Below are 54,656 nucleotides of genomic sequence, written 5' to 3'. Positions count from 1 at the left end.
CACGGCGCCGACGAGGCGGTGCTGGTCGTCGATCACGGGCGCGTTGACGAGGTCGTACGTCGCGAAATAGCGCGACACCCGGCTCAGGGGCGCATCGACGGGCAGCGGCTCGAGTTCGGTGTCGATGAGCTGCGACACGAGCAGCGACGGGGGCTCGCGGAGCAGCCGCTGGATGTGGACGCCGCCCAGATAGCGGCCCGTCGGGGTCTCCAGCGGTGAGCGGCACACGTGCACCATGCAGGCGAGCGCGGGGGAGAGCTCCTCGTCGCGCACCATCGCCAGCGCGTCGGCGACCGTGGCGTCCGCCGGCAGGATCACGGGCTCCGGCGTCATGAGGCCGCCCGCCGTCGACTCCTCATAGACGAGCAGGCGGCGCACGTCGGACGCCTCCTCCGGCTGCATGCGCTGCAGCAGTTCCTCGGCCTTCGCCGGGGTCAGCTCGGCGATGAGGTCGGCGGCGTCGTCGGGGTCCATCTCCTCGAGCACGTCGGCGGCGCGCTCGACCTCGAGGCCCTGGATGACCTCGACCTGCTCGTCCTCGGGCAACTCCTCGAGCGCGTCGGCCAGCGTCTGGTCGTCGAGCGCCTCGACGATCGCGGCGCGGCGGTCGGGCGGCAGGTCGTGGAGCTCACGCGCGACATCGGCTGCGTGCATGTCCTCCATCTCGGCGAGGATCTGGTCGTTGTCGCGGCTGACCGTGTGGGCCGGCCGGAGCACGTCGACCTCGTCCCACTCGACGATCGTGATGTGGGGGCGGCGCCCGAACCGCGGCTGCTTCCCCTCGCGCAGCGCGACCTCCGACAGCTCCCACTCGCGGTTGCGCACCTCGCGGATCGAGATGTCATAGACCGCGTACGCCCCCTCGTGGTTGCGTCGGCTCACGTGGCGGTCGAACAGGTCCTCGACGACGAGGGTCTCGGCGTCGTGGCGGCTGAACCGGCGCGTGTTCACGACTCCCTGGATCGCGACCTGGACGCCGTCGATCGAGTGGACACGCGCCATGTTCATGAAGATCTTCTGGCGCGCGAACAGCTCGACGACGAGGCCCTTGCAGCGAGGCGCGCGGCCCTCGGTGCGGGTCTGGATGACGACGTCGCGGACGCGGCCGATCTGGTCGCCGCCCGCGTCCACGACCGGGAGCCCGCGCAGGCGGGAGATGAAGATCGGGGTCGAGGTGCTCACTCCGCGAGGATAGCGGCGCACGCGGGGGAGCGTCGTGCCGGATCGACGGCCCAATAGGCTGCCGCCATGACCGAACCCCGCGTACGCCGCACCGTGCTCGCCGTCCCCGGGTCGTCCGAGCGCTTCCTCACCAAGGCGAGGGGCCTCGACGCCGACGCCGTGTTCCTCGACCTCGAGGACGCCGTCGCCCCGGCCGCGAAGTCCGAGGCCCGCGGCCTGATCGTGGCCGCGCTCGGCGAGGAGTGGACCGCGCCAACGGTGACGGTCCGCGTCAACGACTGGACGACGCCGTGGACGTACGCCGACGTGGTCGAGGTCGTCGGAGCGGCGGGCTCCCGCATCGACGCGCTGGTCCTGCCGAAGGTTCAGTCGCGCGACCATGTGGTCGCCCTGGACCTCCTTCTGACCCAGGTGGAGCGTACGCACGACCTCCCCGTCGGCCGCATCGGAATCGAGGCCCAGATCGAGGACGCCCGCGGCCTGCTCAACGCCGACGCGATCGGCGGCGCGAGTCCCCGCATGCGGTCGTTGGTGTTCGGCCCGGGCGACTTCATGGCCTCGGTCGGCATGGCGTCCACCAACGTCGGCGAGCAGCCCGCGGGCTATGAGATCGCCGACGCGTTCCACCACCCGCTGTTCACGATCCTCGTCGCGGCCCGGGCCAACGGGCTGCTCGCGATCGACGGCCCCTATGTCGCGATCCGTGACGTGGAAGGGTTTCGGCGGTCCGCGGCACGTGCGGCCGCCCTCGGCTATGACGGCAAGTGGGTGCTGCACCCCGACCAGATCGAGGCCGGCAACTCGGTGTTCACCCCGACACCCGACGACTTCAGCCGCGCGCTGCGGATGGTGGAGGCGTACGCCGCCGCCACGGCCGAGGCCGGGGGAGCGGTCGGGGCCATCGTCGTCGACGACGAGATGGTCGACGAGGCCGGGATGAAGGTCGCCCAGCGCATCGTCGCCAAGGGACACGCCGCGGGGATGGGGGCGGACTGATGGCGCGCTTCAAGGACCTGTGCCTGGACACCGACAACCAACAGGTCTCCGTGGCGTTCTGGGCGGCCGTCCTCGGTCTCGATCACGACCCCCGCCCGTGGGGCGCTCCGCAGCCGCTGCGAGCCCAGCGATCCACACAGACACAGGGATCCCCCGACCCTCGGCGCACCCTGTGGGTGAACCTCGTCCCGGAACCCAAGGACCACAAGGCCCGCGTCCACCTCGACGTGCACTGCGGCGGCGTCGGCGAGGTGACGGCCCACGGAGCGGCGATCGTCGACGAGTCCCACGACTGGACGGTCCTTCGCGCGCCGGACGGGCTCGAGCTGTGCGCCTTCGTGCGTGACGACGTGCCCGCCAACGCCCTCTATGAGCTCGTCGTCGACTGCGCCGAGCCCGAGCGGCTCGCCCGCTGGTGGGCCGAGCGCCTCGGGCTGGAGGTCGGTTCCGACGACGACGTCCCCTGGTGGTGGGTGGAGGGCGACGGGCTCCCGTTCGACGGCATCGTCTTCGTGCCGGTCCCCGAGCCCAAGCGGGGCAAGAACCGCGTCCACTGGGACGTCACCGGTACGGTGGAGGAGTTCACCCGGGCAGGTGCAGCGGTCGTCGAGACCCACGACGGAGGCGACTGGACCGTGCTGGCCGATCCGGAGGGCAACGAGTTCTGCGTGTTCCCCGATCCCGACACCGACGAATCCCGCGAATCCAAGGAGAGTTGAGATGACTTCGATGCAACCGTTCCAGGGGCTCGGCTTCGAGCTCGACTTCCCCCAGTCGGTGGGCGTGTTCGACAACTACGCCGCCGCCCAGGAGGCCGTCGACTTCCTGTCCGACCAGCGATTCCCGGTGGAGAACATCGCCATCGTCGGCACCGAGCTGCGGCTCGTCGAGCGCGTACGCGGCCGCAAGGACTGGGGCACCGTCATCCAGGGAGCGCTGTCGAGCGGCGTGAGCACCGGCCTGATCGTCGGCATCCTGCTCTCGCTGTTCTCGCAGGGCCCGCTGTGGGCCAAGATGCTGATGGCGCTCGTCGTCTCGATCGCCCTCAGCCTGCTGTTCGCGGCGATCGGCTATTCGCTGTCGAAGGGCAAGCGCGACTTCGTGTCGATCACCCAGACGGTGCCGACGCGCTTCGAAGTCCTGTGTGAGCACAAGGTCGCGGCACAGGCGCGCGAACTGCTCGCAGGTCGGCCCGGCGGTCGGGCGCACCTGTTCGAGTGACTCCTCGTCTCGCTGGCGCTCGCTCGGAGAGCGTGAGGACGAGGGGCGCTCGCTCGGAGAGCGTGAGGACGAGGGGCGCTCGCTCGAAGAGCGTCAGATCCACTTGTTGCGGCGGAAGAACCACAGCAGCACGATGCTGGTGACCACTATGAAGCCCAGTACGGCGAAATAGCCATAGCGCCAGTGCAGTTCCGGCATGTGGTCGAAGTTCATGCCGTAGATGCCGGCGATCATGGTCGGCACCGCCACCAGCGCCACGGCGGCCGAGATCTTGCGCATGTCCTGGTTGTCGTCGAACGACAGCCTCGCCAGCGCCGCGGACATGATCGTGGACAGCACTTCGTCGAACGACTGGATCGCTTCCCGCGCCTCGAGGTGGTGGTCACTCAGTTCGCGGAAATAGGCCCGCGCCTCGTCCGGGATCGCCGCCAGGGGACGGGTCGCGAGCGCCTGCAGGGGCGCGCCGAGGGGGATCACCGACCGCTTGAACTCGATCAGTTCGCGCTTGAGCTGATAGACCCGCTCGATCTCGGTGGTGCCACGCCGCCCGAAGACGTCGCTCTCGACCTCCTCGATGTCGTGCTCGAACTCGGTCACCACCGACATGTAGTCGTCGATGATCTTGTCCAGCACCGCATAGAGGACCACGTGGGGCCCTCCCGCCAGGCGGCCGGCCTCGGCCTCGAGGCGCGAGCGCAGCGTACGCAGCTGCGCGTGCTCGCCGCGGCGCACCGTCATCACGAAGTTGTCGCCGACGAACACCATGACCTGGCCGGTCGACACGATCTCGGAGCTGTCGGTGAGCTCCGCGTGGTCGACGTAGGCGACCGTCGAGATGACTGCGAACAGGGTGTCGCCGAACTGCTCGAGCTTCGACCGCGTGTGGCCCTCGACCGCGTCCTCCATCGCCAGTGGGTGGAGGTTGAACTGGGCCGCAAAACCCGCCATGTCCTCGTCGGAGGGATCCTTCAATCCCAGCCAGACAAAGCCATCGCCGGCCTGGGCACACTCGGTGGCCACGGCGATGTCGTCCACGTCGACCCGGACGCCGTCGCGGTAGTGGGCCCAGGCGACGATCGAGCTTGGCGGCGGGTTTCCGGCTCCGTTCGGCGCCGGGCGGAGGTCGTCGAGCACAGCTTCAGGACGCACACCGAAGCCGCGGAACGGGCCCGCGTACTTGCGCATCCGCGACCGCTGCGGATCCCTGGCGTCACCCATGTCAGGCCCCCAGCAGACGATCCATCCACGCCTCGACGTCGTCGGCCGTGCGGGGGAGCATCGCGGACAGGTTCTCGTTGCCGTCGTCGGTGATCACGATGTCGTCCTCGATGCGCACTCCGATGCCGCGCAGTTCCTCGGGCACGAGCATGTCGTTCTGCTTGAAATAGATGCCGGGCTCGACGGTGATGACCATGCCGGGCTTCAGCACACCCTGGCGATAGTTCTCCATCAGCGCCTGGGCGCAGTCGTGCACGTCGATGCCGAGGTGGTGGGACGTGCCGTGCACCATCCAACGACGGTGCTGGCCGCCCGTCTCGAGGTCGAGCGACTCCTCGGCGCCGACCGGCAGCATTCCCCACTCGGCAAGGTGTTTCGCGACGACCGCGATGGCGGCCGCGTGCACGTCGGCGAAGCGCGCTCCGGGCCTCGCCGCGGCGATCCCGGCCTCCTGGGCCTCCAGAACGGCGTCATAGACCTTGCGCTGGGCGGGGGAGAAGCGCCCCGACACGGGCAGCGTACGCGTGATGTCGGCGGTGTAGAGCGTGTCGAGCTCGATGCCGGCGTCGAGCAGCAGGAGGGTGTCGGAGTCGAGGTCGCCGTCGTTGCGGATCCAGTGGAGCGTACAGGCGTGGTCGCCCGAGGCCGCGATGGTGTCGTAGCCGACCGCGTTGCCGACGTGGCGGGCGTGCAGCCCGAACACGCCCTCGACCCACCGCTCGCCGCGACCCCGGCGGACGGCCTCGGGGAGCTGCTTCACGACCTCCTCGAACGCCGTCGCCGACGCGGCGCACGCCTCGCGCATCTGGTCGACCTCGAACGCGTCCTTCACCAGGCGGAGCTCCGACAGCGCGGTGGCGAGTTCTTGGTCGGACTCTTCAGAGCCCTTGTGGGACAGGGAATCCACGATCTCGGTCACCGACGCGTCCGCGTCGCGGAGCACGCGGATCGCCACGGTCTCGGCGTTCTTGCCGAGTCGCTCGGCCAGGTCGTCGAGTGGCGCGCACGGCAGACCCGTGATCGCCTCCATCTCGGACAGCGACTCGCGGCGCCCGACCCACATCTCGCCGTAGCGCGCGTTGGCATAGAACTCCTCGGCCGTCCGCGGCGCCCGTGGCTTGAAGTACAGGGTGGCGTCGTGGCCACCGTCGCCGTCCGAGCCGTCCGAGCCGTCCACAGGCTCCAGCACCAGCACCGCATCTGGCTCGCGGTCGGTGCCGAGCCCGGTGAGGTGGGCGAAGGCCGAGTGGGGGCGGTAGCGGTAGTCGGTGTCGTTGGAGCGCACCTTGAGCCCGCCCGCGGGCACGACCAGGCGGTCGCCGGGGAACAGGGCCGACAGCGCGTCGCGACGCGCCGGCGTCCATGCGGTGGCCGGCAGCGCGGCGACCTCGCGGTCGACGTCGTCGTCCCAGCCCGTCGGGATGAACTCCTTGAACGCCTCGGAGAAGGGGATCAGGCGGGGTGGCTGCTTCGGCTGCTCTTCACTCATCGGTGCTCCTCTCGCCCCCCGGGCGCGCGTCGTTTGCTCTCCCGCCGCATCATAGGCCCCATGGACCCCCGACCACGCCTCCTCGCCGCCCTCGACGACGACCGCCTGGACCTGCTGGGGTTCCGGCCCGACGACGCGGCCGACCTGCGCGGGATCGTCACCGACCTCGTCGACGACGAGGCCGCGATGGCCCGGGTCGCGACGCTCGCCGAGCGGCTGATCGGCCAGGTCGGGCGCATCGCACCGCTGCCCGGCGAGCAGCCGGCCGTCTTCGACGAGTCCGATCGTGTCCACCCGCGCGGTCGCGGAATCCTGCCCCTGCTGGCGTTGCTCGCGACCGTCGACGACGTCCGCGCCCACCACCGCGACCGCGGCATCGACGACGCCGCGTCCTGGCGCGCGCTGTCCGACCTCGGCCAGCAGGTGTGGGTGAACCGCCTGACGTACGCGGCGTTCGGCCTGCACACCCACCGCTGGCTCCTGGTCGCCTGGTCGGGAGCACTGGCCTGGCTCGGCCGGCTGCAGTTCAACCTCGCCCGCCCGGAGGTCGATCCCCACCGCGGCGAGTTGGTGCTGTCGACCCACATCCCCCAGTCGGGGCCGCTCGACCCCGACGAGGTCGACCGCGCGTTCGCCGAGGCCGAGGACTTCTTCGCGGCCCACTTCCCCGACCTGCGCCCGGCGTGGTTCCACTGCGAGTCCTGGCTGCTCGACCCGCGGCTGGCCGCGGCCCTGCCGGGCTCCAACATCGCGGCGTTCCAGCAGCGCTGGGAACTGTTCGGCGATCCCCAGCCCGGCACCGCCGACGCCGTCTTCTTCACGTTCCGCCGCCGCGGTGACGTCACGGCCGACGACCTCACCGCCAACTCCCGGCTGGAGGCCCTGGTCACCGACCACGTGCGCAGCGACGAGCCGCTGCACGTCCGCCACGGCCGCATCCCGTTCACCGGTTCGCTCCTCGCCGAATGAGACCCGGCCGATCCCTGCTGACCGCGTCGGTGACCCCCGATAGCCTTGGCGCCATGGAGACCCCGCGTACGCAGCTGTGGCTGGTGAGGCATGGCGAGACCGAGTGGAGCCGGTCGGGACAGCACACGTCCACGACCGACCTCGACCTCACCGACGACGGCGTACGCCAGGCCGAGGTCCTGCGCGGCCGGCTCGACCCGGGCGACTTCGGGCTCGTGTTGTCGAGCCCGCGCCTGCGCGCGACCCACACCGCCGAGCTGGCGGGGTTCACCGACGTCGAGATCGACGGCGACCTGGCCGAGTGGCGCTACGGCGACTACGAGGGCCGGACGTCGAAGGAGATCCGCGAGGACGTCCCCGACTGGCGCATCTGGACCCATCCGGTGCCGAACGGCGAGACCCACGACGAGGTCATGGACCGGCTGACCCGGGTCGTACGCCGGGTCCAGGACTCGGGCGTGGAGCGCGCGCTGGTGTTCGGCCACGGCCACTCGCTGCGCGTGCTGGCGCTGAGCTGGCTCCACTTCGACATCTCGCGCGGCCAGAGCTTCCCGCTCGAGACCGCGACCGTGTCGGTGCTGGGCTTCGAGAAGGAATCGCCGGCGATCATCCGTTGGAACCAGCGCCTGGGAGGCGACCGTGACTGAGCCCACCGCCAACAGCACCCACGACCCGCTGGGGGAGCGGGGCCCCGAGGGCGACTGGCGCGTCGTCCCGCTGGCGTGGGCCACCGACCTCGACCACGGGGGTCGCTGGTGGTCCCTCACGACCGACCAGCGCGAATGGCTGTGGACCAATCCCGACGGCGCGATCGCGCTCGACCGCGTGGGCGTCGTCCCCGGCGACGAGTTCGTCGATGCGGGCGGCGGCGAGGAGTGCTTCCCCCACGTGCGCGGCGTTCCCGACCACGGCGACGCGTGGAGCCGCGTCTGGGAGGGCGCGCGCGCCGCGGCCCACGTCGACACCGACCACGGGCGGCTCGCCCGCACCGTCAGCGAGCACCCCGAGCGGTTGCGTCTCGACTATGCGCTGACGCCCGAGGGCCCGCCGACCGAGGGGCCGACCGGCCCTGTCACCCACGCCGTCCACCTCCTGCTCGACGTGTCGACCGACGCCAGGCTCGTGGTCCCCTCGGCGGTCCGGACGACGGTGCTCGACCACCCCGAGGTCGGCCAGGACGCCGAGGCCGTGTGGCCGACGATCGACGGCGTCGACCTCACCCGCCTCGGTCCTGACGACGGCACGGCGACGTGCGCCGTCCTCCGCGGTCTCGGCGACGGCGGCCGCGCCGCGGAGGCGTACGTCGTGGACGGCGACGCGATGCTGGGCCTGCGCTGGGGCAGTGACGGCACCGCCGAGCCCGGCATGATGATGTGGCGCAACCTCGCCGGGTGGCCCGACCCCCAGCCCTATCGCTCGATCGGCGTCGAGCCGATGATCGAGTTCTCGGGTCCGGCGACCTGGTGGCTCGAGGTCACGGCGTACGAGCGCGGCTGAACGACGTTGGCTGAGCGAGCGCTTCGTCTCTCCATACGTTGGCTGAGCGAGCGCTTCGTCTCTCCATACGTTGGCTGAGCGAGCGCCAGCGAGTCGAAGCCAGGCCCGAGCCGGTAGCATCGCTCGACACAACATCATCTCGACGCAGATTCACGGAGGCGTACGCATGAAGGCCGATCCCGCCGCGCAGCAGGCATTGCTGCAGCTCGTGGAGTCCGACACCCGCGCCAGCCAGCTGCGCCACCAGCAGAAGTCGCTGCCCGAACACGCGAAGATCGCCGAGCTGATGGCCGAGCGGGCCCAACTCGTCGAGGACTACACCCAGGCCGAGACCGAGGTGTCCGACCTCCAACGTGAACTCAGGAAGGCCGAGTCCGACCTCGACCCGGTGCGCGCCCGGCGGGTCCGCGACCAGGAGCGCGTCGACTCGGGCGCGGTGGGCGACCCGAAGGCACTGAGGTCGATGCTCGAGGAGATCGAACACCTGGGCCGCCGCATCAGCGACCTCGAGGACGCCGAGCTCGAGCTGATGGAGGCCGCCGACATCGCCGAGAAGCGGTTCACCATGATCGCCGAACGCCGCACCGTCCTGGAGGACGAGATCCGCGGCCTGATGAAGCAGCGCGACGCGCAGGTCGGCGAACTCGACGGGAAGATCGCCGAGATCGGCGCCGAGCGCGCCGCGGTCGTGGGTGGCCTGCCCGATGCGCTCGTGGCCCGCTATGACAAGGTCGCCACGCTCCGCGGCACGGGCGCGGCCGCGCTCGTGCAGCGACGCTGCAGCGGCTGCCGCCTCGACATCGACGCGGCCGAACTGCGCCAGATCCAGGCGGCGGCGCCCGACGAGGTCGTCACGTGCGACGAGTGCGGGCGCATCCTGGTGCGCGAGGGCTGAGTCTCCTCGTCTCGCTGGCGCTCGCTCGGAGAACGTGCTCGGAGCGAGGACGCCGGCGGCCGGGACGAGGAGCCGACCTCAGCGGTCGGTGTCCTCGTCCACCCAGTCGAACGTCCGCGTGACGGCCTTCTGCCAGTTGCGATACAGCCGCGCGCGCTCGTCGTCGTCCATCTCGGGGCTCCACCGCTTGTCCTCCGCCCAGTTCGCGGTGACGTCGTCGGTGGTCCAGAAGCCCACCGCGATGCCGGCCGCGTACGCCGCCCCCAGCGCCGTGGTCTCCGACACCTTCGGGCGGATCACGTCGACGCCGAGCTGGTCGGCCTGGAACTGCATCAGGGTGTCGTTGGCGACCATGCCGCCGTCGACCCTGAGCTCGGTGAGGTCCACACGATCGGCGTCGGCGTTCATCGCCTCGACGACCTCGCGCGTCTGGAACGCCGTCGCCTCGAGCACCGCCCGCGCGATGTGCTTCTTGTTCACATAGCGGGTCAGCCCCACGAGCGCGCCGCGCGCGTCCGGCCGCCAGTGGGGGGCGAAGAGCCCCGAGAACGCCGGCACGAAGTAGGCGCCCCCGTTGTCCTCCACCTCGAGCGCCAGTTTCTCGATGTCGGGGGCGCTGTCGAACATCCCGAGGTTGTCGCGCAGCCACTGCACCAGCGACCCCGCGACCGCGATGGATCCCTCCAGCGCATAGACCGTCGGTGCGTCGCCCAGCTTGTAGCAGACCGTCGTCAGCAGCCCGTTCTCGCTCTTCACCGGCTCGGTGCCGGTGTTCATCAGCAGGAAGCACCCGGTGCCGTACGTGTTCTTGGCCATGCCCTTCTCGAAACACGCCTGGCCGAACGTCGCGGCGTGCTGGTCGCCGAGGATGCCGGCGATCGGGGTGTCGATGAGCAGCGAATGGCGCGATCCCCGCCCGTACTCCTCCGACGACGACCGGATCTCCGGCAGCATCGACATCGGGATCTCCAGGTCGCCGCAGATGTCGGCGTTCCAGTCGAGCGTGTCGATGTTCATCAGCAGGGTGCGCGAGGCGTTGGTCACGTCGGTCACGTGGACCCCGCCGTCGACACCGCCTGTCAGGTTCCACAGCAGCCAGGTGTCGATCGTGCCCATGATCAGGTCGCCGGCCTCGGCGCGCTCGCGCGCCCCGTCGACGTTGTCGAGGATCCAGCGCACCTTCGGGCCCGCGAAATAGGTGGCGAGCGGCAGTCCGGTGCGCTCCTGATAGCGCTCACGTCCTCCGTCGGCGGCCAGCGCGTCGCAGATCCGCTGCGTACGCGTGTCCTGCCAGACGATCGCGTTGTACGCCGGCTCGCCCGTGGTCCGGTCCCACACGACCGTCGTCTCGCGCTGGTTGGTGATGCCGACCGCGGCGATCTGGTGGCGGTTGATGCCGGCCTTGGACAGGGCCTGGCCGATGGCCTCGCGCGTGTTGTTCCAGATCTCCACGGGGTCGTGCTCGACCCAGCCGGCCCGGGGGAAGATCTGCTCGTGCTCGAGCTGGCCCTGGGCCACGGGGGAGCCGTCGTGGTTGAAGAGGATCGCCCGCGAGGACGTCGTCCCCTGGTCGATCGCGAGCACGTAGGTCGGGTCGTCGGTCATGGTCACTCCTTCGTGGGCCTCCTGCGGAGCCTAACGCGCCCCCGCGCACGCCGGTCGCTAGGCTGACCGGACCCGATGCGAGGAGACACCCAATGCCGAGTCGTCACGTACGCCTGCGCGAGGACGTGCCCGCGCCGCTGGCCGAGGGGCTGGAACGCCTGCGCCAGGAGCTCGACGTGCCGCAGGACTTCCCCGCCGAGGTGATCGCCGCGGGCGAGCGCGCTGCCACGGAGCCCCGGTTGCCGGCGAAGGACCTCACGCACATCCCGTTCGTGACGATCGACCCTCCCGGCGCCCGCGACCTCGACCAGGCGGTGTTCATCGAACGTCGCGAGGGCGGATTCCTCGTCTGGTATGCGATCGCCGATGTCGCCGCCTTCGTCACCGCGGGCGACCCCATCGACCTCGAGGCCCACCGCCGCGGCCAGACGTTCTATGCGCCCCACAAGCGCACCCCGCTCCACCCGCCCGCGCTGTCCGAGGACGCCGCGTCGCTGCTCCCCGGCCAGGTGCGCCCCGCACTGGTCTGGCAGCTCGCGCTCGACGAGCGCGGCGACTGCGCCGACCCGGTTGTCGAGCGGGCGCTCGTCCGCAGCCGCGAGCAGCTGACCTACGACGGCGTGCAGGCGATGCTCGACGACGGCTCCGCCTCCGAGCCGCTGCAGCTGCTCAAGGAGGTCGGCCTCCTGCGCGAGGAGCGCGAGAAGGAGCGCGGCGGGGTCTCGCTGAACATCCCGGAGCAGGAGGTCCGCGTCGAGGGCGATCGCTGGGAGCTCGAGTTCCGCACCCCGCTGCCGGTCGAGGGCTGGAACGCCCAGATCTCTTTGCTCACAGGCATGGCGGCGGCCCACCTGATGCTGTACGCGCAGACCGGGGTCCTGCGTACGCTGCCGCCCGCCGACAACTCGGCGCTGCGTACGCTCCGCGCCAAGGCGAAGGCGCTGCGCATCGCCTGGCCCGCCGAGATGGACTATCCCGAGTTCGTGCGCTCGCTCGACCCGCGCCGCGGCGACCACAAGGCGATGATGTACGCCTGCACGCTGCTGTTCCGCGGCGCGGGCTATCAGGCCTTCTCGGGATCGGTGCCCCAGCAGGTGGAGCACGCGGCGCTCGCGATCGAGTATGCCCACACGACCGCGCCGCTGCGCCGCCTCGTCGACCGCTATGTCGGCGAGATCTGCGTCGCGATCTGTGCCGACACAGACATCCCGCGCTGGGTGATCGACGCGCTCGACGCGCTGCCGCAGGAGATGGACGCGTCCGACACGAGAGCGAAGAAGTACGAGCGCGGCATCGTCGACCTCGTCGAGACCCTCGTGCTGTCGGGTCGTGTGGGCGAGGAGTTCACCGTGACCGTCGTCGATGTCGACGAGAAGCGCGGCCGCGCCCGGTTCATGATCACCGAGCCCGCAGTGGAGGCCGACATCAAGGGCGGCGAACTCCCGCTGGGCCAGGAGGTCACGGCGCGGCTCGAGTCGGCGGACGTGCGTACGGGGGTGTCGGTCTTCCGGCAGGCGCACTGACCCTGCGTACGCGGGGTTTCGGGGTGCGGGGTTCGGGGCTCGGGACGTTTGGCCCTACACTCGATCGGAGGACGAGGCGTCCAGGCGATCGCGGCGCTCCGGCGTCGAGGAAAGTCCGGGCTCCACAGAGCAGGGTGGTGGGTAACACCCACCCGGGGTGACCCGCGGGACAGTGCCACAGAAAACAGACCGCCCCTTCGGGGGTAAGGGTGAAACGGCGGTGTAAGAGACCACCGGCGGCCTGGGTGACCAGGCCGGCCAGGCAAACCCCACCCGGAGCAAGGCCAGACAGGGAACGTTCGAGGGCTGCTCGCCCGAGTTCCCGGGTAGGCCGCTCGAGGCCACCGGCAACGGTGGTCCCAGATGGATGGTCGCCCAACGACACAACCCGGCTTATCGGGCGCCTCGTCCCCACACCCCCGTCTGACTAGGGGGAACGCGTTCAGCTTGTCGCGTCAGTCCGCAAGGAGTCCGCAGGAAGGTCAGAATAGGCCGCGTCGACGGCCTCACGCGTGCGGTCGTCCGCGTCCGGCCACAGGTGGGCGTACGTGCTCAGCGTCTCGTCGGCCGACGCGTGGCCCAGCCGGTTCTGCACCGTGACCACCGACTCGCCGTGCCGAATCAGCAGGCTCGCGTAGTGATGCCGCAGGGCGTGGAACGTGACGCCCGGCAGGCCAGCCGCCTTCGCGACCTTCCGGAACTCGCCGGCGTGGTTCTGTCGCCGCCACGGGCGCCTCGAGACCGTCGTGAACAGCAGCCCGTCCGGCCCTTCCCCGAACATCGCCAGATGGGCCGCCAGCGCGTCGACGACGACCTGAGGGAGCGGGATCACCCGATGGGACGCCCGGCGCTTGGGTGGCCCGAACGTCGGCGTCTGGTTGGGCAGCGTCACGAGCTGCCGGTCAACGGTCACCTTCCGCTGAAGGAAGTTGATCCGGTCGACGGTGAGCCCGAGCACTTCGCCCTGGCGCATCCCCGTGCCCGCGGCCAGCATCACCTGAGCGCGAATGTGGAGCGGCGCGGCCTCGACCAGCCGGCGCACCTCGTCGACCGACAGTGGCACGACGTGCTTCGTCGGCTTCTCCGGCATTCGAATGTCGACGCACGGCGTACGGGCGATCTTCTGCGACTTCACGGCCGACGACAGGATCGTCGACACGTAGCTGTAGGTGACCTCGACCGTGGTCGGCGCATAGGACTCGTCCAGCTCGGCCACCAGCTTCACGACGTGATCGCGGGTGATCGACTTGAGCGGCATCGTCCCGATCCGGGGGAACACCTGCACGCGTAGGTTCCGCTCGACCAGCTCCCGCGTCGTCGGCCGGAACACCTGGACCTCGAGCCACTGCCGGGCGTACGCCTCGAACGTCTCGCGGCCTGCCCGCGGCGCCACGTACAGGCCGGTGATGACCGACGCGGTGACCTCGTCGAGCCAGCGCTGAGCGTCCACGCGCCGCGTGAAGTGCTTCGCGTGCTCCTTGCCGGCGTCGTCCCGATAGCGGGCGCGCCAGCGGCCGTCAGGGCGCTTCTGGATGCTCGCCATCGTGTCCCCCCGCGTCCTGCGCAAATCCGAGCGCGTCGTTCACGGTTTGAGTGAGGGTCTGGACCTCATAAACCATCTCGGCGTGGGCTAGCTGGCGCTCCGGCGAGCCGTCTCGTCCATTGGGGTCCGGCCTGATGCCACTTTCCCGTGCTTCTTGGATGCAATGCCACAGGTTGCCGTATTCCCCGCTGACGTCGCCGATGGACTCATGAACCTTAACCAAGGCGGCCCTGTAGAGCCGCACGGCCGTGGCCAGGCGAAACGCGTGATCCAGGTCTTCGGGCTCTGATTGGAGCGCCCCGAGGGGCGCGCCTCCCAGGACTTTCGTGAGGTCAACCGCCTCTGTGAATTTCAGGGGGCGGTCGCCCTTTTCCACGCTCCACACCGTGGACTGGCTCCATCGATGCCCGCATTCCCGCATCGCGTCAGCCACAAACTGTTGCGACTTGTCGCTGCGAAGTCTCGCGACGTTGAGTCCGATCTTCTTGTCGCGCTCGGTCCCGGCCATGGGATGAATCTAACTGGATTTGCTGGTTGCAAGCAACTAGAAGTCTGTGTACTCTCAAATCAAGTCACCTGCGACTAGGAATGGAGATGAACATGGAGTACCAGAAGATGCTCGACGTCAACCAGGCGGCCGCGCTCACGCGACAGTCCACCAACACGCTGGCGTACTTCCGCCACGTGGGGAAGGGGCCGAAGTTCGGGAAGCTCGGCCGGCGCGTCTTCTACCGCGAGGCCGACGTGCTCGCGTGGATCGACGCCCAGTTCGAGAAGGGCGGCGCGGCATGATTAAGGAGCGGCACCCGGACGTCCCCCACCACCCAGATGGCATGCGCTGCGCGCTGGACGGGCTCTGCTCGCCCGCAGACCTCTGTACATGCAAGAAGACCCCCGCCGTGCGGCAACACGACGAGGGCCAGAACGGTATCCACTTGGTGGCAGGTACCGACTCCCAGCGTACGTCCTACGACCCGTGGGAGGACGCCGCAGAACGCGGCCTCACGGTCCACGAGACTCCGCTTCCGGACGGGACTGTGGGTCTCACCGACCTCGAGGCAAACGTGTGGATCGACTCGCGCCTCCACCAGAGCGAGGCCCGGGCGACACTCGCTCACGAACTGGCCCACTTCGACCTCAACGACCGAGCGCCCGGCCGGAGCGGGGGAGGGATGCGGGGCCCCGTCGCTGGCTCCGTCGAGCGAGAATGCGACCGGATCGCGGCCGAGCGCCTCATTCCGTTCGACGCTCTGCTGAACGCCGCAGCGTGGGCCGACTCCGTTGAGGAACTGGCCGACGAACTCGGGGTCGACCCCGGCACCGTTCTTGCACGCATCGGCGCTCTGGACGCGGACGACGCCCGACGTTTCGAGCGTCAAGCCGGCCGCCTTCACTACGCGCCACGGCGCCGAGCCCTGACCAGGCGCACGCCCATGCGGAAGGTGAAGAAGCCATGACCGACGCCGCGATGGAGAACGCCGACGACTGGTGGCGCGACTGTGCCACCCGAGCGCTCGAGCACCTGGCCGCCTCCGGTCAGACGTTCGACGCCTACGACCTGACCGAGCTCGGGGTGCCCGACCCCGACCATCCGAACCGCTGGGGCGGCCTGTTCCAGGCTGCCACCCGCGCCGACCTGATCGAGCCCGTCGGCTATCGCGAATCGCGCCGGCCGACCCGATCGGGAGGGGTGTGCCGCGTCTGGCAGGGGAAGGCGGCCGCGTGAGTCCGATGCGGGCGACCCTGACGGTCGCGGACTGGAAAGCGATGGTGTACCGCCATCGCGGTGAGGGCGTGGGCAACGGTGTCCGAGTGCTGCTGCTCTATCTCGCGGACCACATGCAGGCGAACCTTCAGGTGTCCGTGTCGCGGCAGAAGATCGCGACCGACCTCGGTGTGTCCACGTCCGAGATCCGCAATCGGTTCCACGCTGCGAAGGCGGCTGGCCTGCTCGATCACGTGCAGGTCGGCCGCCCAGGCACGCAGGCCAAATACGTCGGGATCTTCCCTGACTTGGTAACCCCGGGGTACCCAAGCGATGGGAACCACGGGGTACCCAAGAAGCACAACAAACATGGGACGGGGAATCCCCCCATGTATCCGGCCGATTATGGGAACCCCGGGGTGCCCGCCATAAGTAAGCACTCACAGACTTCAGCCTTCACGCTCGACTCTCCCCGTGGTCGGGGAGAACAGCAGCAACAACGAAGTGACCAAGGCCAAGACGATGACGGTCGCTCCCATCATCATCACGCGCCGGAGCGAAGCGACGCGACCGAGCGCAGCGAGGGCGACCCGGCCCCACTCGGACAGGCAGTCCACGACTGGCGCGCCACCGTGCACGACGGCTGGTGTCTCGCAGGCTGTGGCATCTACCTCAACACACCCGAGGGACAGGCCAGCGGCTACTGCGCCCAGCACAGGAAGGACACCGCCGCATGATGAAGCCTTGCCTTGACTGCGGCACGCTGAGCACCAGTGCTCGCTGCCCAGCACACACCGACAGCAGCAGGCCCAGCACCGCGGCCGGCTACGACTGGACCTGGCGCAAGCTCTCCCTCCGAGCACGCCGCATCCAACCCTGGTGCTCCGACTGCGGCACAACCCACGACCTCACCGCGGACCACTCACCCGAAGCATGGGAAGCCAAGGAAGCCGGCCGCGTCATCACGCTCGCGATGATCGACGTCGTCTGTCGGCGCTGCAACTCCAAGCGCGGCGCCGCTCGAGGCGAACGACCCGGGGGAGAGAGGTTCACGCCAGAACCTCACGCGCCGCTCCCCAGGCAATCTTTCGGTCATAGTTCGTCTTTCAACCGTTCTGGGGGTGCTCGGTGAGGGCCGGGGCGAAGGGCATGGTGAAGGCGGAGCCGCTGGACTTCAGTGGCTGGCCGAGGGATCGGGCGAAGCGTCGGCTGCGGTTCATCCGGGAGTTCTTGTTGACGCCGAAGGGTGTCGGCGCGGGGGGTCCGTTCCGGATCCGGCCGTTCCAGCGGGAGCTGGTCGAAGGTGCGTTCGCTCCGGGGATCCGCACGGCGCTGGTCAGCCTCCCTAGGGCGAATGGCAAGACGGCGTTGGCGGCCGCTCTGGCGCTGGCCGAGCTGTTCGTGGGTCCGGCGTCGGCTGAAGTGCTGGTCGTGGCCTCTGACGAGCGTCAGGCCCGGATCACGATGAACTTGGCGCGCCGCATGGTCGAGTTGAATCCCGAGCTGGCTGAGCGGGTGCAGGTGTACCAGGACAAGCTGCGGGTGCCGCACAACGATGCGACCCTGCTGCCGCTGCCGGCCGATCCGGGGGCGCTCCACGGCTGGGATCCGTCGCTGTTGATCGTCGACGAGCTACACACGGTGAACGAAGCGGTCTGGGAGGCCGTCACGTCGGTGTCGGGCAAGCGGCCCGAGTCCCTGATCTTGGCGATCTCCACGCCGGCGAGCAGCCCGGACAGCATCATGTGGAAGTTGGTCGAGCACGGCCGCTCGGGTGAGGATCCTGCGTTCTACCTGCGCGAGTACTTCGCCCCGGACGGCTGCGCCACTGACGACCGTGCAGCATGGGCGGCCGCGAATCCCGCGCTGGGCGACTTCTTGGCCGAGGACGGTCTGGCAGCCGCCCGGCGTACGCTCCGCGAACCCGTGTTCCGCCAGCTCCGACTCGGCCAGTGGGTCACCGACGTGGAGGCCTGGCTTCCGTTCGGGGCGTGGGCCGACCTCGCGACCGACCGCACGGTGGAACCGGGCGCCCGCGTCGTGCTCGGCTTCGACGGTTCGGCGTCGGGCGACTCGACGGCGCTCATCGGCTGCACCGTGGGCCCGGACCCGCTGGTCTGGGTCGAAGGGCTGTGGGAGAACCCCGGTGACCTGCGCTGGCGCGTACCGCGCTCCGACGTCGACCGGGCCGTCGACCTCGCGTTCGAGCGCTACGACGTCGTGGAGATGGCGTGCGACCCGTGGGGCTGGCGCTCCGAGATCGAAGCGTGGGCGGCCCGCCACGGGGAACGCCGCGTCATCGAATGGCCCACGAACGTCCTGTCACGGATGGCGCCGGCCACCGACCGGCTCTACCGCGCCGTGGTCGACCAGACCCTGACCCACGACGGGGACGCCCGCCTCGCCGCCCACATGGCCCACGCCGTCGCGAAGTCCACTCCTGCGGGCGACGTGATCGTGAAGGACCGGCGCGGCTCGCCTCGCAAGATCGACGCCGCCGTGGCCGCGATCGTCGCCCACGACCGTGCGGCGTTCCACGCCCGCAACTCCCCGCGAACCCGCGTGTTCGCCTTCTGACCTCAACCTAGGAGACACCCATGCCCACCGACCTGTTGACCACCATGCTTCAGCGACTCGACGAACCCCAGGCCGAGCTCGGCCGCCTCGACCAGTACTACGCCGGCAAGCAGCCGCTGGCCTACCTCTCCCGGAGGCTCGCAAGGCCCTCGGTGACCGGCTGGCCACGATGTCGAGCAACGTCTGCCGTCTCGCGGTCGTCTCGCTGGCCGAGCGCCTGCGGGTGACCGGATTCCGCCACGACGACGCCTCACGACTGTGGGAGGCGTGGACGCGCAACGACCTCGACCAGACCTCCGCCGTGGCCCACCGCGAAGCGCTCGCCCTCGGGAAGGCCTTCGTGATCGTGTGGGCCGACCCCCGCGGCCGCGCCCGCGTCACCGTGGAATCGGCCCGGCAGATGGCCGCACTCCAGGACCCCGGCAGCCGCGCCGTCGTCGCCGCGGTGAAGCGCTGGGAGACCGACTCCACGACCGAGGCCGTGCTGTACGAGCCCGACCAGATCACCCGCTACCGCGCCGAGCGCGTGGGCGCGATGGCGGGATTCAAGACGGTCGAACGGATCCCCAACCCGCTCGGTGAAGTGCCCGTGACCGTGCTCCGCAATGGTGACCGCCTGCTCGATGACGGCGTGTCCGAGATGGCCGACCTGCTCCCGCTGGTCGACGGACTCAACAAGACCCTGGCCGACATGCTGGTCGGCTCGGAGTACTACGCCCGGCCGCGCCGCTGGGCCACCGGGATCGAGCTCCAGGCCGACGCCGCGGGCAACGTCACCGACCCGTTCCCCGAGGGAACCAAGATGATGATCTCGGAGGCGCCCGAATCGAAGTTCGGCAGCCTGCCGGCCGCGGACCTCGGATCGTACGAGAGCGCCGTGCGCGTCCTGACCTCGCAGCTCATGGCCGTGTCGGCGCTTCCCGAGCACTACCTCGGGGTGATGACGAACCAGCCGGCGTCCGCGGACGCTCTGCGGGCCGCTGAGGCGTCGCTGACCTCGCGGGCCGAAGCACGGCAGGCCGTGTTCGGTCGTGCGTGGGAGCGCGTCGCACGCCAGATCCTCGCCGTGGAGACGGGCGCCGACCCCGGTCTCGAGCAGGTGTCAGTCACGTGGGCCGACCCCGCTACGCGGTCGGTCGCGCAAGAAGCCGATGCCGTGGTGAAGCTGTTCAGCTCCGGCCTGCTGCCGGCGTCCTACGCGCTCGCCCGCCTCGGGTACACGGCCGACCAGATCGACGAGATCCGCGCCGCCCGCCGCGCCGAGGCCCTCGACGGCATCGCGACCACGCTGCCCGCTCTGATCGGTGCCAGCGATGGCTGACCCGATCACCCGCTACCAGGACGGTCTCGTCGCGATCACCGACGAGGCCGAGGCCGATATCGCCCGATGGGCCGACCAGGTCGCTGACGGCACGATCACCGAAGCCGAGTACGAACGCCTTGTTCGCCAGCTCAGCGAACGAGCAGCCGCCCGGGCCGCCAGTTGGGCAGAGCTGTGCGCGGCCGCCACGGTCACCCGTCACACACGAACGGACGCGCTGCCCCTCGGGAACCGGCCGAACCTGCCGACGGTCGCCACCAAGGCCACCACCGACCTCGACCAGATGGCCGCCCGCCTCCGCCGAACCGTCTACGACACCGCCTCGCAGACCTGGACGAAACAGGTCTTCGCCCGGCGCTCGGGGGTCCGCTACTGGACCCGCCGCGCTGAGGGTTCCACCAAGTGCCCGGTCTGCACCGGGCTCGCCAACGGCCATGTCCTGCGGGCCGACACACCCATGAAGCGCCACGCGGGATGCCGCTGTGTTCAGGCGCCCGCCAGCAAACCCAACACCCACACCGAGGAGTAGCCATGCCCGAGACCAACGACGCGACCACCGACCGCCAGCCGCCCGTAGAAGAAGTTCGTGACGCCGCGAAGAAGGTTCCCGATGCCGGGAAGGGGGTGCGGAATCCGCACACCCCTGACGATGGGGTACGCCAGACATACCCCATCGCGAAGGGTGTCGGCACTCCCGACACCCCCGACGATCTTGGGGTCAACCCCGAAAACCCCGAGACCTTTCCCCGCGACTACGTGGAGAAGCTGCGCAAGGAGGCGGCCGACCACCGGGCGAAGGCGAAGGATCGTGACGACCTCGCCCGCGAGCTGTTCCACTCCCGCGTGTCCGCGCTGGGCCGTCTGGCCGACCCCGACGACCTGCCCTACGACGAAAAGCTGCTCAGCGATCTGCCGGCGCTGGAGGCCGCCGTCGACGACCTGCTCTCCCGCAAGCCCCACCTGGCCTCCCGCACGCCCCGAGGCGACATCGGTCAAGGCGCGTCAGCCCCATCTGAGAACGTGGACCTGGCGGCGCTGCTCCGCGCCGGCGCGAACTAGGAGGAGGAAACATGGCTGATCAGCCTGACAAGAACGAGGCGAAGCCGCCAAAGGAGGTACTCGAAGCCATGCTGAGAATCCTGGAGAAGGAGAAGGCTGGCCCGAATCCGACCTGCCCGACGTGCGGGCAGAGACTACCCGAAGGAAAAGGGTAGCCCTACCCCGTAGGGGTATGTCAGAATGGAGGGGCAGGGACTGATTCCCTGCCCCTTCGTTGTGGTCCTGGCGGCCAGCGAATCCCTTAGAGATTCCCTTTCACACAGAAAGTTGCCGCCATGGCCGTTTCCACCGTCACCGCCCCCGAGCTGACCGCCGAGCAGGTCTCCAAGATCCTCGTGCAACCGCTCACCGCCCAGTCCGTCTTCCTTGCCGCCGGCCCCCGCATCTTCGACACCGCCGGCCCGCTTCGCCTGCCGAAGAACGGCGGCCCGATCGCCGACCCCGGCTGGACCGGGGAGAACGAGGCCATCCCTGAGCGCGACGCCGACTTCGACGAGCTCAAGCTTCTGCCGTCGACGATGAAGTCGGTGAAGGTCATCACCCGCTACTCCAACGAGATGGCCCGCCAGTCCGTCGTGGCGCTCGACCAGGCCCTCAAGGACCGCCTCGTCAGCGACGTGGCCGCGAAGCTCGACACCCAATTCCTCAGCGCCTCCGGCGACGGCGTGACGACCCCGAAGGGACTGTTCGCGTACTCCGGGATCCAGACCTTGGCCGTGGGCGGCGCGCTGACGCTGGACCATCTGCTGACCGCGTGGGGCATGGCCCTGGCCGCCAACGTGAACATGGGCGCCCTGAAGTGGGTCATGCAGCCCGGCGACTTCGTGTCGCTCCGCAAGGTCAAGGACACCTCGGGCCAGTACCTCATGCAGCCCGACCCGACCGCGGACGGGGTGTTCCGTCTGTGGGGTGCCCCCGTCATCGTGACCGGCCGCGTGCCGAACACGACCGGCGGCACGGTGACCGGACGGGCCGCGCTGGTGGACTTCTCGCAGATCGCCGTGGCCCGCGACCTCGCCCCGTCGGTGAAGATCCTCACCGAGCGCTACGCCGACTACGACCAGCAGGCCCTGCGCGTCGTCGCCCGCTACGACGCCGCGCCGATGAACCCCGAGGCCGTCGTCGCCCTCACCGGGATCACCCGCTGATGAAGCTCACCCCCGCCGACGTGGCGAAGTTCTGCGACCAGGAGCACGACGACACGTTCGCGCTCCTGGTCGCCGAGCACCTGCCCGTCGTGGAGGCCTTCGTCAAGGCGTACACCCGCGGGAATGGCTTCACCACCGACGGCTACGCCGACGACATCGGCGCGGTGATCCTCACCTGTACCGCCCGACTGTCGAGCAACCCGATGCAGAACAAGCGCGAAGAGATCGGGGACTACTCGGTCACCCCCACGCCGTTCGTCGGGTTCTCGCTGGCTGAGTCGTACGTCCTGAACCAGTACCGGAGGCGGACGGCATGAGGGTCCAGCTCGGTCCGATCCGCAGACGGGTCCGCGGCGTGATGACGGCCCGATGCCGGGTCGTCACGCTGGGGGGATGGGTCTACGACCCGGCCACCGGACAGGAGGTCCAGGCCGAGACCGAGCTGTACGCCGGCCCCTGCTGGATGCGCCCTGCCGATCGGGACGAGAAGGTCATCCGCACCGGGGGGCAGTCGCTCGAGCTCACTCAGTTCGAGGTCTGGCTCACGCCTGACGCGCCGCCGATGCCCAAGGATGCCGCGCTCTACTTCACCGGGTCGCTCGGTGACCCCGCGCTGATCGGCGTACGCATGACCGTCACCAGCGCGGCCCTAGACGACTGGCAGGTGGCGCGACGCCTCATCTGCCAGCGAGCGGAGTGAACGGGGTCGGTGATCGCCATGATTCCCCCGAAGGTGGAGAGCGTTCCCTTCTGTCGCGCATAGACCCACCTGCTCCGTGCAGAACCCCCGACGTGTCTTGGATCTCCGCGCCGGGGGTTCTGCCTGTCGGTGGCAGGTGTAACACCTCGTTACACCTCACCCGAGCACGCGGGGGTGACAGGAGGTCTTTTCCTGCGATCGCAGGGAATGCTCACTCGCGCCCGCGCACGCGGGGTTGGTCGTTCCGACTTCGGAATTTCCGAAGTCGCCTCCAGCTCGCGCCCGCGCACGCGGGGGTGACAGGGGTGCGCGATTTTGCGCACCTGCTGATCGGTGAGTCAGTCCGCAAAAAGTCCGCAAGAAGTCCGCAAGAGGATGATTTCGGCCCAATGTGGCTGCGACTAGCCGCAACGCATCACCCCTAGTCAGGGCCACGTTTCGCAAGGAATCGCAACCAGCACAAAGAACCGGCCACACAACCCGGCTTATCGGGCGCCTCGTCCCCACACCCGAGAATAAACCGGCGAAATCCGTGTAAAATCTGGGTCATGTGCGAATACTGCGGGTGCCACCAGAACGACAACATCGCCCAGCTCATGGACGAGCACGACCGTCTGATGGTGATCGGCGACACCGTACGCAGGGCCCTCGCCGACGACGACCTCGCCGGGGCGCAGGCCGCGATGGCCGAGTTCCGGCCGCTGCTGGCCGTGCACACGAAGGTGGAGGAGGCCGGCATCTTCGCCGTCATGCGGGAGGCAGGCGACTTCGTCGAGGTCATCGACGAGCTCGAGGAGGAACACCGCACGCTGGACGCCGACCTCGCGCGGCTCGACGACCCCGACGCGCTGCGCGCGGAGATCGACCGACTGCTGGCCGACCTCGAGCAGCACATCGAGAAGGAGAACCGCGGCATCTTCCCCTACGCGTACAGCGCCTTCGCGCCCGAGCAGTGGGGCGAGGTCGAGGCGGCCCACGAGGCCGACCACGCGCGCCGCCACGAACTGGGCATCGCGCACGAGCACTGAAGCGCGCTCACCTCACGGCAGCGTGAGGATCTCCTGGCCGTCCTCGGTGATGAGGATCGTGTGCTCGAACTGCGCGACCCGCGAGTGGTCCTTGGTCAGCACGGTCCAGTCGTCGTCCCACATGTACCAGTCGATGCCGCCGAGGGTGATCATGGGCTCGACGGTGAAGGTCATGCCGGGCTTGATCACGTCGTCGAACTGCGGCGCGTCGTAGTGGGGGATCACGAGCCCGGAGTGGAAGGCCGTGTGGACGCCGTGGCCGGTGTAGTCGCGCACGACGCCGTAGCCGAACCGCTTGCCGTAGGTCTCGATCACCCGGCCGATGACGTTCACCTGGCGCCCGGGCTTGGCCGCGCGGATGCCGCGCATCATCGCCTCGTGGGTGCGCTCGGTCAGCAGGCGGGACTCCTCGTCGACCTCGCCGCAGAAGAACGTGCCGCAGTTGTCGCCGTGGACCCCGCCGATGAAGGCGGTGATGTCGATCTTGACCAGGTCGCCGTCCTCGAGCGGCCTCCCGTCGGGGATGCCGTGACAGATGACCTCGTTGATCGACGTGCAGCACGACTTGGGGAAGCCGCGATAGCCGAGCGTGGAGGGGTAGGCCTTGTGGTCCAGCAGGAACTCGTGGACGACGGCGTCGATCTCGTCGGTGGTGACCCCGGGCGCGACGGCCCTGCCGGCCTCGACCAGCGCCTGCGCGGCGATCCTCCCGGCGATACGCATCTTCTCGATGACGTCGTCGGGCTGGATGAGCGGACCGGCGTACGGCGTGGGGCGGGGCCGCCCCACATACTCGGGACGCGCGATCGTCTTCGGGACCGGGCGCATCGGTGACACTGGGTGCTGCTGAATCGGACTCACCCACGCATCCTATGCTGGGCGGACATCCCCGCCCGACCAGCGGGGCGTACGCGAGGAGGACCCGCATGGCTGCCGAGAACGAGTACTACTACTGCATGGACCACAAGACCGTGGAGCCGTGGGACGGCTGCCGCAGCGGCAACCGCCTGGGCCCCTACAACTCGCGCGACGAGGCCCAGCAGGCCCTGTCGACCGTCGAGCAGCGCAACGAGCAGTGGGACAACGACCCGAAGTGGAACGACGACGCGGAGGAGCAGGGAGCCGACGAGCGTCGCCAGTGAGCTGAGCGAGGGACGAGTCGAAACTACCCCTGCTTGCTCAACGCCCCCGCGAACGCCAGCACCCGCGCGTCCGAGCCCGGCCCGTCCTGGGCGATCACGAACGGCATCGATTCCGCCGCGCCCGTGTCGCTGACCACGATCAGGATGGTGCGCATGACGCCGCCACCCCGAACACCCAGGTGGACCAGCAGGCCCGACGTCTCGCGCGATCCGGGAACGGTCGCGGGAACGACCGTCGCATCGCGGCGTTCCATCCCGCGATACTCGGGGAGCTGCTGAAGGCAGTCGGCCATGGTGCGCGCCGCCAGCACCGGCGCCGCGAATTCCTCGGTCTCGGCCCGGACGGCCCCCACCGCCGCCCACGCCACGGAATCCCCGCCGGGGGCGGCGCCCGCCATGTCGTTGCCGAACGGGAGGCGTGGGGGAGCCTGCTCGGTCCACCCGGCCGGAAGGGCGACCTGCAGCCCACCGCCGGTGATGCGACCCGGAACCTTCGGGTGGTTCTGGCGGTGGTCCGGGTCGCCGCTGCCGCAGACGGTGTCGCGGACCGTCGGGCCCGTCGTCGGCCGCTCGGCGGAGATGGTCGGGGCCGGGACCGGCCCGCCGGACCCGGTGGGCCCGAACGTCGGCGTACGCTCCGGCCGCGCCGCCCCCGTGCGGGTCGCGGGCCCCGTGCGGGTGGGGTTCGTGAGGGCGGGGAGCGCGATCACCATGACCACGACGAGGGCCAGCGCGGCTCCCGCCAGGAGCCACGGCGTACGCCTGCCGCGGGGCCGGTCGTCGCGCACCTGCGGCGACCAAGCGCTGCCGTCCCACCACCGCAGGCGGCCCGGGACGCCACCGGGATCGGCGTACCAGCCGGGCGGCGGCAGGGGGCTCGGGGTCGACACGCGGCCATCATAGGAGGCTGCTCGTCCGAAAGGAGGCTCCTCGTCTCGCTCCGCTCGCTCGGAGAACGGCACATCCGCGTGGACCTGTCACACGATCGTCACACCCACGCGGCAGACTAGGGCCCATGGACAAGCAGACCGAGTATGTGCTCCGGACGCTCGAGGAGCGCGACATCCGCTTCGTACGCCTGTGGTTCACCGACGTGCTCGGTTTCCTGAAGTCGGTCGCGCTGGCGCCGGCCGAGCTCGAGGGTGCGTTCGAGGAGGGCCTCGGTTTCGACGGCTCGGCGGTCGAGGGGTTCGCGCGCGTCTACGAGTCCGACATGGTCGCCCACCCCGACCCCTCGACGTTCCAGGTCCTGCCCTGGCGCGACGGCGGCTCGACGGCCCGCATGTTCTGCGACATCAAGCTTCCCGACGATTCCCCGTCGTACGCCGACCCGCGCTATGTCCTCAAGCGGGCGCTGAAGCGCGCCGGCGACATGGGGTTCACGTTCTACACCCACCCCGAGATCGAGTTCTTCCTGCTGGAGAAGGAGATCGTGCCCGGCCAGGAGCCCACGCCGATCGACCACTCGGGCTATTTCGACCACACGATCTCCAACCGTGGCAGCGATTTCCGGCGCTCGGCCATCACGATGCTCGAGCAGATGGGCATCTCGGTGGAGTTCTCCCACCACGAGGGCGCGCCGGGCCAGCAGGAGATCGACCTGCGGTATGCCGACGCCCTGTCGATGGCCGACAACATCATGACGTTCCGCGTCGTGGTGAAGGAGGTCGCGGAGGCCTCCGGCATCAGGGCGAGCTTCATGCCGAAGCCGTTCAGCGACCACCCGGGCTCCGGCATGCACACCCACATGTCGCTGTTCGCGGGCGACACGAACGCGTTCTATGACGCCACCGCCGAATATCACCTGTCGAAGACGGCCCGGCAGTTCATCGCCGGCGTCCTCCACCATGCCGAGGAGATCAGCGCCGTCACCAACCAGTGGGTGAACTCCTACAAGCGACTGGCCGGCGGCGGCGAAGCCCCGAACTACGTGTGCTGGGGCCGCAACAACCGCTCGGCGCTGGTGCGCGTGCCGATGTACAAGCCCCACAAGGGGTCCTCGGCCCGCATCGAGCTGCGCTCGATCGACTCCGCCGCCAACCCCTACCTCGCGTACGCCCTGATCCTCAACGCGGGCCTGGCCGGCATCGAGAACGACTACGAGCTGCCCGAGGAGGCCGAGGACGACGTCTGGTCGCTCACCGAGCGCGAGCGCCAGGCGCTGGGCCTGCGCCCGTTGCCCCGCAACCTCGACGAGGCCATCCGGGCGATGGAGAACAGCGAGCTGGTCATCGACACGCTGGGCCAGGAGGTCACCGACTTCTTCCTGCGCAACAAGCGGGCCGAGTTCGACGAATATCGCGCGCAGGTGACGCCGATGGAGCTCAAGCGCTATCTGCCGGTGCTGTAGGACCCTTCGACTCGGCCGCGGGCGGCCTCGCTCAGGGAACGTTGGCTGAGCGAGCGGAGCGAGTCGAAGCCTCAGCCCACGTTGGCTGAGCGAGCGGAGCGAGTCGAAGCCTCAGCCCACGTTGGCTGAGCGAGCGGAGCGAGTCGAAGCCTCAGCCCACGATCGGGAACCAGTCCGTCAGGTCGCTGCGCGTGCCCGACGCCGTGACCGCACCGCGAGCCACCTCGTCGCCGAACCTGCCCCGCCCGTGGGCCAGCCGCAGGAACGCCACGGGGTCGAACTCCACGACGTTGGGGGGCGTGCCGCGGGTGTGGGTGGGGTCGTCACCGGTGCCGCACTGGACGGCCGCGAAGGGCGGCACGCGCAGCTCGATCGAGCGGCCCGGGTGGCGGTGGGCGACGACCTCCGCCAGCGCCCGGACGGCGTCGGCCGTGGCCCCGCGGGCGCGCTCCATCGACCGGTCCGGCAGTGCCTCGGCGAGATCGTCGGCGATGATCAGGAGTTCGATGGCGGTGACGCGCACGAGGTCGACGGTGCGCAGCGGTTGGCTGCCGCACGAGACCACGCCGGGCACCGTGGGGTCGGCCATCAGGGACGCGATCTCGTCCACCTGCTGACGGAACTGGGTGGCCAGGGCGCGCCCCGAGTCGTGGGCCGCGAGCTCGCGCGCCAGCTGGAGCTTGCGATGGCGGGCGAGTCGGTCGCCGAGGAGGAAGTCGGCGATCGGCACCGGGCGAGCGCTCGTCCCGGTCGACAGGGCCTCGATCAGCTGGGCCTCGCCCACCACGAGCCACGCCACCAACGTCGCGACGTCACCGGCCTGGCCGTGGGGCGTCGGCCGACGGAAGTCTTCCTCGGAGAGGGTCGACAGGAGCTCGGCGACGTGGCGAGCCTGTTCGAGCAGGTTCGCCACGGCCTTCTTCTGGATCTGGGGACCCTGCACGATTACTGCCACCACTTCACGGTAGTCCGACCACATGTCAGGTCGGTGGCCTCAAGGCCAACTCCAACCTACATCTCGGCGGGGACCCGATAGCCTGTCCGAGGTGAGATCCCAGACGCTCGCCGGCCGCCTCGCGCGGCGCGGATTCTCCGATGCGACCGCCGCGGCGGCGACCATCGAACCGTGGATCGACGCCCTCGCCTCGGTCCGTGACGAGGACGATCCGCTCGAGCCCCTGGTGGCGGCGCTGGTCGCCAGCTCCGACCCGGACCTGGCCCTTTCGGGGCTGGGCCGCCTCGCCGAGAGCGCGCCGACCGTGTGGGAGCGGGTCGTCGGCGACGACGTCTGGCTCCGCCGCCTGACGGCCGTGCTCGGAGCGAGCATCGCGCTCCACCCCTTCCTGGCCAGTCATCCCGAGCACTCCGAGCGGCTGGCGATCGAGCCGGTGCGCGACGAGGCCGCGACGCTGCGCGCCCGACTGCTCGACGCCGTGGGCGCCGACCCCGCGCAGGAGCGCCCCCGCGGCTCCAAGGACGCCGGCGACGCGCTCAGGCTGGCGTACCGGGGTGAGGTGGTGCGGATCGCCGCCCGTGACCTGACCGCAGCCGATCCCGTCGCACTCATGGTTGACGTCGCCGCCGAGCTGTCCGACCTCGCCGACGCCGTCGTGGAGGCGGCGCTGGCGATCGCCCGGGACGAGGTCGGCGACGCCGCGGCCGAGACGCGTCTCGGCATCATCGCGATGGGCAAGTGTGGGGCCCAGGAGCTGAACTACGTCAGCGACGTCGACGTGATCTTCGTGACCGACGACGAGGCGTCGGTGTTCACCGCGACCCGCCTGGCCGCAGCCCTGACGCGCATCTGCTCGGCCCACTCCGCGGCCGGCACGATCTGGCAGCTCGACGCCGCACTGCGGCCGGAGGGCAAGGCCGGCCCACTGGTGCGCACGATGGCCGGCATGGAGGCCTACTACACGAAGTGGGCCAAGGCGTGGGAGTTCCAGGCCATGTTGAAGGCGCGGCCCATGGCCGGCGACCTCGCGCTCGGCCGGGCGTTCGTCGATCTCGTCGAGCCGCGCGTCTGGCGCGTGGCCGAGCGCGAGGGCTTCGTCACCGACGTCCAGGCCATGCGGCGGCGCGTGATCTCGCTGATCCCCGCCAAGGAGGTCGGCCGCGAACTCAAACTCGGCGAGGGCGGCCTGCGCGACGTCGAGTTCACGGTGCAGTTGCTGCAGCTGGTCCACGGGCGCACCGACCCCCGCGTACGCGGCCGCGCGACCCTGCCCGCCCTGCAGTCGTTGGTCGATCACGGGTATGTCGGCCGCGCCGACGGCGCCGAGCTGGCGGAGGCATACCGGGTCATCCGTGTGATGGAGCACCGCGCGCAGCTGTTCCGGCTCCGGCGCACCCACCTGCTGCCCGACGCCGACGACGACCTGCGGCGCATGGGCCGCTCCTTCGGGATCGGCGTGGTCGACGTGACCGCGAGCTGGAGGAAGCGGTCGCGGCGCGTCCTCGCGCTCCACCGGCGCATGTTCTATTCCCCCCTGCTCGAGACCGTCGCCCGCATCCCGTCGGGGGAGGTCGCCCTGACCACCGAGGCCGCCCAGGCGCGGCTGCAGGCGCTTGGCTATCTCGACCCGAAGGCCGCCCTGCGCCACATCCAGGCGCTGTCGCAGGGGGTCTCGCGGCAGGCCGAGATCCAGCGGCAGCTGCTGCCGGCGATGCTCGGCTGGTTCGCCGAGGCCCCGAACCCCGATCACGGACTGCTGGCGTTCCGACAGGTCTCGGAGGTGCTCGGCACCACCCCGTGGTATCTCCGGGCACTCCGCGACGAGGGCGCCATGGCGCAGCGGCTCGCCACCCTCCTGGCGTCGAGCCGCTACCTCGTCGAACTGCTGCGCCGCGATCCCACGGCCGTGCAGCTGCTGGCCGACCTCGACGACCTGCGGCCGCGTACGCGGGACCAGATCGCCGCGGGCATGCGCCAGGTGGCGGCCCGGAATGCGACCCCGGAACAGGCCATCGACGCCGTCCGCGCCATCCGCCGGCGCGAACTGTTCCGGATCGGCGTCGGAGACCTGCTGGAGGTCACCCCGCTCGACGCCGTCGGCCGCGGGCTGAGCGACTGCGCGGGCGCCACCATCGACGCGGCCCTCGCGATCGCTGCGCGCGAGGGCGACCCGGGCCCGGTGGCCGTGATCGCGATGGGGCGGTGGGGCGGGGCCGAGCTCGGCTACGGCTCGGACGCCGACGCGATGTTCGTGCTCGCTGACGAGGGCGAGGCCGCGTCGCGGGCGGGCACCGCCCTCGTGACGCGCCTGCGCGCGCTGCTGTCGCGCCCTGGCCCCGAGCCCCGGCTCGACATCGACGCCGACCTGCGCCCCGAGGGGAAGGGTGGGCCGATGATCCGGTCGCTGGCGTCGTACGCGCGCTACTACGACCGCTGGTCGGCGACGTGGGAGGCCCAGGCGCTGGTGCGGGCGGCCCATGGGGCGGGCGACCCGGACGTGTCCGGCCGACTCCTCGCCCGCGTCGATTCCGTGCGCTGGCCGGAGGGTGGCCTCACCGAGGCCCAGCGCACCGAGATCCGCCGGCTCAAGGCGCGCATGGAGGGTGAACGGCTCCCGCGCGGGGCCGACCCGAAGCGTCACCTCAAGCTGGGTCCCGGAGGGCTCTCCGACGTGGAGTGGACCATCCAGTTCCTCCAGCTCGAGCACGCCCACACCATCGATGCCCTGCGTACGCCGAGCACCATGGCCGCACTCGCCGCGCTGGAGGAGCACGAGCTCCTGACCTCCGACGAGACCACGGTCCTGCGCGACGCCTGGGAGATGGCCAGCCGGCTGCGCAACCGCATCATGTTGGTGCGGGGAAAGGCGTCGGACCAGCTGCCGTCCGACGCACGGGAACTCGGCGCCGTCGCCCAGCTGATGGGCCGCGGGCCGGGTGAGGGCTCCCATCTCGTGGCCGAATGGCAGCGGGCTGCGCGACAGGTGCGCGGGGTGATGGACGCGCACTTCTGGGGCGAGGACTGATCGCTCGGTGAGGCTGCCCGCGGAAATGTCCCACCCGCTAGCGTTGCCCCATGGACTCCAGCGGCGTGGTCATTCCCCTCAGCACTGACGGCAAGCGGTCGACGACCGAGTTCGGGCGGGCCGTCTTGGCCGACGCGCTCGGCGAGCTCGACCCGGTGGGCGGCCGTGCGGCGCTGCACGAGACCGACTGGCGCTCGGGCTATGCGACACACGCGCGGCGCCTCGTCGAGGCGGGGCTGGTGTCGGCCGACGCCGCGGTCGGCATCGCGCGGCGCGGGCTCGACTCGCTGCACGCGCGGATGGCGGTGGCGGCCGATCGGGCGGCGGGGGAGGCGGTCGACGTCCCCCTCTCCGACGTGTTCGCCCTCGCCCCGGCCAAGCCGCTGACCACGCGTACGGTCGTGGGTGAGGGCGCCCCGCCCGCCGCGTTCTCGCTGCCGTTCCGCGGCCGCCGGCTGGTCGACGGCGAGTTGTATGCCCAACTGGACCGCTGGGTCGCCGGCGGCATCATGGAGCCGTCCGCCGCCGCGGCCGTACGCGAGGTCGCGGCCCACCCCGAGTGGCTGGCCCTGCCCGGTCGCCGCGTCGTCGTGCTGGGCGCCGGGGCAGAGATGGGCCCGCTGACCGCGCTGCTCGACTGGGGTGCGGAGGTCATCGCCGTCGACCTCCCGCGCGCCGACATCTGGCGGCGGGTCGAGGCGACCGCCCGCGCGGGGGCCGGCACGCTGCACGTCCCCGAACACGACGGCGTGCCCGGCGCCGACCTGCTGCACGACCTGCCGGCGGTCGCCGCGTGGCTAGAGTCGTTCGACGGCCCGCTGGTGCTCGGCAACTACGTGTACGCCGACGGCGCCACCAACCTGCGGGTCTCGATGGCGGTCGACGCACTCGCGAGCCACCTCGCGGGCCGCCGCGACGACCTCGCGCTCGCGTTCCTGGCCACGCCGACCGACGTGTTCGGGGTGCCGCAGGAGGTCATCGACCAGTCGGTGGCGGCGTACGACTCCCGGACCTTCAAGCGCCTGCGCCCAGTGCTCAAGGGTGTCAGTGGTGGGCGGCTGCTGAAGCGGAACTATCGCCCCGGCGCGGAGCCCGGACTGAACGATTCCATGATCATCCAGCAGGGTCCGAACTACATCCTGGCCAAGCGACTGCAGCGCTGGCGTGCCACGATCGCGCGCCGGGACGGGCTGGAGGTGTCGATGAACGTGGCCCCGCCCACCCGCACGCGGTCGGTGATGAAGAACCGCGGGTTGGCGGCGGCGTACGCGGGGGCGCACCGCTTCGGCGTCGAGGTGTTCGCGCCGTCGACCTCCAACACGCTCATGGCGGGGCTGCTGGTCCACGACCTCGTCGCGGGGACCGGCGAGGTGCGCGAGCCGTGGCGCGAGGAGGCCGACAAGGCGGTCCACGGCGGCCTGTGGCGCGGGCCGTACGACCCGCGCTCGGCGCTGGGCATCGCGCTGGTCCTGGGATGGGGTTCGAGCCGGGCGTAGGGGCTTCGACTCCTGCGTCGCTCAGCCAGCGCTTCGACTCCTGCGTCGCTCAGCCAGCGCTTCGACTCCTGCGTCGCTCAGCCAGCGCTTCGACTCCTGCGTCCGTTTGTTACGGTCATGAAAAGTGTGGCGTGGGCAACGTAATTCGACGCGATCTCGCGTAATGTCGGATCAACGCGCAAGATTCTCGCCCGCGACGCGGATGATCCAAGGAGCCATTGTGACCACCCTGACGCTCGACACCACCCACGCCCTCGCGCCGCTGCGCGCCCACGCGGGCCGGCGTACGCACGGTCTCGACGACGTCACGATCGCCCGCTTCGTGCCGGACCACCCCGAGCTGGTGGAGGCCATCGAGGCGGCGGCGGAGGCGTACGCGGCCGCCCGCGAGGAGTTCGGGCCGCTGCTCGACCTCGACGAGCAGGCCCAGGTCGACGCGGTGCAGGCCGGCTATGTGAACTTCTATGCGGCCGACTCCGTGAAGCCCTACGTGGCGCTGGTCTCCCGCGGTCCGTGGATCATCACCCTGAAGGGTGCGGTCGTCTATGACGCCGGCGGCTACGGCATGGTCGGGTTCGGCCACGCGCCCAATGCGGTCCTGGAGGCCATGGCCAGGCCACAGGTGATGGCCAACGTGATGACGCCGAGCCTGTCGCAGCTGCGGTTCGAGCGCGCCCTGCGCGCCGAGATCGGACACACGATCGGCGGCTCCCCCTTCGAGCGGTTCTTCTGCCTGAACTCGGGTTCGGAGGCCGTCGGCCTCGCCGCGCGGATCGCAGACATCAACTGCAAGATCCAGACAGATCCGGGAGGCCGCCACGCGGGCAAGATGGTGAAGCGTGTCGTCGTCCGCGGCAGCTTCCACGGCCGCACCGAGCGGCCCGCGCTCTATTCCGACTCGAGCCGCGCGGCGTACGTCACGCACCTCGCGAGCTTTCGCGGGGAGGACTCGCTGATCGCCATCGAGGCGTACGACGTCGCGGCGCTCGAGCAGGTCTTCGCCGACGCCGCGCGCGAGGGGTGGTTCGTCGAGGCCGTCTTCCTCGAGCCCGTGATGGGCGAGGGCGACCCGGGCCGTCGACTGCCGGCGGACTTCTACGCCGCCGCGCGGCGCCTGACGCTCGAGCACGACTCGCTTCTGCTCGTCGACTCGATCCAGGCGGGGCTGCGGTGTGAGGGTGTGCTGTCGGTGGTCGACTATCCGGGCTTCGAGGGCCTCGATGCGCCCGACATGGAGACCTATTCGAAGGCGCTGAACGCGGCGCAATATCCGCTGTCGGTCCTCGCCGTCACCGAGCGCGCCGCCGCGCTCTATCGCACCGGCGTCTACGGCAACACCATGACCACCAACCCGCGCGCGCTCGATGTGGCGACCGCGGTGCTCGGGCTGGTGACGCCGGAGGTGCGCACGAACATCCGGCGTCGCGGGCGCGAGGCGGTCGCGAAGCTCCAGGCCCTGGCCGATGAGCTCGACGGGCCGATAACGAAGGTCCAGGGCACCGGCCTGCTGTTCTCCTGCGAGCTGGCGCCGGCGTACCGCTGCTATGGCGCCGACTCGACCGAGGAGTGGCTCCGCGTCCACGGCATGAACGTGATCCACGGCGGCGAGAACTCGCTGAGGTTCACGCCCCACTTCGAGCTGACCGACGACGAGGTCGACCTGATCGTCGACATGGTCGGGCGGGCGCTGCGTGAAGGACCCCGCGTCAGCGCCTGAGCCTCCGCGTCAGCGGTCGAGGACCCGCTTGAGCGCCGCGAGGACCAGGAGTGCGCGCTCGGGGCGGGCGTTGTGTCCCATGAGGCCGATGCGCCACACGGACGCGGCGTACGCCCCGGCGCCCGCGCCGATCTCGATGTCCATCTCGTTGAGCAGGCGGGCGCGGATCTCGGCCGAGTCGACGTGCTCCGGCACCTTCACCGACGTCAGTTCAGGCAGGCGCGAGCCCTCCTCGGCGAACAGCTCGAGGCCCATCTCCTGCAGGCCGTCCTGGAGGATGCGTCCCGCCTCGGCGTGACGCGCCCAGACGTTCTCGAGGCCTTCGTCGAGGATGCGGCCCAGCGCCGCGTGGAGGCTCGCGACCATGCCGGTCGGCGCCGTGTGGTGATAGGTGCGCCCGCCCCCGGTGCCGGTCGGGTCGAGATAGCCGCCGAGCAGACCGAGGTCGAGATACCACGACCGCGGGTTCTCGATGCGGGCCGCGAACGCGCGGTCGTTGATGGTGAACGGGGCAAGGCCGGGCGCGACGCCCAGACACTTCTGCGTCCCCGCGTACGCGAGGTCGACGCCCCACGCGTCGGCCTTCAGCTCGATGCCGCCGATGGAGGTCACGGTGTCGGCGAGCAGGAGGGCGTCGCCCTTGCCCGCGCCGAGCTCCGCGAGGTCGGAGCGGACGCCGGTGGAGGTCTCGGCATGGACCGCGCCGATGAGCTTCGGCGACGGGTGGGCGGCCAGCACGCGCTCGGCGTCGACCGGCGTACCCCAGGTGTGCTCGACGGCAACGACCTCGGCGCCGCAGCGGCGCGCGACCTCGCACATGCGCTGGCCGAACAGGCCGTTGACCGCGATGACGACGACGTCGCCCTCGGCGACGGTGTTGACGAACGCGGCCTCCATGCCGGCCGACCCCGTCGCCGAGAGGGGGAGCGTACGCGCGTTGTCGGTCCCGAAGACCTTCCGCAGGCCGTCGCACGTCTCGTCCATGAGCGTGAGGAACGCCGGGTCGAGGTGGCCGAGCAGCGGCAGCCCGAGGGCGGCGGTGGCCTCCGGGTAGGGGTTGGAGGGGCCGGGGCCGAAGAGCTGGCGGTCGACGATCTGCATGTCTGCACCGTAGTGCAGGCGCGTGGACCTCAGGAGGTGAAGTCCTCCTTGGGGTCCAGCGATGCCTCTCCCGCGCTCGCGTGCCACGACTCGGTGCGGTGATCGACCTCCCAGCCCAGCGAGCGATACAGCCCGTCGGCGCCCGTGGGGGAGTCGGCGTCCACCTCGAGGTCGACCCGTCCGCGGCCACGCTCGGCCGCGTCGGCGACCACCGCGTACAGCAGGGCCTTCGCGATGCCGCGGCCGCGGCCGGAGCGGTGGACGCCGATGTAGTCGACGTAGCTGCCCCACTTGCCGGACGCGTCCGGCGGGACCACCGTGGAGACGAGGGCGCCGCCGGGGAACCAGGTGCCGTCGTCGTCGAACTCGGCCAGCCACCAGTGGTCCCAGCGGTGACCCGCGTCCTCGCGCATGCGGGTCACGAACTCGGGGAACGATTCCCGGTAGGAGTTGAAGTGGTCGGCGAACGACTCCTCCAACATGCGGTGGACGGTCTGCAGGTCGGTGGCCTCAGGGGTGCCGTCGGCGTGCTTGCGGACCTGGCGCAGGCGTACGCCGTCGCGCGGCTTCGGCAGGGACTCGGCCTCGTCGGGGGTGACGGGGCGCTCCATCTCGAGCCAGGTGCGGGCCAGCGTGAAGCCGGCCGCGGTGAGCCAGGCGCGCTGGCGGGGGTCGTCGGCGAACGTCACGAAGTCGAGCGTGGTGCCGGACAGGCCGCGGTCGGCCGACAGGGCGAGGGCTGCCTGACGCACCCAGGCGAGCAGGGCCGGGGCGAGTGGGGCCGACCCGGGGACGGTGGGATCGACGATCATGTCGACGTTGGTCCGGCCGGCCGCGCGGTCGTGGGCCCAGGCCCAGGCGACGATCCGGTCCCCGTCGGTGACGACGAGTTGGCGTCGCGTCCAGGAGCCGGGGCCGGCCACCTGCGATGCGACGGTGCCGTGGTCGACGGCCGCGTGCTCACCGCGGATGCTGCGGCGATAGGCGCCCAGCAGGGCGATCACGGCGTCGACGTCGCCCAGTTCAGGGCGCCGCGCGACCCACGGCTCGGGGAGCTCGGGCAGGGTCTGGTGTGTCACGGGATCGGTCACGCCCAGCCATTATTCCGCACGCGGGCCCGCGCGGCCCGGACGTGAGACCGGACCGCGCGTACGCGGTGTGTGTTGGAGTCAGGCGCGGGCGTAGGTGAGGCAGGCGCCGTTGTCGCCGACCTGCACCGCCGGCGCCTGACACATCAGGTCGGAGTTGTGGGTGCACTCGAGGTGGGAGCACGTGCCGACGCGGCCGTCGGCGGTGGGGAGGCCGCCGCGCGCGTCCAACTCGACGAACGTGGTGCAGGAGGCCTGGCCGGAACCGGCGACCGAGATCGCCGGTGCGGTGCAGCCGCCCTCGTTGAACGAGCAGGCGGTGGTCTGACAGGACTCGATGGAGGTGAGGGTCGACATGAGGAGCTCCTTCAGGTGGGGCACTGCGTCTGACGTTTTCACAGTAGGCCGCGATCGCCCGCTTTTCTAGACTGGCAAGGCTTTCCTAAGGATCTGCGCGCTATTAACGTGACCCTTTCGTGTCGTATCCCGATGTACTTTTCGGCCTGATGTCGGCGGCCGCGACGATGGCCGAGTGGAGCCCGCCGTCGACCCAGGCGACGTGGGCGGCCCAGAGGTCGCCGACCCGGATCCAGTCGACCAGCAGGCCCGGGTGCCACGTGCTGTCCACCCGCACCTCGACGTGGTGGGTCGCGGGAGTGCGGGCCACGCGCTGGCCGAGGGAGCCGAAGTCGGAGCGGATGCGGGAGGACATGGGCTGACCGTAGCGGGGGAGGCCGACAGAACCTGGGGTTGGATCCGGGGAACGGTTAGGTTAGCCTTACCTCGTCAACGAGGAGGATCATGGACGACTGCACCTGGGGCCACCACTGCGGAGGCGACGGCACGCCGCGCGGAGCGTGCCTGGCGCGCCGCCTCCTGTCGGGAGCCGGTCGCATCGCCCTGTTCGCGTACGCCGATCCCGGGCTCGCGTCGTTGGACCCGCTGGCGCACGTGTGGTCGCCCACGCTGCGGGCCGTGGTCGTCGCGTGCGCACTGCCGGGAGCAGGGCCTGGGCCAGCCGACTGGCCCGTCGACCACGGGCCGGTCGACGTGCGGGTCCAGATCGACAAGATGGCGGTCCTCCCCGATGTGCGGATCCTCGCCGGAACCGCCCACGGGCTGGGGTCGATGCGGCCACTGGGCGATGACGAGCTCGCCGCACTCGACGCGCGGGAACTCGGCCCGCTGGCCGCCGTGGTCGGGGCCCCGGGCGTACGCCTGGTCGCGGTGAGCCTGTCGCGCGTCCTCATGCACGCCGGTGGGCGGGTCGAACCCCACGACGTCGACGTGCTGATGGGGCGGGGAGCGTTCCCCGGCGACGCCGACGAGCTGGCCGTGACCGAGGCCGTCCTCGCCCACGGCGAGGCCGCGCTGGCCAGGCTGGCCGATGCCGTGGCCGACGGCTGGTGGCCGGGGGAGTGGACGCGGGTCGCCGAGGATCGTCCGGAGTGCGGACGGCTGGTGGACCGCGTGTTCCCCGTGGACGTGTCGGCGCACGGCCTGGTCATGCTCGTGACGGCGCAGGCGGGGGCGTGGTTGGTCACCGCCGACTTCATCGAGCCGGTCGGGAGCGTGCGTACGCTGCATCGCGTGCTGGGCCGCATGTTGGCCCAGCCGACGCGGGCGACGCGCTGAGCGGCTAGTTCCAGCGGGCACGACCGAAGTTGCGGGCGCCGATCTGTTCGATCTTCCAGTGCTTGGCGAAGTCGCCCACGACAACGCCCAGACGCTCGCCGCTGCGACGGGGGCGTTCGTCCAGCCAGCTCTTCAGGGCCGGCTCCATCTTCGCGTTGGCGCGCGAGGGATCCAGCAGGGTGCCCCACGATGACGTGAAGGTGACGTAGAGGTCACTCCGCGATCCCTTGGTGGCGGCGAAATCGAGAGCCTTGGTCACACCAGGCCACTTGTTGCGACCCCAGTCGCTGACGGTGTTGATGGAGTAGTTGTCGCACACGTGGGCTGCGGACCAGGCGATTCCCGGGATGCCCGCAGATCGGCTCACGACCACGACCTTGCCGCGCGCCGCGTTCAGGGTGGGGACCGCTGAGCCGGTGCTGAGCATGTTCCGGTAGGGGCGGGTGACCCGGTTCCAGGTCGCTGCCATCTCGGAGCCGGACGTGTCCGACTTCTCCTGCTTCACCGACATGAGGACGGTCTCGGTCGGGTGCTGGTTCAGGAAGTCGCGGCATTGGCGCAGCACCTCCCCCAGGTCCGTCTCCTGGTAGAAATCGCCGTGGTGGATGGGGAAACCGCCGCGATGGTTGCGCACGCGGATGTCGAGGAAACGCACGCCCATGGCGAGCTGTGCAGCCACCCCGACCGTCTGGCAGGCGACATAGCGCCCGCCATGCAGGGCGCACGAGTCGTGGGTGCCCGGGATCGTCAACGAGGCAAGGGATCGGCGGCCGTCGATGCTGGCCATCCACGTCGACCCGGTGACCCCACCGCCACCGCCGGGTTCCCCATCGTTCTTGGAGTTCGTGGCGGCGGCCAGGGGGATGCCTGCGGTCAGGCCGGCGGCGGTGACACCGAGACCACCGAGGAGGACGTTGCGTCGAGAAATGCTCATCCGGCGACGCTAGGCGGGTGACCGGGGCCTCCGACAGCTGTGGCGGCCGGAAGGTTACGGTGCGTGCCCCGCAGGTAACCGGGCTGAAATCCTGAGCCCGGCGTGGGAGAGTGAACCATGAGCAAGGACACGAACGAGAAGCCGGGCGACGAGGCGGTCGACCCGAAGGAGCAGATGCGGCTCGCGCTGGAGCGCAAGAACCAGTCCCAGCACCACAACACAGGTGAGGGCCGCGCGGCCGGCGGCAAGGTCGGCGGCGACGCCCACGGCCCCGCGGCCGGCAAGCGCCAGTTCATGCGGCGCAAGTCCGGAGGCTGAGCGGGTGGGTCTCGAGCAGGCCCGCTCGGCCCTGGCCCAGCACGGGCTCGGCGACCGCGTACGCGAATTCGCGACGTCGAGCGCCACGGTGGAGCTGGCGGCGGCCGCGGTGGGCTGCGAGCCCGCGCGGATCGCGAAGACGCTGTCGTTCTTCGTTGCGGACTCACCCATGCTGGTGGTGTTCGCGGGGGACGCGCGCATCGACAACCGGCGCTGGAAGGAGACCTTCGGCGTCAAGGCGAAGATGATCCCGGCCGAGCTGGTCGAGGGGTTGATCGGTCATGGGGTCGGCGGGGTGTGCCCGTTCGGGGTGCGTGCCGGCGTACCGATCCACCTGGATGCATCCCTGCGGCGGTTCGCGACGGTGTTCCCGGCCGCGGGGTCGCCGAACAGTTGCGTGGAGCTGTCACTCGGGGAACTGGAACTGGCGTCGGGGTCCACCGACTGGGTGGACGTGGCGAAACTGCCGGATTGACCGGGTGGGTGGCGGAGTTGAGCCGCGTAGTCACGGCTGAAGTCCGCCACCCGATCGGTCAGGTCTGGTCCTGCCCTCGCTGTTCCAGGCGCGGCCGCACTTCGTGCACGAGCGGTCGGGGGCGTCGGCCGACACGACGCACGCGCCCATGACCAGACAACCGGTCTGGGCCTCGTCGAAACGCTGGACGGTGGCCATCCCGTACGAGATGGGGATGGAACTCGTCGAACCGCATTCGGGACACTGCGGACTCGCCGCTGCTGGGCGCTCGTGGCCATGTGTCCATGCTGACACTTTGTCGTCGATCCTGCAGGACGACCGACCCAGTTGTGGGTGGAATGACACACTGCCGGGGTGAGCATCCTCGAGCACCTCGTGGTCCTCGGCGCGGGGCTGGGCGCCGGCGTACTGACGTCGACCGTCGGTGTCGCGTCCCTGTTGAGCTTTCCCATCCTCGTCGCGGTGGGACTCCCGCCGGTCGTCGCGAACGCCACCAACACGGTCGGGATCACTCCCGGAGCGCTCAGCGGGTCGTTCGGCTATCGCGCCGAGATCCGGAGCCACCCCAGGGTCGCCGCCATGGTGATCGTCACGTGCGCGGTGGGGTCGGTGCTGGGCGCTGCGTTGCTGCTCCTGTTGCCGGGTGAGGTTTTCGAGGCCATCGTGCCGTGGCTGATCCTCGGCACGTGCGTGCTGGTCGGCGTACAACCGCGGATCTCGGCGTGGCTCAGGGCGCGTACGCCCCACCGGGAGGCGCGGCTCGTGCCTGGCCCGGTGACGACGTTCTTCGCGGCGCTCACGGGGGTGTACGGCGGCTATTTCGGGGCGGGCGCCGGCGTGATGATGTTGGCCGTCCTGGCCCTGGGGCTGGACCTCGACCTCCGCATCGTCAACGCGCTGAAAACCCTTGCAGTGCTCGCATCCAACCTGATCGCCAGCATCATCTTCGTCGTCGCGGCCGACCTCGACTGGGTCGCGGTCGGCCTGCTGGCGGTGGGGTCGGTGATCGGCGGGTACGCGGGGTCGCACCTGGGCCGTCGGCTGCCGCCGGCGCTCCTGCGGGGGCTGATCGTGGTGGCCGGGGTGACCGCTGCCGTGCTGATGCTGGTGCGGTGAGTCGGGGAGGTCAGTCGAGCACCGAGCCTCGGGTCTCCTTGAGGGTCAGCACGGTGACGAAGGCGATCACGGCGGCGCCCGCGACGTACCAGAAGAAGAGGTGGCCCTGGTGGCGGTTCGCGAGGAACTGGATGACCAGCGGAGCGGTGCCGCCGAACAGCGCGACCGTGAGGTTGTACCAGGCGCCGATGCCGAGCCCTCGCAGGTGAGTGGGGAACAGTTCGCTCATCACCGCGGCGCCGATGGAGGACAGCAGCGAATAGAGGAACAGCCCCACGAGGAACACGACGAGCATGTTCACGAAGCCGGGACCGATGAGGCCGGAGAGCGGGACCACGGCGAGCGCGGTGCCGCCTGACCAGACGAGCATCTGCGGCTTGCGCCCGAAGCGGTCCGACAGCGCCCCGAGCGGATATTGGATGAGGACGAACACCAAGGTGGCGGCGGACAGGGCCCAGAACGTCTCGCCGGCACCAGCACCCCGGGTCTTGATCGCATAGGGGGTGACCGCCGAGAAGAAGGTGTAGTAGCAGAGGGTGGACAGCATCGTGAAGCCCACGATCTGGGCGACCTGGCGGGGATGTTCGCGCAGCGTGATGAGCAGGGGCCAGCGCAGGGACGCGGCAACCGCCTTGTTCTCCTCGAATTGCTCGGTCTCGGCCATGTCACGGCGCAGCCACAGCCCGGTGATGCCCAGCAGGGCGCCGATCAGGAAGGGGATGCGCCAGCCCCACGCGGCGAGCTGTTCGGTCGTCAGTGTGCTGGCGAAGCCCGCCCCGAGGAGGGACGCCACCAGGACCGATGATCCTGTGGAGATGTAGAAGAACGCCGAATAGCGACCCCGGCGGTCGGGTGGGGCGATCTCGGCGAGGTAGGCCGACGCATTCGACACCTCGCCGCCCAGCGACATGCCCTGACCGATTCTGGCGACGAGGAGAAGGATCGGCGCGAGCCACCCGACCTGGCCGAACGTGGGCAGCACGGCGATCAGCAGCGAGCCCCCCGCCATCAGCAGGATCGTGAGCATCATGGCCTGCTTGCGGCCGCGGAGGTCGGCGTACCGGCCCAGGACGAACCCTCCGAGCGGACGGAAGAAGAAGGCGAGGGCGTACGTGATGAAGGTGCCGAGCAGGGCTGCCGCCTCGTTCTCCTTCGGGAAGATCTGGGTGGCGAAGTAGATCGAGAACGTGGCGTAGACGGTCCAGTCGTACCACTCGACCGCATTGCCGACCGACGCCGCGACCAGCGTGCGGATGGGGAGGCGATGGGGCCCATCCTCACGAGGACGGCTTGCTTGGGAGAGGGGCGGCACGTGCGCTTCGGTTGTCACTGCTCATTCCTTCGGATCATCCAACGTGGTCCCCGCAACGTACGCACGTCATGTTGCGGATGCGTTTCAGTGCCGTTGCCGGATGCGCACACATGCGGGGCGAAAATGACCAGCGCCTATCCTGAACACGTGGAGGACTGGATGGTGCGGCGACCTGTGCGACGCGTGTTCGCGCGCCCGGACGTGAGCGTCGGGAATCACTGGCCCCACACGATTCCTGCCGTACGCCAGCTCCTCACCGAGGGGCTCGACCTCGGGTCTGCGACTGTGCTCGTGGGTGACAACGGCACCGGCAAGTCGACGGTCGTCGAGGCGCTGGCGGGGGCGTACGGGTTGAATGTGGAGGGTGGGTCGACCGGCGCCATGCACCGCACGCGCGAGACCGAGTCGTCGCTGGCCGGCGATCTTGTGGCCGAGCGCGGTGCGGGGGCGGGGCGCGGCGGCTTCTTCCTGCGGGCCGAGACAATGCACAGCTTCTACAGCTATCTCGAGGATGCCGGCATCGCGTCCTTCCACGCACGCAGCCATGGTGAGTCGTTCCTCGACGTGATCGAGGCGAGGTGCTTCTGGCGTGGTGAGCCGCAACCGGGCCTCTATCTCTTTGACGAGGTCGAATCGGCGCTGTCGTTCGGCTCGTCGCTGCGGGTGCTCGCGACGCTGATCGAGCTGCTGGAGACCGACGGCGTGCAGGTCGTGCTGGCCACCCACTCGCCGGTGCTCGCCGCGTTGCCCGGCGCGCGGATCCTGGAGTTCGGGCCGGACGGGTACGCGGACGCCGTGTGGGATGACCTCGAACTCGTCGTCAGCGAGAGGCACTTCCTGCGCGACCCGCGCGCCTTCCTGCGTCACCTGCAGGAGTAAGGAAAGCGAAGCGCCCGCCCTCCGAGGGGGACGGGGCGCCGCGTACAGGTTGATCTGTCGGTCAGGGCTTCACGCCGAAGGTGGCCAGCCAGTCCTGGGAGGCCGCGATGTCGACGCGCTGGTAGCCGCCGAGGTATCGGCAGTTCTGGGTGTAGCCGTACGACGTGACCGCGACGATCTCGCCGTTGAGGAAGACGGGGCCGCCCGAGTCACCGAAGCAGGTGCCGCCGGTGCCGCGCGTGTCCTTCTCGTTTCCGTTGGTCTGCAGGATCTGCGGGGTCAGCTTCTGGCCCGGCATGTCCACATAGCGGCGCACCAGCGGATAGGACATGGGCTGGGGCTTCTGCGGGCCGGACTCGGGCTTACGCACCTCGGTGCCGTAGCCGACGGCGCGGAACAGCGTCTTCGACAGGTCGGCCGACTTGATCTGGTCGAGCGTGCCGAGTTCGGCGATGCTGGCCGGCTGGATGTTGGTGATGGGCTCGTCCAGGACGATGACGCCGAGGTCGTTCCAGTTGGCGCGGTCGGTGAAGTCCGAATAGTCCGGGTGGGTGTAGGCGGTGCCCGACGCGTAGCCGGCCGCCTTGAGCTCCGCCGAGGTGTAGCCCACGGTCGGGTCCGCCGCCAGCGGCAGCGGCGAGGGGGCCGTCTCCGCGAGGTTCCAGTCGAAGGTGACGGCGGTCTTGCCGAGCGTGCCCTCGGTGCAGTGGGCAGCGGTCAGCAGGACGGTCGGGGAGACGAGCGTGGCGGTGCAGCGGTAGCGGCCGGTGCTGTCGTAGAAGGCGATCAGACCGACGTTCGAGTATGTGTTGGTGGAGTCCACGGTGCCGCCGGTGCTCGCGTGGGCGGGCGCTCCGGCCAGGGACAGGCCCAGGACGGTGGCGAGGGCCACCAGCAGATGAGTGATGCGGTTTCGCATGGGCAACCTTTCGGGGGAAAGCGTGTGATGCACGACACAACCACAGGGTGAGCGAGCGTGACAAGGGTCTCCTTCGACTCGCGTGCGGCGCTAACGTCAGCGTCATGGACTTCTCCCCGTCTCCCCGCGCCGCCGAGCTCACCGCGGCGGTCACCGCGTTCATCACCGAACACATCGTGCCGATCGAGCACGATTACCACCGGGAGGTCGCATCAGCGCGGGCCGCCGGCCGCGACCCGTGGGAGCCGCTGCCCGTGCTGGAGGGGCTGCGGTCGAAAGCCCGCGACGCGGGCCTGTGGAACCTGTTCCTGCCCGCCGGTCACGAGGGGGCGTACGCGGAACGCTTCGGGACGCGGGGTGGGGCGGGGTTGTCGAACGTGGACTACGCGCCGGTCGCCGAGGCGATGGGACGCTCGCTGATGGCGCCGTATGTGTTCAACTGCAACGCGCCCGACACCGGCAACGCCGAGGTCCTGTTGAAGTATGGCTCGGCCGAGCAGCAGGCCCGGTGGCTCGACCCTCTTCTGGCCGGTCGCATCCGCAGCGCGTTCTGCATGACCGAGCCGGGCGTCGCGTCGTCGGACGCCACGACCATGGAACTCACGGCAGCCGTCAACGGCGACGGCATCGTGCTGAACGGGCGCAAGTGGTGGTCGACGGGCGTCGGTCACCCCGACTGCGCGTTCTTCATCGTCATGGGCGTCACCGACCCCGAGGCCGATCCCCACCGCCGCCACTCGATGGTGTTGGTGCCGCGGGATGCCGACGGCGTACGTATCGAGGGATTGCTTGACACCATGGGATTCCAGGACGAACCGTACGGCCACGGCGAGGTCTCGTTCACCGATGTACGCGTGCCCCGGTCGAGCGTGGTCGCCGGCGAGGGCCGGGCGTTCGAGATCGCCCAGGGGCGGCTGGGGCCGGGACGGGTGCACCACTGCATGAGGCTCATCGGACTGGCCGAACACGCGCTGGAGCTGGCCTGCCGGCGGGGGCTGGAGCGCGTCGCGTTCGGGAAGCCGCTGGTCGACCTGGGCGGCAACCGCGAGCGCATCGCCGAAGCGCGGATCGCCATCGACTCGATGCGGCTGCTGGTGTTGAACACCGCCTGGAAGCTCGACCAGGGCGGGGCGAAGGCCGCGCTGTCGGAGGTCGCCCAGATCAAGGTCGGTGTGCCGTCGATGGCCCAGCGGGTCATCGACTTCGCGATGCAGATCCACGGCGGGGCAGGGCTTTCCGGTGATCTTCCGCTGGCGGCGGCGTGGACGGCGGCGCGGGCCGTGCGCCTGGCCGACGGCCCGGACGAGGTGCACCGGGCGACGGTGGCGCGGATCGAACTCGCCAAGCATGGGGCCCGACGATGAGCCGCGGCGCCATCGTCATCACCGGCGCCAGCTCGGGGCTGGGGGCGGAGATGGCGCGCCAGTTCGCGGGGCTGGGCTATGACCTCGGGTTGGCGGCGCGGCGGGTCGACCGGCTGGAGGAACTGCGCGACGAGATCGTGGGGATGCGTGGTGGCACGCGCGTTGAGCTGGCGACGTTGGACGTGGCCGATGCCGGGTCGGTGCATGGGGTCGTCCGCGACCTCGACGCGCGACTGGGCGGCATCGACCGCTTCATCGCGAACGCCGGTGTCGGGTCGGGTGCGGCGCTCGGCACGGGCGGCTGGGAGGCGAACCTCGCGTGTGCGCAGACCAACTTCGTGGGCGCCCTCGCCCAGGCTGACGCGGCCATGGAACTGTTCCGTGCCAGGAAACGCGGCCACCTGGTGATGGTGTCGTCGATGTCGGCGCTGCGGGGCATGCGGCGATCGATGACGACGTACGCGGCCACCAAGGCGGGGGTGGCGGCGATCGCCGAGGGGCTCCGGGCGGAGCAGATCTCCGGGATCGACGTGTCGGTGGTCTATCCGGGCTACATCGCGTCGGAGATGACGGCCCACCTGGGGCGGCGGGCGAAGTTCCTCGTCGACACGCCTGTCGGCGTCCGCGCCATGGTGGAGGCGATCGAGAAGCGGCGGGCGGTCGCGTACGTGCCGGCGTGGCCATGGGTGCCGATCGGCGTCGCGATGAAGACGCTCCCGCTGTCGGTGGTGCGGAGGATGACGTGAACCCCGGGTCGGGGGCCCGGCGCGACGCGGGGATCGAGGGGCCGCGCGGGGCGCGGGAGGTGCGGGCCGAGGACGCGTTCGACGTCGGGGCGCTGGCGGAGTGGCTGCGGTCGCATGCGGACGCCGGCCTGAGTCCTGCTCTGGAAGGGATCCCCGAGGTTCGGCAGTTCTCGGGTGGGGCCTCGAACCTGACCTATCTGCTGCGCTATCCGAGTGGCACCGACCTGATCCTGCGTCGGCCGCCGGCGGGGGCGGCGTCGGGCCACGACATGGCGCGGGAATACGTGGTCCAGAGCAGGCTGAGGCCGGCGTACGCCCTGGTGCCGGCGACGGTGGCCCTGTGTGAGGACCCGGACGTGATCGGGCGGCCGTTCTATGTGATGGAGCGGGTGGCGGGATTCATTCCCCGCAAGGAGTTCCCGCCCGAGGTCCCCCAGGATCGCGAATCGGTCGCGACGCTGTGTCGACGCGTCGTCGACCTGCTGGTGGAGCTGCACGGGGTCGACATCGAGGCGGCGGGGCTGGGGGAGTTCCACCGCGGTGACGGCTATGTCGCACGGCAGGTGGCGGGCTGGTCGGCCCGCTATCGGGCGGCGCGGACACCGAACGTGCCGACGTTCTCGAAGGTGATCGCGTGGCTGGAGGCGAACCAGCCGCCCGACCGAGGGGCAGTGCTGATCCACAACGACTTCCGGTTCGACAACATCGTGCTGGATGCGGAGGACCCGACGACGCCCATTGCCCTGCTGGACTGGGAGATGGCGACGATCGGGGACCCGCTGATGGATCTGGGCGGCGCCCTCGCGTACTGGGTGGAGGCGGGCGACGGGTTCGTGTTCCGGCAGTTCCGGAGGCAGCCGACGCACGTGGCGGGGATGATGACGCGGGCCGAGGTGGTGGAGCACTACTGCGCGCAGACCGGCATCGCGCTGACGCACGAGGAATGGGCGTTCTATGAGGTGTTCGGGCTGTTCCGGTTGGCGGGGATCTGCCAACAGATCTATCACCGCTTCTATCACCGGAAGACGACCAACCCGGCGTTCCGGGGCCTGGGGTTCGCGGTGTGGATGCTGGAGTTGAGGTGTCGGAGGATCATGCGGCGGGCGGGATGAGGCAGTGGGTGGAACTTTTCGCTCATCAGTGACGATCTCGATGCCTTCAGGGGGTCCGAGATGGGCACTGATGAGCGATGTGTCACACCCTCGGCTCGATCAGCGCAGCACGCGCCCGTGCCTGCTCTCGCTCTCCCCGCCGAAGGCCACCTCGCCCCCGATCCACACCCGCTCGACCCCTTCGGCCAGCTGCCAGGGGTCGGTGAACGTGGATCGGTCGGCGATGCGATCGGGATCGAAGAGCACCAGATCGGCGATGGCGCCCTCGGCGATGACGCCACGGTCGCCCGTGTTCAGCCGTGAGGCGGGCAGTGAGGTCATGCGGCGGATCGCCTCGGTCAGCGTCAGGAGGCCGCGCTCGCGGACGAAGTGACCCAGCACGCGGGCGAAGGTCCCGAAGCTGCGGGGGTGGGGCAGGCCCTGTCCCTCGGTCTTCAGCACGGACCCGTCCGAGGCGACCGACACCCAGGGATGCGTCAGCGCCAGGTCGAGGTCGGCCGGATCCATGGCGTGGTTGATGATCGCGACGGTCGCCCGGTGTTCGCGCAGGACGTCGAGCGCGACCGTGGCGGGGTCGGACCCCGTCTCCTCGGCGATGTCGGTCAGTGATCGCCCGATCATCGGCGTGTAGGGACCTTCCGGCAGGCGGGCCAGGACGATGCCGGACGGATCGATCTCCCCTCCGAAGCGGGTTTCGAGCGCCGATGCCATGCGTGCGGTCGTGTCGGGATCCGCGAGGCGCTCCAGCAGGGCGGGTGCGCCGCCGTCCAGTGCCCAGCCCGGCAGGCGCGAGTTGAGCGTCGTCGAGGAAGCCGTGTAGGGGTAGACATCGGCGGCCACGTCGAGCCCTTCCGCACGGGCGGCGTCGATGCGCTCGAGGATGCCGCGCACCTGGCCGTGGTTGGCCGGTCCCATCGCCTTGATGTGGGAGATCTCGAGGCGTACGCCGGTCACGCGTGCGGTCTCGATGGCCTCGTCGACCGACTGCAGCACGTCGTTGGTCTCGTTGCGCATGTGGGTGGAATACAGCAGGCCGCGCCTCGCGACGACGGCCGCGAGCGCCTGCACCTCGTCGGGGCGCGCGTACGACCCCGGCGCGTAGATGAGCCCGGTGGAGAACCCGATCGCGCCCTGGTCGGCCGCACGGTCGAGCAGCGCACACATCTGATCCAGTTCGGCTTCGGTCGGCGGCCGCTGCTCGTGGCCCATGACCGCGATGCGCAGGGCGCCGTGGCCGACCTGCAGGCCGAGGTTCACCCCCGGCGGCAGGGCGTCCATGCGCTCGGCATAGCCCGCGAGGTCGGTCCAGCTCCAGTCCATCTCGGGGCGCTGGAAGGACGAGCCGTCCCGCAGGGCCGCCAGATCGGCGACCGGGAACGGCGACAGGCCGCAGTTGCCCGTCACCAGGGTGGTGACGCCCTGCGCGAGCTGGGTGATCGCGGCGGGACCGTCCTGGATCGAGAAGTCGGCGTGGGAGTGCAGGTCGATGAAGCCGGGCGCGAGGACGAGCCCGCGGCCGTCGATCGCGTCGGGACCGTCGATCGGTTGTGCCGCGATCTCGGCCACGCGGCCGTCCCGCACGCGGACGTGCGCGGGTCGGGGTGCGGCACCGGTCCCGTCGATGAGGACGACGTCGTTGATGACGGTTTCCATGGTTCCCCTTCTGGCCGGGCCTTCAGAATCAGTCACTGCTTACGCCTCCTGCGGGTCAGTGTGAGGGAGAACCTGTCGGGGGAGAGCCTGGGGTCGTACGCGCGGGTGCCGTCGGTGAGGTCGCGCCCCACCAGGGCTGCGGTGATGGGGGCCAGGACGAGGCCCCACATGCCGTGGCCGGCGGCGATGACCAGGTTGTCCACGGACGCCGGTCGGCCGATCACGGGGGCGCCGTCGCTGGTGGTCGGCCGGTCTCCGCGCCAGACCTCGACCTCGCGGTCCCAGGCGAGCCCGGGCAGCTCGGTGCGGGCCGCGTCGCGGATGGCGTCGACGCGGGCCCCCTGGATGCCGGCGCGTCCGCCGAGGTCGAGGGTCCCGCAGACGCGTACGCGATCGCGGAAGGGAGTCACGACCACCTTGGCCTGCGTGAGTCGCACCGGACGCTCCGGATCGTCCCTGCCGCGCTCGAGATCGATGACATAGCCGGCGGCTCCCTGCAGGGGGATGCGTACGCCCGCCTGCGCGGCCAGGGGCTTCGCATCCATGCCGGCGGCGAGCACGACGGTCGCCGGTGTGAGTTGCTCGCCGTCGACCTCGACGGAGGCGATGGAGCCGTCGACCACGTGGATCCCTTGGACAGTTGCGTTCCAGCGGATCTCGGCGCCGGCAGCCTTGGCGTCTGCGAGAAGGGCGGTGACGTAATCGAGCGTGTTGCAGGTCGCGTCGTCGGGGTTGATGACCTCGCGTCCGTCGGGGAGGCGGTCGACCGAACCGGTACGCCGGCAACTGGTGTCCAGCCCCTCGTCGACCAACTGCAGGTGGAGCGCCAGGCTGTCGTGGGCCATCGTGCGCAACAGCTGCGTCAGCGCGGCCGACTTCTTCGGGCGGGACGCCCAGACGAACGAGGCCAGCCACGGCACGAGCGCCGGACGAGGATGGAGTCGGAACGGACCCGCGGCGTCGAGGAGGTGGCGCAGCCCCAGCCTGACATTGCGCGGGTTCGCCATGGCTTCCACGTGGTCGGGTGAGAGGAGTCCGGCGTTGGCATAGGAGCAGCCGGCGCCGGGACCGGCACCGGCGTCGACGATGAGGACGTCGTGGCCGGCCCGCGCCAGGCGCTGGGCGATGGTGGCGCCCACCGCGCCGGCGCCGATGACCAGGATGCGTTCGGACGTCGTCATGGCGCCTTTCCGTTTGCGGCTGGATTCCCGTTGTTGCTGGAATGCTAGGGAGTGGCTGTGTCCGCGAGATCCTCCTCGGAGGATGAACTTTGCCCGGCTGGACGGCTCGCACTGGTGGTAGTTTGCGATGGTGGTGATCCGCATCCGCGTGCTGCTGGTCGAGGACCACCCTGTGGTTCGATTGGGCATCCGCTCGGCGCTCGAGTCCGCCCACGACGTCACCGTGGTGGCGGAGTGCGCCACCTATGAGTGCGGCCTGAAGCATGCCCTGACCTCGGCGCCTGATGTGGTGGTCCTGCCGCTGCGCCTGGAGGGGGCCCTGCTGGGCATCGACCTGTGCCGAGAGGTGTCGGGGCTCAGCCCGCGGCCGCGCGTACTGATCTACACCGCCACCGATGACCCCGACGATGCGAGCAATCTCTATCTGGCGGGGGCCGACAGCTTCCTGCACAAGGGAGCCAGCGTGGGGATGCTGGTCGAGGCCGTACGCCGCACCGCAGCGGGCGAGCGGGTGTGGCGGACGAGTCGACCGCAACCCACGGTCGAGGAGGTCGATCGCAAGCACCTGCTGACGCCGCGGGAGCGGGAGATCCTTGGGCTGATGCTCGAGCGGCTGACGAACCAGGAGATCGCTGCGGCGTTGGTGCTCGGGCTGCCGACGGTGAAGACGCACGTGGGCAATGTGTTGGCGAAGCTGGGGCTGCGGCGACGGCAGGATCTGTTCTAGGCGGTGAGGGCTGGGCGAGTCGAAGCCACTCCGGGTGTGACGCTGGCTGAGCGAGGAACGAGTCGAAGCCGCTCTGGGTCGCGTTGGCTGGGCGAGGGACGAGTCGAAGCCGCTCTGGAGGTCACGTTGGCTGGGCGAGGGACGAGTCGAAGCCGCTCTGGAGGTCACGTTGGCTGAGCGAGGAACGAGTCGAAGCCGCTCTGGAGGCCACCCGGAGGAACACGCTGGCTGAGCGACGCAGGAGTCGAAGCCAACCCTGCGCGATCGCCTTCCGCGCAAGCAAAAAATTGTTCGAGATTCTTTTCGGAAGACCCCGTTCTGGGCCCGAAATTGTCAGACCCCCTTCCTAGGCTGGAACCATCACCACACCCCAGGGGGAAACCATGGACGGTCTCACCGAACACCTTGTTGCGAAGGGAAAACCCAACCGCACCGCGGTCATCCTCGGCCTCAAAGACGCCGCCGACCGGCAACGCCAGGCCGAGATCGACCAGATCTCGTTGATCGCTGCCGCAGCAAGGGCGTACTCGTGGATCGACGAACCCTTGTCCGACAACGATTCCGCACCATCGGTGCTTCACGGCGAACGGCTGATGGTTCTCGGCGGTGATGGTACGCCGGAGGTCGCCGAGTTCTGTTCGTTGGAGGTGGGTCCGGCGTTGGGCATCTCGCCAAACGCGGCGGCCCAGCTCATTGCCGACGTCCTTGACCTGCGCCACCGCCACCCCCAACTGTGGGCACTGGTGATCGGCGGCTACGTCCGCGTCTTCGCCGCCCGGAAGGTCGCCCAACTCACCCGCTCGCGTGAACTCACCCACGAGATGGCGGGGGAGGTCGACCGGAAGCTCACGCCGTTCGCGCCGCAGTACACCGTCACGCGGCTGCTGAGCCAGGCCGAACTGTTGTGTGATGTGGTCGACCCCGAGGGTGCCGAGGAACGTCGGAAGGCCGCACTCGAGCGGCGGTTCGTCAACGTGCGTGCTGGTGAAGCGGGGACCGCGCTGGTCACGGGCCAGGTCGATGGCCCCGCCGGGCTTCGGCTCGATCAGACCGTCACTCAGCTCGCGGGCATCCTCCGTGACGCCGGACACCGGGACTCGGCCGACGGTGATGGCACGGTTGTCGATGGGGCGGAGGTCGACCGGTTGGACGAGCAGTTCGCCGTGCTGCGCGCCCAAGCGCTCGAACTCCTGGCCGACCCGGCCCGGGCGGGACGCGTCCTTGGCGCAGGATCCCTCGACCTCGACGGCACTGACGAGACCGAGACGTCGTCGGGATTGCCGTCGCGCAAGGACCTCCTCGAGCTCGTCGTCCACATCCGGCCCGACGAGGTCGACCGCGGTGCGGGCGGTGAGGTCACCGGCCTCGGGTCGGTCGCCCGATCCCAGCTCGACGCGCTCCTCGCCGACGCCGCGCAGGTCACTGTCCGGCCGGTCCTGGATCCGGAGGTGCCCCACGTGACCGTCGTCTACGAGCCGACCGAGGCGCAGCGGCGGGAGGTGCTGCTGCGGGAGGAGTACGAGGCGTTCCCGTTCTCCACAAGGCGTTCGGCGGGCAAGTGGATCGATCTGGATCACATCGTGGAGTTCCCGCTCGGCTCGACCTGCACGACGAACCTGACGCCGCTGTCGAAGCGGGTCCACCGGGCCAAGACGTTCGGCGGGTTCACCTCCACGCCGGTCCGGCCGGGCGTGAAGCACTGGAAGACCCCGACCGGGCAGGAGTTCTGGACCACGCCCCACGGCACCTACAGCCGGAACCCCGACACCGACCTGGTCATCGACCCGACAGGGACGAAACGACGCATCCGGCAGGCCACCCGACGAGCCGCCGAACTTGCCGAAAAACACACCCAACAACGGATCCGCGCCGAAGCAGGAGCCGCCGCGGCGAAGGTGTTCGCCCAAATGAACCCCGCCCTCATCCCCCTGATGGAGGAGATCGCCGCCTGACACCGGGCCAATCCGACGTAGCGAGCAGCCACGGCCTGGAACCCGCACCATTCCCCACGCTGACCGACCCGCCGGAGGAACCGGCCCGGCGGGCGCGAAGCATGCCCATACCCGCTCACCATGGCGGTCGCGCGAGAGTGCCCCCGCCCCATCCCACTGTTCGGCAGAAGTGGTCGAACCGGTCGTGGACGTCCGGCCACATCGCTTATCTCCTTGACCATGACGGGCGGTCGAGATTCACTGATGTCGCATGAGCACCTCTGGGCCGACGGAGTCATCGCTGCTGCTGGTGATCGCCGAAGCGGAGGCATCAGTCAGGGAGCACCGCGCGAAGTACGACCTCGCTGCTCGGGTGGGGGTGCCCGCGCACATCACCGTGGCCTACCCCTTCGAGCCGGCCGAGGAGATCGACACGGACGACCTCGCATGCCTTCAAGAGATCTCCGGCGGCACCGCCCCGTTTGACATCGAGTTGACGAGAACCGGCTGGTTCGGAGGCGACGTGCTCTTCCTCGCGCCAACGGCTTCCGAACCCATCGTGAGCCTCACGCGTCGCGTGGAGGCCGCATTCCCGCAATTCCCGATCTACGGCGGTGCTTTCGAGAACATCCAGCCGCATCTGACGATCGGACACCATGGTGGTGAGGCCACACTGCGCCAGATCGAAACCGACTCAGTCCGCGCCTGCCCATCCGTCATCACGTGACCTGCATCGAGTTGTGGGCAGGCCCTGCACTGTCGACGCAGGAGCCAGGGTGGCGGCGGATCGAGTCGTTCCTGCTCCTCGGTTGATGGCGTACCAGAAGAAGAACACCCCGGGTCGCCACCTTGCGGTGACGGCCCGGGGTTTCGACTCGCTTCGCTCGCTCAGCCAACGTGGAGTGAGTTCCCTCAGCCAACGTGGAGTGAGTTCCCTCGGCCAACGTTGAGCGAGTTCGCTCAGTCAACGTGGAGCGGTGATCGCTCAGCCATCACGGGAACGAGCGTACGGATCACATGTCGTAGTACATCTCGAACTCGTGCGGGTGCGGACGCATGCGTACGGCCTGCACGTCCTCGCGCTTGAGGTCGACCCACGTCTCGATCAGGTCGGAGGTGAACACGTCGCCCGCGAGCAGGAACTCGTGGTCGGCCTCGAGGTTGTCGAGCACGGCCTCGAGGGTCGGCGGCACGGTGCGGATGTCCTCGTACTCGGCCGGCGGCAGCTCGTAGAGGTCCTTGTCGATCGGCTCCGGCGGCTCGATCTTGTTCTGGATGCCGTCCAGGCCGGCGAGCAGCATCGCCGAGAACGCCAGGTAGGGGTTCGACGACGGGTCGGGGCAGCGGAACTCGACGCGCTTGGCCTTCGGGTTCGACCCCGTGATCGGGATGCGGATGCAGGCCGAGCGGTTGCGCGAGCTGTAGACCAGGTTGACCGGAGCCTCGAAGCCCGGGACCAGGCGGTGGTAGGAGTTCACCGTCGGGTTGGTGAACGCCAGCAGCGACGGCGCGTGCTTCAGCAGGCCGCCGATGTAGTGGCGCGCCATCTCGGAGAGTCCCGCGTACCCGCCCTCGTCATGGAACAGCGGCGTGCCCTCGTTCCAGATGGAGCTGTGGACGTGCATGCCGGAGCCGTTGTCGCCGAAGATCGGCTTCGGCATGAAGGTGGCCGTCTTGCCGTTGGCCCATGCCGTGTTCTTCACGATGTACTTGAACTTCATGACATCGTCGGCGGCCTTCATCAGCGTGTCGAAGCGCCAGTTGATCTCGGCCTGGCCGGCGGTGCCGACCTCGTGGTGGGCGC

At 69.9% G+C, this 54,656-nt stretch carries 57 protein-coding genes and 1 other RNA gene (2 of these 58 only partly in view); 38 read left to right on the top strand and 20 right to left on the bottom strand.

All coding sequences use genetic code 11. From position 1 onward, the window contains the following. Positions 1 to 1,182, bottom strand: partial view of a magnesium transporter MgtE N-terminal domain-containing protein gene (locus ACYVAG_RS01660; RefSeq protein ID WP_460765603.1) — the 5' portion only. The gene continues 111 nt to the left of window position 1, outside the view; only the first 1,182 of its 1,293 coding nucleotides appear in the window; the start codon lies at positions 1,180 to 1,182; its stop codon lies off the left edge, out of view. A 66-nt stretch (positions 1,183 to 1,248) separates the two neighbouring features. On the opposite strand from ACYVAG_RS01660, the gene ACYVAG_RS01655 reads away from it, so the two are divergent. Genes ACYVAG_RS01655 through ACYVAG_RS01645 form a run of 3 tightly spaced genes read left to right on the top strand, consistent with a single transcriptional unit; the run spans position 1,249 to position 3,399 of the window. Then, on the top strand, positions 1,249 to 2,178 hold the full coding sequence (locus ACYVAG_RS01655) for an HpcH/HpaI aldolase/citrate lyase family protein (RefSeq protein WP_460765601.1): 930 nt from the start codon (positions 1,249 to 1,251) through the stop codon (positions 2,176 to 2,178). Next, a complete protein-coding gene (locus ACYVAG_RS01650; RefSeq protein WP_460765598.1) occupies positions 2,178 to 2,897 on the top strand; it encodes a VOC family protein in 720 nt (239 codons plus the stop codon). The genes ACYVAG_RS01655 and ACYVAG_RS01650 overlap by 1 nt, the downstream gene beginning before the upstream one ends. A 1-nt stretch (position 2,898) precedes the next feature. Further along, positions 2,899 to 3,399 carry a YflT domain-containing protein gene (locus tag ACYVAG_RS01645; RefSeq protein ID WP_460765595.1) on the top strand — a complete coding sequence of 167 codons (501 nt, stop codon included), beginning with the start codon at positions 2,899 to 2,901 and terminating at the stop codon, positions 3,397 to 3,399. Between the two features lie 93 nt (positions 3,400 to 3,492). Here ACYVAG_RS01645 and corA read toward each other — a convergent pair whose 3' ends face one another. Next, on the bottom strand, positions 3,493 to 4,617 hold the full coding sequence (gene corA / locus ACYVAG_RS01640) for a magnesium/cobalt transporter CorA (protein WP_460765593.1): 1,125 nt from the start codon (positions 4,615 to 4,617) through the stop codon (positions 3,493 to 3,495). Between the two features lies 1 nt (position 4,618). Then, entirely contained in the window at positions 4,619 to 6,106 is a 1,488-nt protein-coding gene (locus ACYVAG_RS01635; RefSeq protein WP_460765590.1) for an aminopeptidase P family protein, read from the bottom strand. Positions 6,107 to 6,166: 60 nt separating this feature from the next. Here ACYVAG_RS01635 and ACYVAG_RS01630 point away from each other — a divergent pair, with 60 nt between their 5' ends. The 4 genes from ACYVAG_RS01630 to ACYVAG_RS01615 all read left to right on the top strand — a co-directional run bounded on the left by ACYVAG_RS01630 (position 6,167) and on the right by ACYVAG_RS01615 (position 9,467). Further along, positions 6,167 to 7,075 carry an acyltransferase domain-containing protein gene (locus ACYVAG_RS01630; protein WP_460765587.1) on the top strand — a complete coding sequence of 303 codons (909 nt, stop codon included), beginning with the start codon at positions 6,167 to 6,169 and terminating at the stop codon, positions 7,073 to 7,075. 53 nt (positions 7,076 to 7,128) lie between these two features. Next, a complete protein-coding gene (locus ACYVAG_RS01625; protein ID WP_460765584.1) occupies positions 7,129 to 7,722 on the top strand; it encodes a histidine phosphatase family protein in 594 nt (197 codons plus the stop codon). After that, positions 7,715 to 8,572 carry a hypothetical protein gene (locus ACYVAG_RS01620; RefSeq protein ID WP_460765581.1) on the top strand — a complete coding sequence of 286 codons (858 nt, stop codon included), beginning with the start codon at positions 7,715 to 7,717 and terminating at the stop codon, positions 8,570 to 8,572. Before ACYVAG_RS01625 ends, ACYVAG_RS01620 begins: the two co-directional genes overlap by 8 nt. Before the next feature lie 166 nt (positions 8,573 to 8,738). Next, on the top strand, positions 8,739 to 9,467 hold the full coding sequence (locus ACYVAG_RS01615) for a zinc ribbon domain-containing protein (RefSeq protein ID WP_460765578.1): 729 nt from the start codon (positions 8,739 to 8,741) through the stop codon (positions 9,465 to 9,467). Positions 9,468 to 9,545: 78 nt separating this feature from the next. On the opposite strand, the gene glpK is transcribed toward ACYVAG_RS01615, so the two are convergent. Continuing rightward, complete coding sequence (gene glpK / locus ACYVAG_RS01610) at positions 9,546 to 11,072, bottom strand: glycerol kinase GlpK (RefSeq protein ID WP_460765576.1); 1,527 nt, start codon at positions 11,070 to 11,072, stop codon at positions 9,546 to 9,548. Positions 11,073 to 11,164: 92 nt separating this feature from the next. On the opposite strand from glpK, the gene ACYVAG_RS01605 reads away from it, so the two are divergent. Together ACYVAG_RS01605 and rnpB are read left to right on the top strand one after the other, a co-directional pair. Next, entirely contained in the window at positions 11,165 to 12,595 is a 1,431-nt protein-coding gene (locus ACYVAG_RS01605) for an RNB domain-containing ribonuclease (RefSeq protein WP_460765574.1), read from the top strand. Between the two features lie 72 nt (positions 12,596 to 12,667). Further along, positions 12,668 to 13,007: RNase P RNA component class A (rnpB, locus tag ACYVAG_RS01600), an RNA gene on the top strand. Between the two features lie 30 nt (positions 13,008 to 13,037). Here the strand turns inward: rnpB and ACYVAG_RS01595 are convergent. Then, the gene (locus ACYVAG_RS01595; protein ID WP_460765570.1) at positions 13,038 to 14,138 is read right to left on the bottom strand and encodes a tyrosine-type recombinase/integrase; all 1,101 of its coding nucleotides are present in this window, start codon (positions 14,136 to 14,138) and stop codon (positions 13,038 to 13,040) included. Beyond that, positions 14,113 to 14,646, bottom strand: a complete 534-nt coding sequence (locus ACYVAG_RS01590) for a hypothetical protein (RefSeq protein WP_460765568.1) — start codon at positions 14,644 to 14,646, stop codon at positions 14,113 to 14,115. Before ACYVAG_RS01590 ends, ACYVAG_RS01595 begins: the two co-directional genes overlap by 26 nt. An 86-nt stretch (positions 14,647 to 14,732) precedes the next feature. On the opposite strand from ACYVAG_RS01590, the gene ACYVAG_RS01585 reads away from it, so the two are divergent. The 13 genes from ACYVAG_RS01585 to ACYVAG_RS01525 all read left to right on the top strand — a co-directional run bounded on the left by ACYVAG_RS01585 (position 14,733) and on the right by ACYVAG_RS01525 (position 23,676). Continuing rightward, positions 14,733 to 14,930 (top strand): helix-turn-helix transcriptional regulator, encoded by a 198-nt coding sequence (locus tag ACYVAG_RS01585; RefSeq protein ID WP_460765566.1) that lies wholly within the window; start codon positions 14,733 to 14,735, stop codon positions 14,928 to 14,930. A 107-nt stretch (positions 14,931 to 15,037) separates the two neighbouring features. Beyond that, positions 15,038 to 15,595, top strand: a complete 558-nt coding sequence (locus ACYVAG_RS01580; protein ID WP_460765564.1) for an ImmA/IrrE family metallo-endopeptidase — start codon at positions 15,038 to 15,040, stop codon at positions 15,593 to 15,595. Then, a complete protein-coding gene (locus ACYVAG_RS01575) occupies positions 15,592 to 15,864 on the top strand; it encodes a hypothetical protein (protein WP_460765561.1) in 273 nt (90 codons plus the stop codon). Before ACYVAG_RS01580 ends, ACYVAG_RS01575 begins: the two co-directional genes overlap by 4 nt. Then, a complete protein-coding gene (locus ACYVAG_RS01570; RefSeq protein WP_460765558.1) occupies positions 15,861 to 16,580 on the top strand; it encodes a hypothetical protein in 720 nt (239 codons plus the stop codon). The genes ACYVAG_RS01575 and ACYVAG_RS01570 overlap by 4 nt, the downstream gene beginning before the upstream one ends. A 391-nt stretch (positions 16,581 to 16,971) precedes the next feature. Next, positions 16,972 to 18,420, top strand: coding sequence for a terminase large subunit domain-containing protein (locus ACYVAG_RS01565; RefSeq protein ID WP_460765556.1), 1,449 nt, complete (start codon positions 16,972 to 16,974; stop codon positions 18,418 to 18,420). Positions 18,421 to 18,440: 20 nt separating this feature from the next. Next, positions 18,441 to 18,647, top strand: a complete 207-nt coding sequence (locus ACYVAG_RS01560; protein ID WP_460765554.1) for a hypothetical protein — start codon at positions 18,441 to 18,443, stop codon at positions 18,645 to 18,647. Next, the gene (locus tag ACYVAG_RS01555; RefSeq protein WP_460765552.1) at positions 18,590 to 19,741 is read left to right on the top strand and encodes a phage portal protein; all 1,152 of its coding nucleotides are present in this window, start codon (positions 18,590 to 18,592) and stop codon (positions 19,739 to 19,741) included. The genes ACYVAG_RS01560 and ACYVAG_RS01555 overlap by 58 nt, the downstream gene beginning before the upstream one ends. After that, positions 19,734 to 20,270, top strand: coding sequence for a hypothetical protein (locus ACYVAG_RS01550; protein ID WP_460765550.1), 537 nt, complete (start codon positions 19,734 to 19,736; stop codon positions 20,268 to 20,270). Before ACYVAG_RS01555 ends, ACYVAG_RS01550 begins: the two co-directional genes overlap by 8 nt. Before the next feature lie 2 nt (positions 20,271 to 20,272). Next, complete coding sequence (locus tag ACYVAG_RS01545; RefSeq protein ID WP_460765548.1) at positions 20,273 to 20,800, top strand: hypothetical protein; 528 nt, start codon at positions 20,273 to 20,275, stop codon at positions 20,798 to 20,800. 275 nt (positions 20,801 to 21,075) lie between these two features. Next, positions 21,076 to 21,948, top strand: coding sequence for a phage major capsid protein (locus ACYVAG_RS01540; RefSeq protein WP_460765546.1), 873 nt, complete (start codon positions 21,076 to 21,078; stop codon positions 21,946 to 21,948). Then, entirely contained in the window at positions 21,948 to 22,265 is a 318-nt protein-coding gene (locus ACYVAG_RS01535; protein WP_460765544.1) for a hypothetical protein, read from the top strand. The genes ACYVAG_RS01540 and ACYVAG_RS01535 overlap by 1 nt, the downstream gene beginning before the upstream one ends. Further along, the gene (locus ACYVAG_RS01530) at positions 22,262 to 22,648 is read left to right on the top strand and encodes a DUF6093 family protein (RefSeq protein WP_460765542.1); all 387 of its coding nucleotides are present in this window, start codon (positions 22,262 to 22,264) and stop codon (positions 22,646 to 22,648) included. The genes ACYVAG_RS01535 and ACYVAG_RS01530 overlap by 4 nt, the downstream gene beginning before the upstream one ends. Before the next feature lie 548 nt (positions 22,649 to 23,196). Further along, complete coding sequence (locus ACYVAG_RS01525) at positions 23,197 to 23,676, top strand: hemerythrin domain-containing protein (RefSeq protein ID WP_460765540.1); 480 nt, start codon at positions 23,197 to 23,199, stop codon at positions 23,674 to 23,676. Between the two features lie 12 nt (positions 23,677 to 23,688). On the opposite strand, the gene map is transcribed toward ACYVAG_RS01525, so the two are convergent. Further along, positions 23,689 to 24,537 carry a type I methionyl aminopeptidase gene (gene map / locus ACYVAG_RS01520; RefSeq protein ID WP_460765538.1) on the bottom strand — a complete coding sequence of 283 codons (849 nt, stop codon included), beginning with the start codon at positions 24,535 to 24,537 and terminating at the stop codon, positions 23,689 to 23,691. A 65-nt stretch (positions 24,538 to 24,602) separates the two neighbouring features. Between map and ACYVAG_RS01515 the strand changes: the two genes are divergently transcribed. Further along, positions 24,603 to 24,818, top strand: a complete 216-nt coding sequence (locus tag ACYVAG_RS01515) for an SPOR domain-containing protein (RefSeq protein ID WP_460765536.1) — start codon at positions 24,603 to 24,605, stop codon at positions 24,816 to 24,818. A gap of 23 nt (positions 24,819 to 24,841) precedes the next feature. On the opposite strand, the gene ACYVAG_RS01510 is transcribed toward ACYVAG_RS01515, so the two are convergent. Further along, entirely contained in the window at positions 24,842 to 25,708 is an 867-nt protein-coding gene (locus tag ACYVAG_RS01510; protein WP_460765534.1) for a DUF2510 domain-containing protein, read from the bottom strand. A 125-nt stretch (positions 25,709 to 25,833) separates the two neighbouring features. On the opposite strand from ACYVAG_RS01510, the gene ACYVAG_RS01505 reads away from it, so the two are divergent. After that, positions 25,834 to 27,168, top strand: coding sequence for a glutamine synthetase family protein (locus tag ACYVAG_RS01505; RefSeq protein ID WP_460765533.1), 1,335 nt, complete (start codon positions 25,834 to 25,836; stop codon positions 27,166 to 27,168). 151 nt (positions 27,169 to 27,319) lie between these two features. Here the strand turns inward: ACYVAG_RS01505 and ACYVAG_RS01500 are convergent, their stop codons facing one another. After that, entirely contained in the window at positions 27,320 to 28,123 is an 804-nt protein-coding gene (locus ACYVAG_RS01500; RefSeq protein WP_460765531.1) for a sterol carrier family protein, read from the bottom strand. Positions 28,124 to 28,214: 91 nt separating this feature from the next. Here ACYVAG_RS01500 and ACYVAG_RS01495 point away from each other — a divergent pair, with 91 nt between their 5' ends. The 3 genes from ACYVAG_RS01495 (at position 28,215) to ACYVAG_RS01485 (ending at position 34,361) form a co-directional block, all read left to right on the top strand. Then, positions 28,215 to 31,148 carry a bifunctional [glutamine synthetase] adenylyltransferase/[glutamine synthetase]-adenylyl-L-tyrosine phosphorylase gene (locus ACYVAG_RS01495; RefSeq protein WP_460765529.1) on the top strand — a complete coding sequence of 978 codons (2,934 nt, stop codon included), beginning with the start codon at positions 28,215 to 28,217 and terminating at the stop codon, positions 31,146 to 31,148. 50 nt (positions 31,149 to 31,198) lie between these two features. Next, on the top strand, positions 31,199 to 32,644 hold the full coding sequence (locus ACYVAG_RS01490) for a hypothetical protein (RefSeq protein WP_460765527.1): 1,446 nt from the start codon (positions 31,199 to 31,201) through the stop codon (positions 32,642 to 32,644). Positions 32,645 to 32,864: 220 nt separating this feature from the next. Further along, positions 32,865 to 34,361 (top strand): aminotransferase class III-fold pyridoxal phosphate-dependent enzyme, encoded by a 1,497-nt coding sequence (locus tag ACYVAG_RS01485; RefSeq protein WP_460765525.1) that lies wholly within the window; start codon positions 32,865 to 32,867, stop codon positions 34,359 to 34,361. Between the two features lie 9 nt (positions 34,362 to 34,370). Here ACYVAG_RS01485 and ACYVAG_RS01480 read toward each other — a convergent pair whose 3' ends face one another. From ACYVAG_RS01480 to ACYVAG_RS01465, 4 genes are all read right to left on the bottom strand, one after another. Next, the gene (locus tag ACYVAG_RS01480; RefSeq protein ID WP_460765523.1) at positions 34,371 to 35,462 is read right to left on the bottom strand and encodes a pyridoxal-phosphate-dependent aminotransferase family protein; all 1,092 of its coding nucleotides are present in this window, start codon (positions 35,460 to 35,462) and stop codon (positions 34,371 to 34,373) included. Positions 35,463 to 35,491: 29 nt separating this feature from the next. Further along, positions 35,492 to 36,553: a GNAT family N-acetyltransferase gene (locus ACYVAG_RS01475; protein WP_460765521.1), complete on the bottom strand. Its 1,062-nt coding sequence runs from the start codon at positions 36,551 to 36,553 to the stop codon at positions 35,492 to 35,494. A gap of 78 nt (positions 36,554 to 36,631) precedes the next feature. Continuing rightward, positions 36,632 to 36,907 carry a DUF1540 domain-containing protein gene (locus ACYVAG_RS01470; protein ID WP_460765519.1) on the bottom strand — a complete coding sequence of 92 codons (276 nt, stop codon included), beginning with the start codon at positions 36,905 to 36,907 and terminating at the stop codon, positions 36,632 to 36,634. A 103-nt stretch (positions 36,908 to 37,010) separates the two neighbouring features. Next, positions 37,011 to 37,262, bottom strand: coding sequence for a hypothetical protein (locus ACYVAG_RS01465; protein ID WP_460765517.1), 252 nt, complete (start codon positions 37,260 to 37,262; stop codon positions 37,011 to 37,013). 89 nt (positions 37,263 to 37,351) lie between these two features. Between ACYVAG_RS01465 and ACYVAG_RS01460 the strand changes: the two genes are divergently transcribed. Then, positions 37,352 to 38,185, top strand: coding sequence for a hypothetical protein (locus ACYVAG_RS01460; protein ID WP_460765515.1), 834 nt, complete (start codon positions 37,352 to 37,354; stop codon positions 38,183 to 38,185). Positions 38,186 to 38,189: 4 nt separating this feature from the next. Here ACYVAG_RS01460 and ACYVAG_RS01455 read toward each other — a convergent pair whose 3' ends face one another. Beyond that, the gene (locus ACYVAG_RS01455; RefSeq protein ID WP_460765513.1) at positions 38,190 to 39,119 is read right to left on the bottom strand and encodes a phosphatidylinositol-specific phospholipase C; all 930 of its coding nucleotides are present in this window, start codon (positions 39,117 to 39,119) and stop codon (positions 38,190 to 38,192) included. 117 nt (positions 39,120 to 39,236) lie between these two features. On the opposite strand from ACYVAG_RS01455, the gene ACYVAG_RS01450 reads away from it, so the two are divergent. Next, positions 39,237 to 39,437, top strand: coding sequence for a DUF5302 domain-containing protein (locus ACYVAG_RS01450; protein ID WP_460765511.1), 201 nt, complete (start codon positions 39,237 to 39,239; stop codon positions 39,435 to 39,437). Between the two features lie 4 nt (positions 39,438 to 39,441). Next, the gene (locus ACYVAG_RS01445; protein WP_460765509.1) at positions 39,442 to 39,912 is read left to right on the top strand and encodes a YbaK/EbsC family protein; all 471 of its coding nucleotides are present in this window, start codon (positions 39,442 to 39,444) and stop codon (positions 39,910 to 39,912) included. Between the two features lie 30 nt (positions 39,913 to 39,942). Here the strand turns inward: ACYVAG_RS01445 and ACYVAG_RS01440 are convergent, their stop codons facing one another. After that, positions 39,943 to 40,110, bottom strand: a complete 168-nt coding sequence (locus tag ACYVAG_RS01440; protein ID WP_460765507.1) for a hypothetical protein — start codon at positions 40,108 to 40,110, stop codon at positions 39,943 to 39,945. A 156-nt stretch (positions 40,111 to 40,266) separates the two neighbouring features. Between ACYVAG_RS01440 and ACYVAG_RS01435 the strand changes: the two genes are divergently transcribed. Beyond that, positions 40,267 to 41,028, top strand: coding sequence for a sulfite exporter TauE/SafE family protein (locus ACYVAG_RS01435; protein ID WP_460765505.1), 762 nt, complete (start codon positions 40,267 to 40,269; stop codon positions 41,026 to 41,028). Between the two features lie 10 nt (positions 41,029 to 41,038). Here ACYVAG_RS01435 and ACYVAG_RS01430 read toward each other — a convergent pair whose 3' ends face one another. Then, the gene (locus tag ACYVAG_RS01430; protein WP_460765503.1) at positions 41,039 to 42,358 is read right to left on the bottom strand and encodes an MFS transporter; all 1,320 of its coding nucleotides are present in this window, start codon (positions 42,356 to 42,358) and stop codon (positions 41,039 to 41,041) included. A 129-nt stretch (positions 42,359 to 42,487) separates the two neighbouring features. Here ACYVAG_RS01430 and ACYVAG_RS01425 point away from each other — a divergent pair, with 129 nt between their 5' ends. Further along, positions 42,488 to 43,219 (top strand): AAA family ATPase, encoded by a 732-nt coding sequence (locus ACYVAG_RS01425; protein ID WP_460765501.1) that lies wholly within the window; start codon positions 42,488 to 42,490, stop codon positions 43,217 to 43,219. 61 nt (positions 43,220 to 43,280) lie between these two features. On the opposite strand, the gene ACYVAG_RS01420 is transcribed toward ACYVAG_RS01425, so the two are convergent. After that, a complete protein-coding gene (locus tag ACYVAG_RS01420) occupies positions 43,281 to 44,138 on the bottom strand; it encodes a S1 family peptidase (protein ID WP_460765499.1) in 858 nt (285 codons plus the stop codon). Positions 44,139 to 44,242: 104 nt separating this feature from the next. On the opposite strand from ACYVAG_RS01420, the gene ACYVAG_RS01415 reads away from it, so the two are divergent. From ACYVAG_RS01415 to ACYVAG_RS01405, 3 genes are read left to right on the top strand one after another with little or no spacing between them, the layout of a single operon-like run. Beyond that, the gene (locus ACYVAG_RS01415) at positions 44,243 to 45,502 is read left to right on the top strand and encodes an acyl-CoA dehydrogenase family protein (protein WP_460765497.1); all 1,260 of its coding nucleotides are present in this window, start codon (positions 44,243 to 44,245) and stop codon (positions 45,500 to 45,502) included. Further along, a complete protein-coding gene (locus ACYVAG_RS01410; RefSeq protein ID WP_460765496.1) occupies positions 45,499 to 46,248 on the top strand; it encodes an SDR family oxidoreductase in 750 nt (249 codons plus the stop codon). The genes ACYVAG_RS01415 and ACYVAG_RS01410 overlap by 4 nt, the downstream gene beginning before the upstream one ends. Next, positions 46,245 to 47,360 (top strand): phosphotransferase family protein, encoded by a 1,116-nt coding sequence (locus ACYVAG_RS01405; protein ID WP_460765495.1) that lies wholly within the window; start codon positions 46,245 to 46,247, stop codon positions 47,358 to 47,360. Before ACYVAG_RS01410 ends, ACYVAG_RS01405 begins: the two co-directional genes overlap by 4 nt. A 99-nt stretch (positions 47,361 to 47,459) precedes the next feature. Here the strand turns inward: ACYVAG_RS01405 and ACYVAG_RS01400 are convergent, their stop codons facing one another. After that, positions 47,460 to 49,013, bottom strand: coding sequence for an N-acyl-D-amino-acid deacylase family protein (locus ACYVAG_RS01400; protein ID WP_460765493.1), 1,554 nt, complete (start codon positions 49,011 to 49,013; stop codon positions 47,460 to 47,462). A 32-nt stretch (positions 49,014 to 49,045) separates the two neighbouring features. Continuing rightward, complete coding sequence (locus tag ACYVAG_RS01395) at positions 49,046 to 50,194, bottom strand: NAD(P)/FAD-dependent oxidoreductase (protein WP_460765491.1); 1,149 nt, start codon at positions 50,192 to 50,194, stop codon at positions 49,046 to 49,048. A 130-nt stretch (positions 50,195 to 50,324) separates the two neighbouring features. On the opposite strand from ACYVAG_RS01395, the gene ACYVAG_RS01390 reads away from it, so the two are divergent. The 3 genes from ACYVAG_RS01390 (at position 50,325) to ACYVAG_RS01380 (ending at position 53,579) form a co-directional block, all read left to right on the top strand. After that, the gene (locus ACYVAG_RS01390) at positions 50,325 to 50,921 is read left to right on the top strand and encodes a response regulator transcription factor (RefSeq protein WP_460765489.1); all 597 of its coding nucleotides are present in this window, start codon (positions 50,325 to 50,327) and stop codon (positions 50,919 to 50,921) included. A gap of 383 nt (positions 50,922 to 51,304) precedes the next feature. Continuing rightward, on the top strand, positions 51,305 to 52,873 hold the full coding sequence (locus tag ACYVAG_RS01385) for a DUF222 domain-containing protein (RefSeq protein ID WP_460765487.1): 1,569 nt from the start codon (positions 51,305 to 51,307) through the stop codon (positions 52,871 to 52,873). A 250-nt stretch (positions 52,874 to 53,123) separates the two neighbouring features. Then, complete coding sequence (locus ACYVAG_RS01380; protein ID WP_460765485.1) at positions 53,124 to 53,579, top strand: 2'-5' RNA ligase family protein; 456 nt, start codon at positions 53,124 to 53,126, stop codon at positions 53,577 to 53,579. A 286-nt stretch (positions 53,580 to 53,865) separates the two neighbouring features. Here ACYVAG_RS01380 and glnA read toward each other — a convergent pair whose 3' ends face one another. Beyond that, a protein-coding gene (gene glnA / locus ACYVAG_RS01375; protein ID WP_460765483.1) for a type I glutamate--ammonia ligase crosses the window boundary here: on the bottom strand, positions 53,866 to 54,656 show its 3' portion. Its footprint extends 631 nt past the window's final position; only the last 791 of its 1,422 coding nucleotides appear in the window; its start codon lies beyond the right edge, outside the window; the stop codon is at positions 53,866 to 53,868.

The organism is Mariniluteicoccus flavus, from assembly GCF_054776655.1.
Note: the sequence above shows the minus strand (reverse complement) of the source record. Positions and strands in the feature narration are given on the sequence as shown.

What these genes read in the sequence shown, in the direction of transcription:
- ACYVAG_RS01655 (WP_460765601.1), top strand. Translation starts at nt 1,249, where the DNA reads ATGACCGAACCCCGCGTACGCCGCACCGTGCTCGCCGTCCCCGGGTCG.
- ACYVAG_RS01650 (WP_460765598.1), top strand. Translation starts at nt 2,178, where the DNA reads ATGGCGCGCTTCAAGGACCTGTGCCTGGACACCGACAACCAACAGGTC.
- ACYVAG_RS01645 (WP_460765595.1), top strand. Translation starts at nt 2,899, where the DNA reads ATGACTTCGATGCAACCGTTCCAGGGGCTCGGCTTCGAGCTCGACTTC.
- corA (WP_460765593.1), bottom strand. Translation starts at nt 4,617, where the DNA reads ATGGGTGACGCCAGGGATCCGCAGCGGTCGCGGATGCGCAAGTACGCG.
- ACYVAG_RS01635 (WP_460765590.1), bottom strand. Translation starts at nt 6,106, where the DNA reads ATGAGTGAAGAGCAGCCGAAGCAGCCACCCCGCCTGATCCCCTTCTCC.
- ACYVAG_RS01630 (WP_460765587.1), top strand. Translation starts at nt 6,167, where the DNA reads ATGGACCCCCGACCACGCCTCCTCGCCGCCCTCGACGACGACCGCCTG.
- ACYVAG_RS01625 (WP_460765584.1), top strand. Translation starts at nt 7,129, where the DNA reads ATGGAGACCCCGCGTACGCAGCTGTGGCTGGTGAGGCATGGCGAGACC.
- ACYVAG_RS01615 (WP_460765578.1), top strand. Translation starts at nt 8,739, where the DNA reads ATGAAGGCCGATCCCGCCGCGCAGCAGGCATTGCTGCAGCTCGTGGAG.
- glpK (WP_460765576.1), bottom strand. Translation starts at nt 11,072, where the DNA reads ATGACCGACGACCCGACCTACGTGCTCGCGATCGACCAGGGGACGACG.
- ACYVAG_RS01605 (WP_460765574.1), top strand. Translation starts at nt 11,165, where the DNA reads ATGCCGAGTCGTCACGTACGCCTGCGCGAGGACGTGCCCGCGCCGCTG.
- ACYVAG_RS01595 (WP_460765570.1), bottom strand. Translation starts at nt 14,138, where the DNA reads ATGGCGAGCATCCAGAAGCGCCCTGACGGCCGCTGGCGCGCCCGCTAT.
- ACYVAG_RS01590 (WP_460765568.1), bottom strand. Translation starts at nt 14,646, where the DNA reads ATGGCCGGGACCGAGCGCGACAAGAAGATCGGACTCAACGTCGCGAGA.
- ACYVAG_RS01585 (WP_460765566.1), top strand. Translation starts at nt 14,733, where the DNA reads ATGAACATGGAGTACCAGAAGATGCTCGACGTCAACCAGGCGGCCGCG.
- ACYVAG_RS01575 (WP_460765561.1), top strand. Translation starts at nt 15,592, where the DNA reads ATGACCGACGCCGCGATGGAGAACGCCGACGACTGGTGGCGCGACTGT.
- ACYVAG_RS01560 (WP_460765554.1), top strand. Translation starts at nt 18,441, where the DNA reads ATGCCCACCGACCTGTTGACCACCATGCTTCAGCGACTCGACGAACCC.
- ACYVAG_RS01555 (WP_460765552.1), top strand. Translation starts at nt 18,590, where the DNA reads ATGTCGAGCAACGTCTGCCGTCTCGCGGTCGTCTCGCTGGCCGAGCGC.
- ACYVAG_RS01550 (WP_460765550.1), top strand. Translation starts at nt 19,734, where the DNA reads ATGGCTGACCCGATCACCCGCTACCAGGACGGTCTCGTCGCGATCACC.
- ACYVAG_RS01545 (WP_460765548.1), top strand. Translation starts at nt 20,273, where the DNA reads ATGCCCGAGACCAACGACGCGACCACCGACCGCCAGCCGCCCGTAGAA.
- ACYVAG_RS01540 (WP_460765546.1), top strand. Translation starts at nt 21,076, where the DNA reads ATGGCCGTTTCCACCGTCACCGCCCCCGAGCTGACCGCCGAGCAGGTC.
- ACYVAG_RS01535 (WP_460765544.1), top strand. Translation starts at nt 21,948, where the DNA reads ATGAAGCTCACCCCCGCCGACGTGGCGAAGTTCTGCGACCAGGAGCAC.
- ACYVAG_RS01530 (WP_460765542.1), top strand. Translation starts at nt 22,262, where the DNA reads ATGAGGGTCCAGCTCGGTCCGATCCGCAGACGGGTCCGCGGCGTGATG.
- ACYVAG_RS01525 (WP_460765540.1), top strand. Translation starts at nt 23,197, where the DNA reads ATGTGCGAATACTGCGGGTGCCACCAGAACGACAACATCGCCCAGCTC.
- ACYVAG_RS01515 (WP_460765536.1), top strand. Translation starts at nt 24,603, where the DNA reads ATGGCTGCCGAGAACGAGTACTACTACTGCATGGACCACAAGACCGTG.
- ACYVAG_RS01505 (WP_460765533.1), top strand. Translation starts at nt 25,834, where the DNA reads ATGGACAAGCAGACCGAGTATGTGCTCCGGACGCTCGAGGAGCGCGAC.
- ACYVAG_RS01490 (WP_460765527.1), top strand. Translation starts at nt 31,199, where the DNA reads ATGGACTCCAGCGGCGTGGTCATTCCCCTCAGCACTGACGGCAAGCGG.
- ACYVAG_RS01480 (WP_460765523.1), bottom strand. Translation starts at nt 35,462, where the DNA reads ATGCAGATCGTCGACCGCCAGCTCTTCGGCCCCGGCCCCTCCAACCCC.
- ACYVAG_RS01470 (WP_460765519.1), bottom strand. Translation starts at nt 36,907, where the DNA reads ATGTCGACCCTCACCTCCATCGAGTCCTGTCAGACCACCGCCTGCTCG.
- ACYVAG_RS01465 (WP_460765517.1), bottom strand. Translation starts at nt 37,262, where the DNA reads ATGTCCTCCCGCATCCGCTCCGACTTCGGCTCCCTCGGCCAGCGCGTG.
- ACYVAG_RS01460 (WP_460765515.1), top strand. Translation starts at nt 37,352, where the DNA reads ATGGACGACTGCACCTGGGGCCACCACTGCGGAGGCGACGGCACGCCG.
- ACYVAG_RS01455 (WP_460765513.1), bottom strand. Translation starts at nt 39,119, where the DNA reads ATGAGCATTTCTCGACGCAACGTCCTCCTCGGTGGTCTCGGTGTCACC.
- ACYVAG_RS01450 (WP_460765511.1), top strand. Translation starts at nt 39,237, where the DNA reads ATGAGCAAGGACACGAACGAGAAGCCGGGCGACGAGGCGGTCGACCCG.
- ACYVAG_RS01440 (WP_460765507.1), bottom strand. Translation starts at nt 40,110, where the DNA reads ATGGCCACCGTCCAGCGTTTCGACGAGGCCCAGACCGGTTGTCTGGTC.
- ACYVAG_RS01420 (WP_460765499.1), bottom strand. Translation starts at nt 44,138, where the DNA reads ATGCGAAACCGCATCACTCATCTGCTGGTGGCCCTCGCCACCGTCCTG.
- ACYVAG_RS01415 (WP_460765497.1), top strand. Translation starts at nt 44,243, where the DNA reads ATGGACTTCTCCCCGTCTCCCCGCGCCGCCGAGCTCACCGCGGCGGTC.
- ACYVAG_RS01410 (WP_460765496.1), top strand. Translation starts at nt 45,499, where the DNA reads ATGAGCCGCGGCGCCATCGTCATCACCGGCGCCAGCTCGGGGCTGGGG.
- ACYVAG_RS01400 (WP_460765493.1), bottom strand. Translation starts at nt 49,013, where the DNA reads ATGGAAACCGTCATCAACGACGTCGTCCTCATCGACGGGACCGGTGCC.
- ACYVAG_RS01395 (WP_460765491.1), bottom strand. Translation starts at nt 50,194, where the DNA reads ATGACGACGTCCGAACGCATCCTGGTCATCGGCGCCGGCGCGGTGGGC.
- ACYVAG_RS01385 (WP_460765487.1), top strand. Translation starts at nt 51,305, where the DNA reads ATGGACGGTCTCACCGAACACCTTGTTGCGAAGGGAAAACCCAACCGC.
- ACYVAG_RS01380 (WP_460765485.1), top strand. Translation starts at nt 53,124, where the DNA reads ATGAGCACCTCTGGGCCGACGGAGTCATCGCTGCTGCTGGTGATCGCC.